Raw genomic sequence first — 49,379 nt, forward strand, 5'->3', positions numbered from 1 at the left:
TTAGATCTTTATAAGAGTCAGGCAACTGAATTTCTGATTGAAGGAGATACCTTGATTCCACCGTTTATTGCACTTGAAGGTTTGGGTGAGAACGTTGCTAAGCAAGTGGTTGCTGCGCGTGAAGAAGGGGAGTTCCTTTCCAAAACAGAATTGCGTAAACGAGGAGGTCTATCATCAACCCTAGTTGAAAAATTGGATGAAATGGGAATCCTAGGAAATATGCCAGAAGATAATCAATTAAGTCTTTTTGATGATTTCTTTTAATAGCTAAAGAGAATCGTCATCAACTTTGAGAGAATGGAGTCAGTCTCCGTTCTCTTTTTGTTTAGGGGTCTGCATGTGATGCTAAAAAGTCAAAGCTGAGAAGAAACCTTTTTCTTCGTCTTATGGTATACTGATAGAAAATTATAGTTTCGAGGAGTTAATCATGGTTTTACCAAATTTTAAAGAAAATCTTGAGAAATATGCTAAATTACTGGTTGCTAATGGGATTAATGTGCAACCTGGTCACACAGTGGCCTTGAGCATTGATGTAGAACAAGCAGAGCTAGCTCACCTCTTAGTAAAAGAAGCCTATGCTTTAGGAGCAGCTGAGGTAATTGTTCAATGGTCAGATGATATTATTAATCGCGAGCGCTTCTTGCATGCCGATATGGACCGCATCGAAGAGGTTCCTGCCTATAAAAAAGCTGAGATGGAATATTTGTTGGCCAAGAAGGCAAGTCGCTTAGGTGTTCGTTCATCAGATCCAGGTGCCCTTAATGGTGTAGCTCCTGAGCGTTTATCTGCTCATGCAAAAGCTACTGGAGTGGCCTTTAAACCTATGCAGGTGGCAACTCAGTCTAATAAGGTTAGTTGGACTGTAGCTGCTGCAGCTGGTAAGGAATGGGCTAAGAAGGTCTTTCCCGATGCTTCGAGTGATGAGGAAGCTGTAGATTTACTTTGGGACCAAATTTTCAAGACCTGTCGTGTTTATGAAGAGGATCCTGTACGTGCCTGGAAGGAACATGCTGACCGTTTGGATGCTAAGGCACGCCTACTCAATGAGGCACAATTCTCAGCCTTGCATTACCAAGCACCTGGAACAGATTTGACTCTAGGGTTGCCTAAAAATCACGTTTGGGAGTCTGCAGGTGCCATCAATGCGCAAGGTGAAGGCTTTCTTCCTAATATGCCAACAGAAGAAGTCTTTACGGCACCAGATTTTCGTCGTGCAGATGGCTATGTCTCAAGTACAAAGCCTCTAAGTTACAATGGCAATATTATTGAGGGAATCAAGGTAACCTTCAAAGACGGTGAAATTGTAGATATCACAGCGGATCAAGGTGATGAGGTGATGAAGAATCTCGTATTCAACAATAATGGGGCGCGTGCTCTAGGTGAATGTGCTTTGGTACCAGATCCAAGTCCTATTTCACAGTCAGGCATCACTTTCTTTAACACTCTTTTTGATGAGAATGCATCCAACCACCTAGCTATTGGAGCAGCCTATGCTACCAGTGTTGAGGGAGGGGCAGACATGACAGAAGAGGAGCTTAAGGAAGCTGGTCTTAATCGTTCTGATGTACACGTAGATTTTATGATTGGTTCAAATCAAATGGATATTGATGGTATCTGCCAAGATGGTAGTCGTGTACCAATCTTCCGAAATGGGGATTGGGTAATCTAAGTATGATGGAGAATTTATCATGATTGGAAGTATGATAGTTGGTTTTCTAATTGGCCTTATTGCTTCTGCTATATCAAATAGGGGTGAACGTATGGGCTGTATTGGCAAGACCTTTGTTGGATGGCTAGGTGCTTTTGTTGGTCAGCTTCTTTTTGGAAATTGGGGACCGATGTTAGCAGATACTGCTATAGTCCCTTCGGTGCTAGGTGCTGTTATCTTATTAGCCCTTTTTTGGAATCGTAATAGTTAGAAATGAAAGAGTTCTGAGGTATTGGTTAGATATCTAAGGACTCTTTTTTCTTATTTTTTCATTTTCATATACCACTTTTAGAAAAACTGTGGTAGAGTAATAAAAACAGCATCTATTTGGAAAGGACTAGAAATGAGTGACTTAGATAAAAATATGGCTGTAAAAAGTATGGTAGTTATGCGTAAGGCTTTTCGTACCATCGATGCCAAGGTTTCTGAGACCTTTAAAGAATTTAATTTGACACCAACTCAATTTGGAGTCATGGACGTGCTTAATGCTAAAGGACGTATGAAGATTGGCGAATTAATTGACCGCATGCTTGCTACCTCCGGTAATATGACTGTCGTCATTAAAAATATGGAGAAAAAAGGCTGGCTGACGCGAGAAGCCTGCCAAACAGATAAGCGTGCTTTCGAGGTTGATTTGACGGATGAGGGACGTCGTATTATTCAAGCAGCAATCCCCCCACATCAGCGAGCTATTGAGGAGACTTTTTCCGTTCTGACACCTGAAGAGCAGGCACAGTTGGTAGAGCTACTGAAAAAATTTAAGAATGTCTGAGCATATTTCTTTATATTTCTAATGAAACCGCATATGTTACTATGTAGTACTAATTATTAATTGTTAGAAATACAAAGGAAATGTATCATGAAAAACATTCTATTTATCGTTGGGTCTCTTCGTAAGGGATCATTTAACCACCAATTAGCAGAAGAAGCTGAGAAAATGCTAGCTGATAAAGCTAATGTTTCTTATCTTGACTATAGTCAAGTACCTGTTTTTAATCAGGATTTAGAAAGTCCGGTTCTTCCTGTTTTGGCAGAAGTTCGAGAGCAGGTCTTGGCAGCAGATGCAATCTGGATTTTCTCACCGGTTTATAATTTTTCAATTCCTGGGCCAGTGAAAAATTTGCTTGACTGGTTGAGCCGCGCCCTTGACCTATCAGATCCTTCAGGACCATCAGCTCTTCAAGATAAGATTGTAACTGTGTCATCAGTTGCTAATGGTGGTCACAATCAACTTTTTGATGTCTACAAAGAATTGTTACCATTTATCCGTACCCAAGTGGTTGGTGATTTTACAGCGACACATGTAAATGATACAGCCTGGGTGGATGGAAAATTCGTAGCAATAGCAGAAGTTCTTGAAAGCCTTCAGACTCAAGCAGAGGCTTTGGTTGAAGCGATTAAATAAGAATAACGAATACCCGAGATATTTAGCTTCGGGTATTTTTATATGCAACAATGAAAAAAGACACCCTAAGGTGTCCTCGTATTATGAAGGCGGTAGACGGATTTGAACCGACGATCAAGCTTTTGCAGAGCCGTGCCTTACCACTTGGCTATACCGCCATAACAGATACCATTCTATCGAAAAAACAAAGATTCGTCAAGTCTCTTTCATCAAATTGGCTGGTTGATTATTCAAACTGCCTATTTACAAGAAATATAAAGAGGCTGAAAGACATTCAACCTCTTTATATTTCTTGTAATTGTTGTAGATAGATTACTAACACGTATGTTTTGATTATTGTCTAATCAAGTAATCAAAGGCTCCGATAGCAGCTGTAGCACCAGATCCCATGGAAATAATGATTTGTTTGTAGGCGCTGTCAGTACAGTCACCTGCGGCAAAAATACCAGGGATATTTGTTGAACCAAATTTATCAACGATAATTTCTTGGCGTTCATTGAGTTCAATACCACTGTCTTTGAGCCAAGCAGTACTTGGTACAAGACCAATTTGGACAAAGACACCTTCAAGATCAAGATGTTTTTCTTCGTTTGTATCACGCTCAACGTAACTCAAACCAGTCACATGATCTTGACCAAGAATTTCTTTGGTTGCAACGTTCTTAAGAATGGTTAGATTATCAGTTTTAGCAGCTCGTTCTTGTAAGACTTGATCTGCCTTTAATTCAGGCAAGAACTCTAAGACTGTAACGTGTTTAGTAATACCCGCTAAATCCAAAGCAGCTTCCAAACCTGAGTTACCACCACCGATAACAGCAACATCTTTTCCTTCAAATAGAGGACCATCGCAGTGTGGACAGTAAGTAACCCCTTTATTGCGGAATTCATCTTCGCCAGGAACGTTGATATTACGCCATTTGGCTCCGAGAGCTAGGATAGCCGTTTTAGATTTTAAAACGGCACCGTTAGCCAGTGTCACTTCAATAAGTTCTTTCTTCTCAATGCCAGTGGCTAATTGACTTTTGATGATATCAACATCATAAGATTTCGTATGCTCTTCAACTTGGGCCATTAACTTAGGACCTTCTGTATATAGCGTACCAATCATGTTCTCAATACCAACTGTCTCGATAACTTGTCCACCAAAAGTTTCTGCTAAAAGCCCAGTTTTAAGCCCTTTACGAGCAGCGTAAATTGCAGCACTGTTTCCAGCAGGACCACCACCAATAACCAAAACATCATAGACACTTTTATCAGCGAAAGCCTCAGCTTCAAGTGGTCCGTCCAACTTTTCTACAAGCTGTTCAATGGTTGCACGACCAGACGTAAATTCTTCTTGGTCTTTGTAAACCGTAGGAACAGACATAATACCTTTGGCTTTGACCTCATCTTGATACATACCACCTTCAATCATAGTGTGAGTGATATTTGGGTTCAAAACAGCCATTATATTAAAGGCTTGAACAACGTCTGGACAATTGTGACAGGTTAGTGAAACATAAGTTTCTAAATCGATGGGTTTATCAATCTTCTTGATACGTTCGATAATATCCTCATCAACTTTAGGTGGACGACCAGAAACTTGCAAGAGAGCTAAAATGAAAGATGTGAATTCGTGGCCCATTGGTAAGCCTGAGAAAATAACACGACTTTTTTGCCCTTTTTGTGCAATACCAAAACTAGGTTGACGTTTTAAATGTGTTGATTCAAGACTAATGCGGTCAGACATAGCAACAATCTCGTCTAGAAATTCTTTTACTTTACGAGAATTATCATCATCCCCTAAATCTGTTTGTAATACAATATCAGATTCTAGTAAATTTAAATACTGCGCTAATTGTGTCTTGATTTCTTTATCTAAGACCATGGATACCCCCTGGTTGTTAAATTTTACCTACAAGATCTAAGCTAGGAGTAAGTGTTTCAGCTCCTTCTTTCCATTTGGCTGGACAAACTTCACCTGGATGTTGACGAATGTATTGAGCAGCACGGACTTTATCAACAAGAGTACTTGCATCGCGTCCAATACCATCAGCGTTAATTTCCATCATTTGGATAACACCATCTGGATCAATAATGAATGTACCACGTTGTGCGAGACCATCTTGTCCAAGAACATCAAAACCTTGTGAGATGTGGTGTGAAGGATCCCCAATCATAGGATAAGTAATAGTTCCAACAACATCTGAGTCATCATGCCAAGCTTTGTGAACAAAGTGAGTATCGGTAGAGACAGAGTAAACCTCTACACCAAGAGATTTAAGAGCTTCATATTGTTCTTGAAGGTCACCGAGTTCAGTTGGGCAGACAAATGAAAAATCTGCAGGATAGAAGCAGAAGACCGCCCATTTACCTTTAACATCTTCATCTGTAACAGTAATGAATTCCCCGTTGTGATAAGCCTGTGCTGAAAATTCAATAATTTCTTTTCCGACTAATGACAAAATAATGTCCTCCTCTATTTTTAATAGCCTAATTATAAACAAAATACTCATCAACCTCAAAGAAAACGATTGCAATTTTAATGAGAGGGGATTTTTCTAATGGTCAGACTGGTTTTAGAGCTTGTCAAATGTCACTTTTTTTGATAAACTATTATAGTTGCGTAAAGTGACAAATACTCATTCTAAGCCGATTGTGGTCTTGTTGCCGCAGGGTGGGACTGCAAGTCTAAAGCTTAGAAGAGGAAAAAACAATTTTTAAGGAGAAATACTCATGGCAGTAATTTCAATGAAACAACTTCTTGAGGCTGGTGTTCACTTCGGTCACCAAACTCGTCGCTGGAATCCTAAGATGGCTAAGTACATCTTCACAGAACGTAACGGGATCCACGTTATCGACTTGCAACAAACTGTAAAAATGGCTGATACAGCTTACGAATTCGTTCGTGAAGCAGCAGCTAACGATGCAGTAATCTTGTTCGTTGGTACTAAAAAACAAGCAGCTGAAGCAGTAGCTGAAGAAGCAACTCGTGCTGGTCAATACTACATCAACCACCGTTGGTTGGGTGGTACTCTTACAAACTGGGATACTATCCAAAAACGTATCGCTCGTTTGAAAGAAATCAAACAAATGGAAGCTGATGGAACTTTCGAAGTTCTTCCTAAGAAAGAAGTTGCACTTCTTAACAAACAACGTGCACGTCTTGAAAAATTCTTGGGTGGTATCGAAGATATGCCTCGCATTCCAGATGTAATCTACATCGTTGACCCACACAAAGAACAAATCGCTGTTAAAGAAGCTAAAAAACTTGGTATCCCAGTTGTAGCGATGGTTGATACAAACGCTGATCCAGATGAGATTGATGTAATCATCCCAGCTAACGATGACGCTATCCGTGCCGTTAAATTGATCACTTCAAAAATGGCTGATGCTATCATCGAAGGTAACCAAGGTGAAGATGCTTCTGCAGATTTCCAAGAAGCAGCTGCAGCTGATTCAATCGAAGAAATCGTTGAAGTTGTCGAAGGTGACAACAACTAATCTTTAAGATTGGTTTGGGCTCAATGCCCACTAAAGATACGACAAACACCTAAGGGGCGGGGCTCAGCCCTGCCCCTTAGTTTGATAAAATAAATTTGGAGAAAAACAAAATGGCAGAAATTACAGCTAAACTTGTTAAAGAATTGCGTGAAAAATCTGGTGCTGGTGTCATGGACGCTAAAAAAGCATTGGTTGAAGTTGAAGGTGATATCGAAAAAGCAATTGAATTGCTTCGCGAAAAAGGTATGGCTAAAGCAGCTAAGAAAGCTGACCGTGTTGCAGCTGAAGGTTTGACTGGTGTTTACGTTAACGGTAACGTTGCAGCAGTTGTTGAAGTTAACGCTGAAACTGACTTCGTTGCGAAGAACGCTCAATTCGTTGAGTTGGTAAACGAAACAGCTAAAGTAATTGCTGAAGGTAAACCAGCTAACAACGAAGAAGCACTTGCATTGACTATGCCTTCAGGTGAAACTCTTGAAGCTGCATACGTAACTGCTACAGCTACTATCGGTGAAAAGATTTCATTCCGTCGTTTTGCAGTTGTTGAGAAAACTGATGCACAACACTTCGGAGCTTACCAACACAACGGTGGACGTATCGGTGTTGTTTCAGTTATCGAAGGTGGAGATGATGCTCTTGCAAAACAAATCTCAATGCACATCGCAGCGATGAAACCAACTGTTCTTTCATACACTGAATTGGACGAACAATTTGTTAAAGATGAATTGGCACAACTTAACCACGCTATCGATCAAGATAACGAAAGCCGTGCTATGGTTAACAAACCAGCTCTTCCACACCTTAAATATGGTTCTAAAGCTCAATTGACTGATGCTGTTCTTGCTCAAGCTGAAGAAGATATCAAAGCTGAGTTGGCTGCTGAAGGTAAACCAGAAAAAATCTGGGATAAAATCATCCCAGGTAAAATGGACCGCTTCTTGCTTGACAACACTAAAGTTGACCAAGCATACACACTTCTTGCTCAAGTTTACATCATGGACGACAGCAAAACAGTTGAAGCTTACCTTGAATCAGTAAACGCTTCAGTAGTAGAATTCGTTCGCTTTGAAGTTGGTGAAGGTATCGAAAAAGCATCTAACGACTTTGAATCAGAAGTTGCAGCTACAATGGCAGCAGCTCTTAACAACTAATTCTAGTTGCTAGATAAAAAGAAAAGAAGTTACGTGAATGAATCGTAACTTCTTTTTTGTTGCTATTAAAAAAACGTCTGAGCATGCCCCAGACGTTGAAAAAAGTAATTAATGAGCGAAGGTATTTACACCAAGTAGAAGAGAGAGTGTTCCCATGATGATACCTGCAAGGATAACCCCAAGCATAACAGCAATAACACTACGTTTAAAGTCCCAATCTAGGATAGATGCTGCTAGGGTACCAGTCCAAGCTCCTGTTCCTGGAAGCGGAATTCCCACAAAAAGTAGAAGGGCCCAGAAGACACCCTTATCTCCAGCAGCTTTTTCAAGTTTTTGGCCACCACTGTGACCTTTTTTAAGACACCAGGTAAAGAAGCCACCAATTAGAGGTTTATCTGCCCCCCATTCGAGGACACGGCGGGCGAAGAAGAAGATAATTGGAACTGGAATCATGTTCCCAATGACACAAAGAATTAGGGCTTGCCACCAAGGGATACCTGAGGCGATAGCAACAGGAACGGCTCCACGGAGCTCAACCAAAGGAATCATAGAGATTAAGAGTGCAATGATGTATTTCATGAGTAACCTTTCATAGGGGAATAAAATAAGAGATAAGACTCAAAATGACATGAGCTTTATCGAGAGTGATAAGACTAATACTACTGCGAAAGTGCTAAAAAGTACTTGTTGGATTAGGTGGGTCTCAGCCTGTCAAAGTGGATAGAAAATTTGAATCAAACACCTTAAGTTACCTAATATTTTAGTCTTATTTATTGTATCTTATATGGTCTCTAATGACAACTTTAAAAAGCTTTTTGAAGGTATAGTTTCCCATGAGCTGACATTTTTGGTATAATAATAGTCAGTTATAGTCAAATTAGACTGGAGGAATTAAGATGGCAAGAAATACATCAGATAGTATAGAAGAATATATTAAAGAATTGCTGGGCCAGTCTGGAATTGCTGAGATTCAACGCTCGAACTTAGCAGATACTTTTCAAGTTGTACCGAGTCAGATTAATTATGTTATTAAGACCCGCTTTACAGAAAGTCGTGGTTATATTGTTGAGAGTAAGCGTGGAGGTGGCGGTTATATTCGTATCGTCAAAGTCAGATTCTCTGACAAGCACCACATGATTAATGATTTGCTTCAGAACTTAGCGGATCAACTCAGCGAGCAGGTATTTACAGACTTGATCCAGTTGCTTTTTGATGAAAAAATCATCACAGAACGTGAGGGAAATTTGATTTTAGCAACTGCTAGTGATGATATTTTAGGCGCAGATGCGGCTGCTATTCGTTCGCGTATTCTACGCTCGCTATTACTTAGATTGGATAGAAAAGGAAATTAGATGACGACATATTCAAGAAAAATGCAGGCCATTTTCCATCGTGCGCAGCTTGAGGCAGAGCGTTTTGGAAGTCCTTTTCTGGAGACTTGGCATGTGCTTCTGGCTATGGTTGAGGTTCCAGGATCTGTAGCCTACCTAACATTTACTGATTTTGAGGACCGTATTCGTGCGGAAGAGATTGAGACCGCTGCTGTACTAGCGATGGAGAAAAGTCCAAAAGACTTGTCTGAATCAGATATTATCGATTTACGTGCACAGTCACATGCTTTAGGGGCTATGTTGCAAGAGGCAGAGGGAATTGCTGGTGTGACTGGTGCTGTAGAGGTAGGGTCTGAACATGTATTGATGGCCTTTCTCCTTCATAAGGATTTGATGGTTTGTCGTCTCCTTGAAGTTGCTGGTTTTCAATATAAGGATGACAGCGATAAGCCTCGTATTATCGATTTACGACGTTCTTTGGAGCGTTATGCAGGTCTTAGTAAGCAAGATTTGAAGGCCATTCATGATCTTCGTAAGCCTAAAAAATCAAAGACATCAGGAAATTTTGCTAATATGATGCAGCCTCCTCAATCTTCTACTGGGGAGTTGGCAGATTATACCAAGGACTTAACGGCAGTGGCCGAGTCAGGTGCTCTTGATCCTGTTATTGGACGTGAGAAAGAAATTTCACGCATGATTCAGGTTTTGAGTCGTAAAACGAAGAATAACCCAGTTCTTGTGGGTGAAGCAGGTGTTGGTAAGACGGCACTTGCGCTTGGCTTAGCACAGCGTATTGCTTCAGGCGAAGTACCTTTTGAGTTGGCTGATATGCGTATCTTAGAGCTTGATATGATGAGTGTGGTTGCAGGAACACGTTTCCGTGGCGATTTCGAAGAACGTATGAATCAGATCATTGATGAGATTGAAGCTGATGGAAAAATCATTCTCTTTATTGACGAATTGCATACGATTATCGGTTCTGGTTCAGGTATTGATAGTACCTTAGATGCGGCGAATATTTTGAAACCCGCTCTAGCACGTGGAACCCTTCATATGGTTGGAGCAACTACTCAAGCTGAGTACCAGAAGCATATTGAGAAAGATGCAGCTCTTTCTCGCCGTTTTGCTAAGATTACAATCGAGGAGCCAAGTGTAGCTGAGGCGATTGATATTCTAAAAGGCCTACGGTCGTCTTATGAAGACTATCATCGTGTAACGATTACTGATGAGGCGGTTGAGACAGCAGTCAAGGCAGCCCACCGTTATTTGACGAGTAAAAACTTACCTGACTCTGCCATTGACCTTTTAGATGAAGCGAGTGCAACTGTTCAAGGTCGTATCAAAAAAGAAGCCAAACTTGAAATAACGCCTTTGGACGAAGCGCTTCTATCTGGTGATATGAAGGCTGCTGTTAAACAATATAAGGCTAGCCAAAAAGCAAAATTACCAAAACCTGCCTTGGTAGATGCAGATCAGATTATGCAAACCCTTAGTCGTCTATCAGGTATTCCTGTTGAGAAGATGACTCAGGCAGATAGCAAGCGTTACTTGAATCTGGAAGCAGAGCTTCACAAACGTGTTATTGGTCAAGACGAAGCAGTTTCAGCGATTAGTCGTGCTATTCGTCGTAACCAGTCAGGTATTCGTACTGGCAAACGTCCGATTGGTTCCTTCATGTTCCTTGGACCTACTGGTGTTGGTAAGACAGAATTGGCCAAGGCTTTGGCGGAGGTTCTCTTTGATGATGAGTCAGCTTTGCTTCGCTTTGACATGTCAGAATACATGGAAAAATTTGCGGCTAGCCGCCTTAACGGTGCTCCTCCAGGTTATGTTGGATATGATGAGGGTGGTGAGTTAACAGAAAAAGTTCGTAACAAGCCTTACTCAGTTCTTCTTTTTGACGAGGTAGAAAAGGCTCACCCAGACATTTTCAACATTCTCTTACAGGTTTTGGATGATGGTGTCTTGACGGATAGTCGAGGTCGTAAAGTCGACTTCTCAAATACCATTATCATAATGACTTCGAACTTGGGGGCGACTGCTCTTCGCGATGATAAGACTGTTGGTTTTGGTGCTCGAGACATTTCTCATAATCATCAAGCTATGCAGTCACGTATCATGGAAGAGCTTAAGAAGGCCTACCGTCCAGAGTTTATCAACCGTATTGATGAGAAGGTTGTCTTCCATAGCTTAGAGGAAGAACAGCTTCGTGAGATTGTCAAAATTATGGTAAAACCGTTGGTTTCAGCTTTGGCTGAAAAAGGGATTGACTTGAAATTCCAACCAGCTGCCCTCAAGCATTTGGCTAAAGATGGCTATGATGTTGAGATGGGTGCTCGTCCATTACGTCGCACGATTCAAACTCAGGTTGAGGATAAGTTATCTGAGCTCTTACTAGGCGGCCAAGTAGTGAGTGGACAAACCCTTAAGATTGGTTGTTCGAAAGATAAATTAACCTTTACAGTAGTGTAAAGATTAAACAAAAAGACAGATTACAGGTGTAGTTTGTCTTTTTGTTTGTGTCAACAGGAGTCAAGGTAGAGTCAATCTTTCTGTAAAGTTGGGTAAAAGAAAAAGCCGAGCAAGGCTCGACTATAAGGTTTAGAGTTTTTCGTTGACAAAGGTGACAAAGTGATTCCACCAGACCTTGAGGAAGAAGCTTTTCTTAACTTCTTTACCAGCAACCAGTTCCATGCTAGGCATACCTTGGTTAGGTAGGTAACCTTCTCCGACAAGTGACTTATCTTCAAAGGTAGCAGTTCCAACCTTGTCTCCTGGTTTGACAGGAGCTTGGACTTGATTTGTAGTAACTTTAATATGTTTACTATTGTTAGCATCTATTTTTTGGATGATATTAAAGTCAGACTTAGCGACGGCAGTGACTTGCTTAGATTTACCATCAATAACATGGGCTTGACTTTTACCGATAGCTTGTCCTTTTTTGGCAATGGTCTTGCTTTCCCAATGATAGACTACGTAGTTAAGTAGGTCATTGGTTGCAGTGAAACGGGCGTAGTCATCAGTATCGGTATTATCAGCATTCATAATGACTGTGATAATGCTCATGCCACTTTCATTTGAGTGGGCCACGAAGGAAGCACCGGCCAAATCGGTGGTACCTGTTTTTAGACCATCAACTCCCTTGCGGTAACTAGGTTGTCCCTTAAGCATGTAGTTGAAGGTTTTAAGTTTGTTGACACCATCAAAATCAGCCTCGGTTTTTTTAGTGATATCGAGAATTTCAGGATATTCTTTCACCACGTGTTGCGCAATGATAGCAACGTCCTTAGCACTCATGGTGTTTTCTTCGTCAGATTTAGAGCCTGGATAGATATTGTCACCTAAGTAGGAATTATTAAGACCAGAGGCATTGACAATCTTGGCATCAGTGATACCCCAATCTTTAAGTTGGGCTTTCATCATATCGACAAACTTGCTTTCGGTTCCACCGATTTCCTCAGCTAGAGCAATGGATGCACTATTGGCACTGGAAATAAGGGTTGCGTCAAGGAGCTGTTTAACAGTGTACTTACGGGCATCTAGTGGAATATTGGATACTCCGGCACTGACAGTTAGTTCAAAGGGATAGTCAGAAATCTCAACTTTGCTATTCCATTTGAGGTCTCCCTGATCTACCGCTTTATACACCATGTAGGCCGTTAGGAGCTTGGTAATAGAGCCAATCCCTGTAGAGGTAGTGGCATCTTTTTCGTATAAAATTTTGCCAGTAGTCGCTTCGACAGCGATGGCATGTTTGGCTGCGGCATCATATCCTTTTTTCTTATCTGCTGCAAAAGCAGGGGCTACGCTTCCCAGACAGAGTAAGAAGGTCATCATAAGCGTAATCAGTTTTTTCATGGTTTGTTCCTTCATGTGTTTTGGATATTTATTATACCACATTTTGAGAGGAACTTAAGGTGTTGAGAAGGGGCTTTTACTTACAAGACCAATTTTGAAGGCAAGATAAAACTACCTTTTGATAGCTAAAAGGTAGTTTTGTGTTTACTTGTTTCCTGTAAAGAAATTAACGATATGATTCCACCAAACTTTTAAGAAGAAACTTTTCTTGATAGATTGGTTGGCTGTTACAGAAACTTGAGGTGGCTCAGAGATGTAACCTGTTCCTACGAGATTCTTATCATCAAAGGTTGCTGTTCCAATAGTGTCACCTTTTTTGATAGGTGCTGTTATGGTTTTTGCTTTGATTTTAACAGCATCATTTTTGCTGTTTATTTTTTGAATGACTGTAAGGTCTGACTCGAGCTTAGCAGAGATGGTTTGACGGTCTCCATCGGCTACCTTAATATCATTTTTCTTGACGATTTGTCCTTTGGTGTTGAGGGTTTTGATTTCCCAGTTTTGAGTCACATAATCTAGCAACTCATTTGTGGCTGTGAATCGAGCAGCTTCATCCTCTCCGCCATTGTCCGCATTCATAACAACTGTAATCAAACTCATGCCATTTTCATTGGAGTGGGCTACAAAGGATGCCCCTGCAAGTTCGGTTGTTCCAGTCTTGAGTCCATCAACGCCTTCACGGTAGCTGTCTTGCCCCTCCAACATGTAGTTGTGGGTCGTTAATTTGTTGTCACCTTCGAAGTCAGTTTCGGTTTGCTTGGTGATTTCAAGTACCTGAGGATAGTCTTTAATGAGGTGGTCCGCAATAATTGCAACATCTAGGGCGCTCATCGAATTCTCGTCATCTGGTTTTGAGCCAGGATAGCGATTATCCCCAAGATATTTATTATTTAGACCAGAAGCGTTATATAATTTAGCATCTGTAATGCTCCATTCTTTTAGTTGTGCTGTCATAGCGTCAACGAAGGCACTCTCTGATCCTGAGATTTTTTCAGCCAGAGCAATAGCAGCACTGTTAGCGCTGGAAATGAGGGTGGCATCTAGGAGTTGTTTAACAGTGTATTTTCGGGAATCCAGTGGGACATTTGAAACTTCTGAATCAACGGTTAAGTTGAAAGGATAGTCTGAAATATCTACTTCAGTGTCCCAGGTAATTTTTCCTTGATCAACTGCTTTATAGACCATGTAGGCTGTTAGGATTTTAGTCATTGAAGCCACACCATCAGGGGTAGTGGCGTCCTTTTCATAGAGGACTTTTCCTGTAGTTGCTTCGATAGCAATCGCATGTTTAGCGGAAACATTGAAGTCATCTGTCTGTTCTTGTGCTAGAGCAGGTGTTGCTAGGCCTAGTAAGATTAAGGCAATCATAATGATGTGTTGTAATTTTTTCATAGTCATTCCTTTGTCTCTCATAAGTGTTTATTATATCACAAAACAACTTAAATATCTGAGAGAAAGGGAGACTTGGGTGCTAACTTATGCCGGAGCTCTGCCATTTTTGACTATATTATGGTAAAATGAAAGTTATATCAAATGAATGACATAAAGTTGACCGGTTCGTTTTTGTAAGGACTGGTCATGGATAAAAAGAGGGATCAAACATGGCTAAACAAACTTTTGAGATGACCTTTGCAGGACGCCCGCTTGTCGTTGAAGTTGGGCAGGTAGCCAAGCAGGCTAATGGTGCTGTCGTCGTGCGTTATGGAGATACAACTGTATTATCAACAGCTGTTATGTCTAAAAAGATGGCAACGGCAGATTTCTTTCCTTTACAGGTTAATTACGAGGAAAAAATGTATGCAGCTGGCAAGTTCCCGGGGGGCTTTAACAAGCGTGAGGGTCGCCCTTCAACAGATGCCACTTTGACTGCTCGCCTCATTGATCGTCCTATTCGTCCTATGTTTGCGGAGGGCTTTCGTAACGAAGTTCAGGTCATTAACACGGTCCTCTCTTATGATGAGAATGCTAGTGCTCCGATGGCGGCTATGTTTGGGAGTTCTTTAGCCCTTTCTATCTCTGATATTCCTTTCAATGGTCCAATTGCTGGGGTTCAAGTGGCCTATGCTGCAGAAGATTTTATTATCAATCCAAGTGCAGCGGATAAGGAAGTTTCACTTTTAGACTTGACAGTGGCAGGTACCAAGGAAGCTATCAATATGGTAGAGTCAGGTGCTCAGGAATTGTCTGAGGATATTATGTTGCAAGCACTCTTGAAGGGACATGAGGCTATTCAAGAGTTGGTTGATTTCCAAAATTATATCGTTGCAGCTGTCGGTAAGGAAAAGGCTGAGGTTGAACTTCTACAAGTTGATGCTGATTTGAAAGTCGAAATCGAAACGGCTTATTATGATCAGTTAGCTAAGGCTGTTCAGGTGGAAGAAAAACTGGCGCGTGAAGCAGCAACCCAGGCTGTAAAAGAAGAGGTCCTCACTTCTTATCAGGAACGCTTTGCGGAAGATGAGGATAAGGAAACTATTCTGCGTGATGTAGCAGAAATCCTTGAGCAGATGGAGCATGCCGAAGTGCGCCGTTTGATCACAGAAGACAAGGTTCGTCCAGATGGCCGTCGTGTGGATGAAATCCGTCCTTTGGACGCAGAGATTGACTTTCTTCCTAAGGTTCATGGTTCGGGTCTCTTTACACGTGGTCAAACTCAAGCCTTGTCAGTTTTGACTTTGGCACCTATGAGTGATACACAACTTGTTGATGGTTTGGATCCAGAGTATAAGAAACGTTTCCTTCACCACTATAATTTCCCTCAGTATTCAGTGGGTGAAACAGGGCGTTATGGTGCACCAGGTCGACGTGAAATTGGTCACGGAGCCTTGGGTGAACGTGCCCTTGCTCAGGTTCTCCCAAGTGTTGAAGAGTTCCCTTATGCGATCCGTTTGGTAGCAGAAGTCTTGGAGTCAAATGGTTCTTCCTCACAAGCTTCTATTTGTGCAGGAACCTTGGCGCTTATGGCTGGTGGTGTACCGATTAAGGCACCTGTTGCAGGTATTGCCATGGGACTTATCTCAGATGGTACTAACTACACTGTCCTAACTGATATTCAAGGTTTGGAAGATCATTTTGGAGATATGGACTTTAAGGTAGCTGGTACACGTCAAGGAATTACAGCTCTTCAGATGGATATTAAGATTTCGGGTATTACACCGGCCATTCTCGAAGAGGCTTTGGCTCAAGCAAAGGTAGCTCGTTTTGAAATTCTTGATGTTATTGAGTCAGCAATCGCTGAGCCACGTCCAGAATTGGCACCAACAGCACCTAAGATTGATAGCATTCAGATTCCTGTTGACAAGATCAAGGTTGTCATCGGTAAAGGTGGCGAAACTATTGACAAGATTATCGCTGAGACTGGTGTCACAATTGATATTGATGAAGAAGGTCTTGTTCAGATTTTCTCTAGTGATCAGGATGCCATTAACCGTGCTAAAACCATCATCTCTGATCTTGTACGTGAAGCTAAGGTTGGTGAAGTTTACACTGTACCCGTTGTGCGTATTGAAAAGTTCGGTGCCTTTGTCCACCTTTTCAATAAGACAGATGCTCTCATCCATATCTCAGAACTAGCTTGGGAACGTACTGAGCATGTCGAAGATGTGGTTAAAGTTGGGGGTACGGTAACTGTTAAGATTATCAAAATCGATGAAAAAGGACGTATCGATGCCTCAATCAAGGCCTTGCTTCCTAAGCCTGAAAAACTTGATGATGGGGAAAATGGAGGAGAGCATCGTCACCGCCGTCGTTCTCATCATAAACCACGCCACCATAATGAGAGTGGTGAAGCACCGAAAAATCCTGATAAATCAGAAACGAAAGAACAGACAGAAGAATGACAGAAAATCAAGAATTGCAAGCTTTTGATGAAACTCTAAGAGAATTTTTAAAGGAACCAGACCACTTTTTAACCAGTCTGGCTTTGGTTAATCATCTACAACGTACTCCCGTCTTGGCTGCCCAAGACCTCTACGCAGTTGAAGTGGAAGGCAAGAAAGTTGTTCCTGTCTTCACTAATGAACAGGACCTACAATCTTTCAAAACTACTCAAGAGAGTGCTCGAGAGCAAACTTGGGTAGAACGTTCGAGCTTAGATGTTTTAACACAACTGGTTCAGGCAGAGCTTTTTGGTCTTGCTTTCAATTTAAAAGAGGATGGTGACTTCTCAAATACCACTCTTTTTGCAAGCAGTGAACTCATCCAGTTTATCAACTATTTCACTCAGACCCTTAATAATCTTTTGGGTGAGGAAAATCAAAAGGCAGCTCCTAAAGATAAGGTTTATCTTGTTCCAGCCTTCATTCACAAACGCGAGGAAGATGGCCAGGATGACCGTTTCTTTGCGACCATGTCGAATGCAGAGGGACAGAGTTATGTGCCTGTGTTTACGAACTTAACGAGCTTTGCAAAATGGTACGGTAACGAGACTTTTGGCCTACCTTTCCGTAAGGCTAAAGGGACGATTTTGCAATGGCCACTGTCAGAAATTTATCAGCCTTCAACAGGTGAAAATGAGTTGGATAAGGTTCAAGGTATTGTCATCAATCCGTTTGATGAGCAGCCTGAGTTAGTCGACTGGTCTTATTTTGAAGGGGATAGCGAGTAGACCTAGTGTTAGTAGCTTTCCACTTTAAAGAATAATAGGGCCACAGCAAGCAATAATAACAATAATGATGTAAGGAGTGACCTAAATGGGTTGGTGGAAAGAAAGTATTGATATAGTAAAGAAAAATGACCCAGCAGCTCGGACGAGTCTAGAGGTTCTTTTAACCTACCCTGGATTAAAAGCCTTGGCTGCCCATCGTATCTCACATTTTCTCTGGCGCCACCATTGTCGACTCTTAGCGCGTATGCATAGTCAGTTTTGGCGCTTTTGGACTCAGATTGAGATTCACCCAGGGGCTCAGATTGCTGAAGGTGTCTTTATTGACCATGGCTCTGGCCTTGTCATTGGTGAGACAGCTGTTGTGGAGAAGGGGGCTATGCTTTACCACGGTGTCACTTTAGGTGGTACTGGTAAAGATGTCGGAAAACGTCACCCAACCGTTCGTGAGGGTGCCTTGGTTTCAGCCCATGCTCAGGTCATAGGCCCTATTGAGATTGGAAAGAATGCTAAGGTGGGGGCGGCAGCCGTGGTTGTTGCGGATGTCCCAGAAGATGTTACAGTCGTTGGTGTTCCTGCTAAGGTTGTGCGTGTTCATGGTCAAAAGGATGAAGAAGTTATCCACGATATTGAAGAAGGCCGTGAATACTATAGTGAAAAGCTAGAAGACCTTCTAAAAGCAGCTAGCTTCCACTCATCACGTCTATAAGGAAAGGAAACGATGAAACTCTTTAGTTCAAAGGTGACTCGATTGACGGTTGTGGGTCCTCTTGCTCTTGTTTACATTGCTTTACATAGAGCAGACTATAGCATGGCCGCCTTATGGTTTTGCATTGCTCTTTTATGGGCCGGTCTGGTTTTTAAGCAACGACACAAGTGAGATTTGAGTAATGAAAAAATTCTTCAAGGACAATCCTTTTTTGGTCTTCTATATAGTTGGGAGTTTTCTTTCAGCTATGTCTCTCTTGGCTCAAGGTCAGCTAGTTGTGGCTATTTGGATTATCATTCTCGTTATACTCTTGTGTTTGTACCTAAACCATATCAAGGATAAAAAATAGTTTCCAGTTAATTGAAAGGAATCTCAAGTGATTAAAATTTATGATACGATGACGCGTTCGCTCCGTGATTTTGTACCTTTGACAGAAAATGTTGTCAATATGTATGTCTGCGGACCAACAGTTTACAATTATATTCATATCGGAAATGCCCGTTCAGCAGTAGCTTTTGATACTATTCGTCGTTATTTTGAGTATTGTGGCTATACAGTCAACTATATTTCCAACTTTACGGATGTAGATGATAAGATTATCAAGGCAGCTAATGAAGCTGGTATTTCAACTAAGGAATTGTCGGACAAGTTTATCGCGGCCTTTATGGAAGATACCGGACAACTTGGCATCAAACCAGCGACACAAAATCCTCGTGTTATTAACTATATGGATGAAATCATTGCATTCGTGTCGACCTTGGTTGACAAAGGATTTGCCTATGTCTCTGAAGGTGATGTTTACTTCCGAGTAGCTAAGTCAAACAACTATGCTAAATTGGCTAACAAGACCTTGGAAGATCTTGAAATTGGTGCAAGCGGACGTACGGATGCTGAAACAGAACGTAAGGAAAATCCTCTGGATTTTGCCCTTTGGAAAGCTGCCAAAGAGGGAGAAGTTTCTTGGGACAGCCCATGGGGACCTGGTCGTCCTGGTTGGCACATCGAATGTTCTGTAATGGCGACTGAAATCCTTGGCGATACTATCGATATTCATGGTGGAGGGGCAGACCTTGAGTTTCCACACCATACCAATGAAATTGCCCAATCAGAAGCCAAAACTGGCAAGACCTTTGCTAACTACTGGATGCATAATGGTTTTGTCAATGTGGATAATGAAAAAATGTCAAAATCCTTGGGTAACTTCGTGACCGTTCACGATATGCTTCAAACGGTTGATGGTCAAGTGCTTCGTTTCTTCCTAGCGACACAACAGTATCGTAAACCAATTAACTTTACAGAAAAAGCTATCCATGATGCTGAAGTTAATCTTAAGTATTTGAAAAATACCCACAGTCTTCCGTTGACAGATCAGGTGAATCAAGCTGAGTTGCAAACTTATCTTGACGCCTTCCAAGAAGCTATGGATGATGACTTTAATACGGCAAATGGAGTGACTGTTCTGTTTGACATGGCCAAATGGATTAATTCAGGCAATTATGATCAAACCGTTAAGGATGATTTTGAAAAAATGCTCCAAGTCTTCGGTATTGTTTTCGAAGAAGAAGTCCTTGATGAAGATATCGAAAAACTCATTGAAGAGCGTCAAGCGGCGCGTGCCAACAAGGACTTTGCGACAGCAGACCGCATTCGCGATGAGTTGGCTGCTCAAGGTATCAAACTTCTTGATACCAAGGAGGGCGTGAGGTGGACACGTGACTAAACATCTTGATGTCAACCTTATTAACGGCATTGCTCTCGCCTTTGAGGGAGATGCTGTTTATTCCTTGTACATTCGCCGTCACCTGATTTTTCAAGGTCAGACCAAGCCAAACCAATTGCACCGTCTAGCTACACGCTATGTTTCAGCTAAGGCCCAGGCTAGTCTCATTGAAAAAATGCTAGAGCAAGAGCTTTTGACTGAAAAAGAGCTAGACATCTATAAAAGAGGTCGTAATGCGAATAGCCATACCAAGGCTAAAAATACCGATGTTATTACCTATAAAATGTCAACAGGCTTCGAAGCAGTCATGGGCTATCTTCATATGACCGAGGATATCGCTCGCTTAGAGGAACTGATTGCTTGGTGTATTGACGAAGTTGAAAAAGAAATCTAAAAATTCTGCCGAGAGCAGGATTTTTTGTTATCTAAAGGCTATAAAAATTGTAACAGTTAGCCAGAATTTCAAAATTTAGATTATTTGAGAATCAAAGTAATTCAGCGTCTTGACAATGAAAAATAAGATGAAACTAATATTTAGCACCTTAAAAATGAGAAAGTTAAGGGGTGTCTGACACGTGTAAAACCCCGATATTATAGCGTTTTTTAATAAAACTAATTTGACAGAAAGTAAAAAAAAAGTCTATAATATTAGTAAATGAGGCCATCTAAAAAATGAGGAGGTGAATGGAAATAGCTAAGAAAAAAGTTTTCTATACAACTTTTGCTGCTTTGATTTTATCTAGCTTTACGCTTCAAACAGGTAAAGCAGATGAGGTTCAGGTAAAACCTGATGAAGCTAAAATAGATTATGTTAATAGTGAGGCACCGGCTCCAGTTGCTCCTCAGGCTGATTTTTCTTCAGTAGGAGCTAAGGCAGAGCCAGCGAGTCAAGTAAGTTCAGTAGTGACCTCAACGTCACTGATGCTTGTCTCTTCAAGTGAGACAGATGAGGGGCTTCTTGAGGTACATTCTCAAGTTGATATCGTGGAGACTAGCGTTTCTACGACGACACCTCATTCAGAAGAGGCTCGTGCCCAGGCTTTTGGTGAGGATCGATCAGTAGCGGCATCTGAACGAGGAGATGCAAACCCAACATCTGATTCTGAACAAGCTAAACCAAATATTGTGCTTACTTATGATAAGTCTCGTGAGGCTACAGCGACTGCAGAGTCTCAAGCTGTAACTTCAATGTATAAGAGTGAAAGCACACTATATACATCTGAACTTGCTGGAAATACACATGCAGTTATTGAAAAATCAGAGTATTCTTCACTGAATTCTCATACGACATCTGTAAGTGCGACTCCTACTAGTCAAGCTATTGCAACTTCTGAAGTCGCTTCTGAGTCTGCAAGCACTGCTAGCTCTCTTGCATCTACGGCTCCAGAAACGAGTCAGTTAAATAATAATTCAGAAGATAGCTTAACTGTCCTTACGGTTGGCTGGAAAGATTCATCATCAACTTCTGAGGTCTTTAAAACTTCTGAAGTGGTTTCTATGTTGCAAAGTGAGAGTTTGACCTATTCGTCAGAGGTAACCTTTACGGATGGACTCATCTCAGAAATCTTAGCAACTCCAATCACTTCTGAAGTATACACCGTTGTTCCAAAACGAGATAGTACTGGAGCGCTTCTTGAAGATCAACCTGCTGTTACAGGGAATACAGACATTCTTTATTTAGCACGTGGTGAAATCTTTAACGTCAACTTTGATGTTAACAAGATGGAAGGTAAGAAGATTAAGGGCCTTAATCTAGTCCTTGATGGCAAACAAATTCATCATAGCTACTTTGTTGAAGGAACTTTGGATGAGGTCAATGCTGGTTTGAGTGCCTACCATTTGGCAGAGCAAACGACTGGTATTCATAAAATGACCTTTGAGTTGATTGATACGAATAACAATATTCATTATCTGACACAGACTTTTAGCGTCTTCAATGAAGGCGAGCGTCCAGTGACACCGGATAGTTACCGTAGGAATCAGTATTCATCAACAACGACAACAACGACTGTACCGGTTACTTATAATACCAGTGCAAATAGCTACACTGAAACCGCCAATCATATACAAGCTACGGCTGTTAATGAGTTGGCTGAGACAACTAGAGCGCTAACACAGCAATTGGCAGAACAAATTGCTGAGGTTTTGAGTGGTTGGTCTTCAGCAATTTCTGGAAATAGTTCAACAAGCACAGGTTCAATTGATATCTTCCAAGCAGCAGGTAAAACCATTACTCAAGCTGCGAGAAAGATTGCAGAATCAATCTCAGATCCAGATACAATTGGTAAGCAAGCTTTGGCTGCTGCAACTGTTGTTCTAGTTCTCCTGGTGCTTTATTTAGCAGCAATTACATTTATTTAACATGCTTTGCCCTCGTAAGAGGGCTTTTTTTATGATAGAATTAGCTTATGAAAACAACTAAAGAATTAAGTCTAGACATTGTTTATGGTGTGCATGCCGTAACAGAGAGTCTGGAAGCAAATACTGGTAATAAACTCTATATTCAAGATGATCTTCGAGGGAAAAATGTTGATGCCATTAAGGCTTTGGCAGCTGAAAAGAAGGTTTCCATCTCTTGGACACCTAAGAAAACCTTGTCTGATATGACAGGTGGAGCTGTGCATCAAGGTTTTGTTCTTCGTGTGTCAGAGTTCGCTTATTCTGAGCTCTCAGTTATTATGGATAAGGCTGAACAAGAGGAGAATCCTCTAGTCCTCATTTTAGATGGACTCAACGATCCTCATAACTTTGGTTCTATCCTACGTACAGCTGATGCTACTCAGGTGACAGGAGTTATTATTCCTAAGCATCGTGCTGTGGGGGTAACACCTGTCGTTGCCAAGACATCAACAGGGGCTGTGGAGCATATTCCCATTGCCCGAGTGACCAATCTTAGCCAAACTCTTGATAAACTTAAAGAAGCAGGCTTCTGGGTATTTGGAACAGATATGGATGGCACCCCATCTCATAAATGGAACACAGCTGGAAAGGTTGCCCTTATCATTGGTAATGAAGGTAAGGGAATCTCTGCTAACATCAAGAAGCAAGTGGATGAGATGATTACTATTCCTATGAGTGGTCATGTGCAGAGCCTTAATGCCAGTGTGGCAGCTGCAGTTCTCATGTATGAAGTTTATCGAAACCGATTGTAACTATGAAAAAAAGAATACTTCTGGTTGATGGTTATAATATGATTGCCTTTTGGCAAGAAACCCGTCAACTCTTTAAGACCAATCAGCTTGATGAAGCTCGTGAAACCTTGCTTCGTAAGCTCAATCATTATGCTAACTTTGAACATATTGATATTATCTGTGTGTTTGATGCCCAGTTTGTTCCAGGGAGTCGTCAACGTTATGATCAATATCGTATCAGTGTTATTTTTACTGAGGAAGATGAGACAGCAGATAGCTATATTGAGCGCGCAGCGGCTGAGATGAATACTGTTCAAAATCTAGTTGAAGTAGCAACTAGTGACTTAAATGAACAGTGGGCTATCTTTTCACAAGGGGCTTTACGTGTTTCGGCGCGTGAGTTGGAAGAGCGTGTCAATACTGTTAAGTCTGACTTAGACAAGATGTCGGCACATATTGACTTAAAGACACCAAAACTACGTCCATGGGACGATGCGCAATTAGGGAAATTACAGGACCTTTTAAATGAAATAGAATAGAGGGATATATGACATTTAACATTTTGACAGATTCCACAGCAGATCTAGATGAAAAATGGGCTCAGGAGAATAAGGTAGAGCTCGTTGGTTTGACCATTACGCTTGATGATATTGCCTATGAGACCGTTGGCCCTAACCGTTTAACGAGTGACCGTCTCTTAGAACGTATGCAAGAAGGCAGTCAGCCAACCACAAGCCAGGTGAATGTTGGTCAATTTGAAGAGGTTTTTCGTCGTCATGCCAAAAATGGTGATGCTCTTCTCTATATTGCCTTCTCATCAGTGCTTTCAGGTACTTATCAAAGTGCTGTTATAGCGCGTGACATGATTTTGGATGAATACCCAGAAGCTGTCATTGAGATTGTAGATACCCTGGCGGCAGCAGGTGGGGAAGGTTATCTCTCTATCTTGGCGGCAGAAGCTCGTGATCAAGGTAAGAGCTTGTCTGAAACGAAAGCCATGATTGAGGACATTCTGCCACGTTTACGGACCTATTTCTTAGTTGATGATCTCTACCATCTCATGCGTGGGGGTCGCCTTTCTAAGAGCTCAGCCATTATTGGTAGTTTGATTAATATCAAGCCTCTTCTTTGGCTGGACGCTTCAGGTAAGTTGGTTCCTCTGGCCAAAATCCGTGGACGTAAAAAAGCCATTAAAGAAATGGTCCTACAAGCTACCCAGGATATTGGACATAGCACAGCAATTGTCGCTTATGCCAATGATATTGAAGCAGCGAAGAATCTAAAAGAACAATTATTAGCAGTTGACGGCATTGAGCAAGTGCTTATTATGCCACTTGGACCAGTCATCTCTACCCACGTCGGACCAGATACCTTAGCTGTCTTTACGATTGGTAAAGAAGCTAGATAGAAATAGTGTCAGATAGGATTTCCTATCTGATTTTTTGTTTTCTGAAATGATAGATTAATAGAATATAAAAAGATAATCCATACAAAATGAATGATATATTTGACATAGTGTAAAATAATGCTATAATGAATCTAGAAAATGGAGGAAACAAAATGAAAAAGTCAAAGAAAAAAGTAGCTAGCACGATGGATGAACGTGCTCAGTTGATCAGCGGAGAATCTTCTGCTAGAGGTTATTGGGTAGCCATGCTTGGTATATTTGTAACGATTATGGTTGCTAGCAAGACACACTCCGTCGAATTAGTGCAGTCACTATTAATCATCACTTTCTTTGGTTCTATGTGCCTAGTATTAGTTCACAGCGTATCACGTAATGGGCATCCATGGTTGCTAGACAAAAAACTTGAAAAGAAGATGCTCATATTATCCTGGGTAATGTGTTTTTTGGGAATTTTTATATCGCTAATGGGCCTCTTAAGTCTATTTCAGTCGTTTAAGATAGGGAAGAATCTTATGAGTAGTGTGGCATTTTTGACATTGGGTTTGACCCTTATTTGCGATTGCTGGGTTATTATTAACAGAATCAAGAAGAACCGTTTGGAAGAACTAGAAGACGAAGAATAGGATTTTTGAATGAAAAATTTAAAAATGAAGTCAGCTCGTGTAGCAAAGGATCTCACTCAACAAGGTTTGGCAGATGCTATAGGAGTTTCTCGTCAGACCATCTCAGCTATTGAAAAAGGTGATTATAACCCTACTATAAATCTGTGTATTGCTATCTGCAAAACTCTGGACAAAACTTTAGACCAGCTTTTTTGGGAATCTGAGGATTAGTTTGTATCGCTTTAGAGGTTATTTAGGCATGATTTCTAGTCTTACGCTTTATAAAATTAGAGACTAAAAAAATACAAAAAATAAAAGAAAAACACCTCCAAATGACTTGCCTTGGACGTGTTTTTTTGATATTATGTTAAACGGTATTGTTTACCCCATTTGAAAGGCCCCGGAACCTTCCAAATACTTTTCGATGGGAAGGAACACCCATCACTCGTAAACAAAAATCGAACTATATATAGGAGAAATCATGAACAAAACAACATTTATGGCTAAACCAGGCCAAGTTGAACGTAAATGGTATGTCGTTGACGCAACTGATGTGCCACTTGGACGTCTTTCTGCAGTAGTTGCTAGCGTACTTCGCGGAAAAAACAAACCAACTTTCACACCACACACTGATACAGGTGACTTCGTAATCGTTATCAATGCTGAAAAAGTTAAATTGACTGGTAAAAAAGCAACTGATAAGATCTACTACACTCACTCAATGTACCCAGGTGGATTGAAACAAATCTCAGCAGGTGAACTTCGTTCTAAAAATGCTGTTCGTTTGATCGAAAAATCAGTTAAAGGTATGCTTCCACACAACACTCTTGGACGCGCACAAGGTATGAAATTGAAAGTCTTCGTTGGCGGTGAGCACACTCACGCTGCACAACAACCAGAAGTACTTGATATCTCAGGACTTATCTAATTCTAAGAGGAAAGGAGCACTAATATAATGGCACAAGCACAATATGCAGGTACAGGACGCCGTAAAAACGCCGTTGCACGCGTACGTTTGGTTCCAGGTACTGGTAAAATCACAGTTAACAAAAAAGATGTAGAAGAATACATCCCACACGCAGACCTTCGTCTCGTTATCAACCAACCTTTTGCAGTTACTTCAACTGAAGGTTCATACGACGTACACGTTAACGTTGTAGGTGGTGGATACGCTGGTCAATCAGGTGCGATCCGTCACGGTATCGCTCGTGCACTTCTTCAAGTAGATCCAGACTTCCGCGATTCATTGAAACGCGCTGGACTTCTTACTCGTGATGCACGTATGGTTGAACGTAAGAAACCAGGTCTTAAGAAAGCTCGTAAAGCATCACAATTCTCAAAACGTTAATCAACACGATTATATCAACGTTTACAGACATTCAAGAATTATTTCTTGGATGTCTTTTTTTGTTCAAAAAACTAAAGTTCACCCCAAAATTCACCCCATATTCACCCCATCAATTTTTTAAACTACGAAAAGCAATATCACCTACAGTCCGATTGACTTTATCTTTGATATTAACGTAAGTTTTTGTAATCTCTTTATCACTATGAGTAAGAGCTTCTGAGATGGCTTCAAGAGAAACACCTGCTTGTTTAGCAAGAGTAGCACCAGTATGTCTTAGTTTGTGTGGTGATGCTGGTGCTAATTCGGGATGTCTTCGTCTGACTGATTTCATCTTGATAAAACTTAAAATTTTTCTAATTATAACGAAGCATAGTCAAAAAGCTATGACCTCTATATTCACAAAAAAATCCAGACCAATACTAGTCCAGATTTCTTGTCTATTAAACATTCTTTTCAAAGAATGGAAGAACGGCTGTAACGGCTTTGTCAACGCAATTATTTAACTGTGAGAATCCGACGCACATAAATTTTAAATGGCGTCTCAGTCACATTTAAATTTATGAGACGCTTAGACGTTAGGCTTTCAATTTGTCAAATTTTGCTTTGACATTTGCCTTGAATTCTTCAAGTTTAGCCTTGCGTTCGGCTTTACGTTCAGCCTTCATTTGTGCACGTGCCTGGTTGTAGAGGTCTTCTTGGACTTGCAGAGCTGCTTCGATTTCGGCTACGACGGTTGCTACATCCCAACGCACGATTTGGGTGTCGTACTTGGTGAAGTAAGCATCGATGACTGCTTCGTTGTTTTCTTGCACCAAGGCGACAACGGCTGTTTCGCCGTCGATCAATTTTTGAGACACAACGTCAATCAAGCCAGCTTCTGCCGTATCAACGGTATCACCAGCAGCCAAACCATAGAGGCTGCCAATACCATAACCAAACAAGACGCCGATAGGACCACCCAAAAGCCCGATAACTGCACCGAGCAAGCCACCTTCTAGGGTTGCATCCGTCGTTGAATCTTCAAAGTCATAGCGTTCTTTTTCAACGATGTGACCGTTTTCATTTTTGACCAAGGCGATTTGAGCAACCTTGGTCGTCTGAGTTTGGCGGAAAGCCTTCAAATCCGCAAAGGACTGATAAGCTTCGCTTTCAGTGTTAAAGACTGAAACTACTAGGTTTTCCATAGTTAGTACCTCTTTTCTAAATATATACGTTCATTATAATACAGTTTCAATCACTTTTCAATCATTTTAGTGCGACATTTTAATTGATATGTCGCGTTTATCAGCGTCAAAGAACAGTTTCAGGCAGCGGTATATCTTTGCCATATCCCAGCCCAGACACTCTGGCGACTCTGAGTGATTATCAAGAAAGGCGTCCAGCAACATCTTAAAGCCTCCCGTGCAAAAAGTAAATAAATAGTGTTTTTCCTGTATGCCTGTCACACGGCTAAAAGACCGCTTGACCAAATCTTCCAGAAAATTATAGCAGATATTATGTACCAGCTCTGTGTAGCGAGTCTGATGAGCGTGCCGAATCACATCGACACTTTTATAGAATCTGCCAACTGTTTCCTTATGGTCGAATCCTTGAAAGAAGTCGCTTTATTCGTCGGTCAAGACAATTAATTTGGCTGGTGCAACTGATTCGCCAAGCTATGAACAAGCAATTATTACCTTTTGAAAGCAAAAATGGCAATTATGAAGGTGAAGCTACTCAGGTCTTAGTTCTTCTATCCAATTACTATGCAGACAAAAAACTATTTGATGAAAATACAGATGAATATGGAAATATCTTGATTTTAAAGGATTCATCCATCATTTCTAAATTATCGGCTATCCCAGATTTATTAAAAAGGGGATCTAGTAGGTAACAATAATATCGAATATATCAAAGTACGCAATATTAGGATTTCTTCAGAGGTTGAGTTAGAGTCAGATGTTGATGGGGATAAGTCGGATAATCTGCCAATAGATATAAAAATACTAGAAAACAGGCTTGAAAAAGGCTCGTAAAGCTAGCCAGTTCTCTAAACGTTAATTCGTTGCTGGACAGCAGAATACAAACGAAAACACTTTGCATCTTGCAAGGTGTTTTTTTCTATGAGAACTGGCGGTGCGCAATTAGGATAGCTCTAGCGACTTTAGTCGCATAGAGATATGCTATGCACAGTTGCCTCAAGAAAACAATGCTTCTTGGTCCACCCTGTTAGACAAGCTTCAAAACCAAGGAATCCAACAGATTTCTCTTGTAGTTACAGATGGCTTTAAGGGGCTTGAGCAGATTATCAGTCAGGCTCACCCATTAGCTAAACAACAATGTTGCTTAATTCATATTAGTCGAAATCTAGCTAGTAAAGTGAAACGAGCAGATAGAGCGGTTATTCTGGGGCAATTTATAATGATTTATCGTGCTGAAAATTTAGAAATGGCAGGACAAGCTTTAGAGGACTTTCTCGCCGAATGGAAACCAAAGTATAGGAAAGTCATGGAAAGTCTGGAGAAGACGGATAATCTTTTAACTTTTTATCAGTTTCCCTACCAGATTTGGCACAGCATGTATTCGACAAACCTCATTGAGTCTCTTAACAAAGAAATCAAACGTCAAACGAAAAAGAAGGTTCTTTTTCCTAACGAGGAGGCTCTGGAACGTTACTTAGTTACTTTGTTTGAAGATTATAATTTCAAGCAAAGTCAACGAATCCATAAAGGGTTTGGTCAATGTTCTGATACACTTGAAAGCTTATTTAATTAACACTCCGTAACTCTACTTAAGTGTTTACACATAATTATTTACAGTATCAAAAAATAAAGTATATTGTTTTCATCATAATATAATTAAATATCAGTATAGAGAATTTTATCTATATATCAGATATCAGCAATTGCTTTTGCTGTCATTTTTCGCTACAATAGTTACAAGGAGGAAATAAACATGTTAAAAGAAGTATTAAACGTCGCAAAAGTTGCGAAAAAATCATCTCTCTTCTTAGGAGGGGTAGCATTTGGGACGCTTGGCTTGAAAGTCTTAGCAAGTAAAGAAGCTAAGAAAGGCTATTCTAAGGCCTTGGCTAAAGCTTACAAATTGAAAGATGGACTGGATGCATCTGTTTCTGTTGTAAAACAACACGGTGATGATGTTTTACAAGACGCTAAATATTTATACGAACAGGAAAAGAAAGAAGAACAATTAGATAGCCTGACAGGTGAATAATATGTCTTTTAAAGTGCTACACAGAGGATATCAACATATCCGATTATCGTCCTCGTTTTCACTGACCTTGGATATTCAAGATTATCTTCGTTCCTTGGCTAAAGATGAAAAAGGGATCGACTCTATTCAGTTTTATATGGATCAGCAGCACTTTACTCTACGTATGAAAGAAGGCTTCTCTGTATTAGAAAATGCAGAGGCCTTTTTAAAAAAAATTGACAAGGGGAAAGTTTCGGACTTGATGACTCTTCCCATTCGTAGAGAAGAGAGTGCTTATTCAATTGTATCGGGTGCAGCGATTAAGCGTTTGCTGTTTCGAAGTTTTGTACCCTACCCTATTCGTTATATTTGGACTTGTTATCAGGCTTTGGGTTATGTCAAAGAAGCCTATCAAACTTTAGCGCGCAAGGAACTAACCATGGAGGTCTTGGACTGTTCGGCCATTTTGTTGTCCTTGTTTATGAACCAATCCAAGACAGCTAGCAACATCATGTTTATGCTTGATTTGGGTAATCATCTGGATCAGTGGTCTTTAAAAAAAACAGCAACAGATTTGGAACAAAGCCTTCTTGCTAAAGAAAGTGATGTTTTCTTAGTGCGGGGAGACATGGTCATCAGCATCAAGAGTTCTGATGTTCAAGTAGGTGATGTATTAGTTGTCTCCCAAGGTAATGAAATCTTGTTTGACGGCCAAGTGGTTTCAGGATTAGGCATGGTCAATGAGAGTTCCTTGACTGGAGAGAGCTTCCCTGTTGAAAAGAAAGAGGGAGATTCTGTATGTGCGAATACTGTTTTGGAAACAGGAGAGTTAAGAATTCGTGTGACTGATAATCAGATAAACAGTCGTATTTTGCAACTCATCAATCTGATGAAAAAATCTGAAGAGAGTAAGAAGACAAAACAACGTCATTTTATTAGGATGGCAGACAAGGTTGTAAAATATAACTTCTTAGGTGCTGGTTTGACTTATCTGTTAACAGGTTCGTTTTCAAAAGCCATTTCCTTTTTATTGGTGGATTTTTCATGTGCTCTAAAAATATCCACACCTGTAGCCTACCTTACGGCCATAAAGGAAGGTCTAAATCGAGAAATGGTTATTAAAGATGGTGATGTATTAGAAAAATATCTGGAAGTGGATACTTTCTTGTTTGATAAAACGGGTACCATCACGACGAGTTATCCTTTGGTTGAAAAGGTTCTTCCTTTCGGAGATTATACTGAGAAAGATATTTTAAGAATAAGTGCATGTTTGGAGGAACATATCTATCATCCTATTGCCAATGCAATTGTTAAACAAGCTGAAATTGAAGGCATTGAACACGAAGAAATGCATGGCAAGCTTCAGTATGTTGCAAGCAAAGGGATTAAATCGCAAATTGATGGTCAATCGGTTGTCATTGGAAATTATGTACTAATGCAAGACGAACAGGTAAGAATTAGTTCTGAGCAGCTGGCCTTGATTGAGCAATATAAGACTCATTACAATTTATTGTTTTTGGCTTATAAGAAAGAATTAATTGGGATGTTTTGTATCCACACTCCCTTGAGAAGCGAGGCGAAAGTTGCATTGAAAAAGCTAAAGCGCCAAGGGAAAAAACTGATTCTGGCAACTGGTGATACGTTGGCTAGAACAGAAGAGTTGGTTAAAGATCTGCCATTTGACAACGTTTATACTGATTTAAAACCAGATGGTAAGTTTCAGTTGGTTCAGGAATTACAGAAAGCTGGCCGAACTATTTTGATGGTTGGAGACGGGTTAAACGACTCTGCTGCCTTGACGCTTGCAGATATTGGGGTTGTGATGAATGAAAGTGCTGATATTTCTAAGCAGATGAGTGATATTTTATTATTAGATAATCGTTTAGATTTCTTCGAGGAATTGAATTCTTTATCTGAATCGTTGCAGAAATTAATTCAAAGAAATATTCAAGAAACAGTTGTAATAAATGGAAGTTTAATTGGATTTGGGTTGTTAAATTGGTTAAGCCCATCTAATCTTTCGATATTGCACAATCTGACTACTTTAAGAATCGTCCTTCGTAGTCTTTCTATTAAAAGTAGGTAAGAGACCGAGAAGCTGAGGTTATAAAAACTAAAAGGAGTTGTCTCATTTGAGAATAACGGCTCTTTGTCAACTGTAGTGGGTTGGTGGAAAATTATACCCTGGAGAGGACCAAATTGGTTCTCTCCTTTTAAATATTGAAAAAACCATTGGCAGTGGACATACTTTAAGACTATATATTTCTGAAACTAGTTTCACAATACAAATATTGACATGCAATTATTAATTGGTGGATTTTAAGTTGACATCTACAAAGTTTAATGTTAAAATACATTCAAAAATATATTTGAATGAGGTGCTTTATGGTTCAAAATGTTGTTACTTCAATAATCCTGTATTCTGGGACAGCCGTAGACTTACTTATTATCCTAATGTTATTTTTTGCCAAAAGAAAAAGCAGAAAGGACATCATTAACATCTATTTAGGACAATTTCTAGGCTCTGTTAGTCTAATATTCCTAAGTTTGCTTTTTGCATTTGTCTTGAATTATATTCCTAGTAAAGAGATTTTAGGTTTACTCGGTTTGATTCCAATTTTCCTAGGCCTCAAAGTTTTGCTTTTAGGAGATTCTGATGGAGAAGCTATTGCAAAAGATGGTTTGCGAAAAGACAATAAAAACCTGATTTTTCTAGTCGCTATGATTACTTTTGCAAGTTGTGGCGCTGACAATATTGGTGTCTTTGTCCCATATTTTACCACCTTAAATTTAGCGAATTTGATAGTGACTTTACTTACTTTTCTAGTCATGATTTATCTCTTGGTTTTTTCTGCCCAAAAATTAGCACAAGTCCCTTCTGTTGGAGAAACTTTGGAAAAATATAGCAGATGGTTTATTGCCGTTGTCTATTTAGGATTGGGGATGTATATCCTGATTGAAAACAACAGCTTTGACATGCTATGGGCTGTGTTAGGCTAGGAGAAAAAATTATGAAAAAAGATAGTATCTGTCAAGTGGATGTTATTAATCAACAAAATGTTACAACCGCAACGAACTACCTTGAAAAGGAAAAAGTCCAAAAATCACTTCGCATTTTATCAAAATTTACCGATAATAAACAGATAAATATCATCTTTTATCTCCTTGCTGTTGAAGAACTCTGTGTCTGTGATATAGCCTGTTTACTAAATCTCAGTATGGCATCTGCCTCCCACCATCTTCGTAAACTAGCCAATCAAAACATCTTGGATACTAGAAGAGAGGGGAAAATTATATATTATTTTATAAAAGATGAGGAAATCAGAGATTTTTTTAATCAACTAGGATAACAACTATTTTTACTACTTTTCCATGATTATAGGGAGATTATAATCGTTGTTGTTTCAACGGTAGCAAACTGGTTTTTACATAAAGTAATTGATAAACCCAATATAGATCAGAAAGAATTACTTGAAGCTACCGCACAATATAGAAAGTTATTGATACCTGACCTAATAATTAAAGGAGTGGGATTGATTCTATCCTTAATTGTCTATCCTCCGATTATGATGTATAGTGTTTTAATTGCGGCATTTTATATCATAACTTTAAAAACACTATCTGAAAAAAGAGTGAATAACTAAAAAAATGGTGATCAAAGTTAGGTGTATTATTTTAATGCTTACAGACCTAAACTATTCCCCTATTTATAATCTATTGATTCATATTTTATGAAATTAATCAGTAGATATCGTTCTGAAAAGCCTTGATAATACGCTGTTTTTAGTCCAACTGAAACCCATACTTTCCAAACCAGGTCTTAAGAAAGCTCGTAAAGCTTCACAATTCTCAAAACGTTAATTCGTTACTGGACAGCAGAGTACAAACGAAAACACTTTGCAGCTTGCAAGGTGTTTTTTTGTATAGATTTCTGAAAAGTGTTCAAAATCTTACTAGAGTTTTGTCTTCATCTTGAAATTCTTATAACAATGTGATATATTTATAACAGACAAGGTGTGATATATTTATAACATATTAAAAAGAGGTGACTGAAATGAAAATGTCGAAGAACTTAAAGATAATCCTTTATATCGCTAGCGTGCTTATTGTTGTATGTTTAGTATTATTTCTGGGGAATCACCTACCGATTCTAGCGAAAGGTGCTATTATGACGACGGCTTGGCTTCCTTCGTATTTGGTTTGTACGATGGTATCGGTCCTCTCAAAATCAACCTATCAAAAGAAAGAAAAAAACATGTTTGGGATTACTGCAAAATTATATACAGTGCTTGTACTTCTCTCGTCCTCGATCTATACTATTGGAGTTTGGCTGCTAACTCCTGGTTCTTTGATTAAGAATATAATGTTAGGAATTGGATTAAGTATTCAATTGTTATTAATGTTTTACTTCTTATTCAAGAGAATTAATGAAGAACCCGATGAACGATTTTATAGAAATATTGCAAAGTCCTCTTCCATTTTGTTTACAATAGCAATCTTTATATTATTGGGAATGGCAACCTTGATAGCTGTCTGTAAAGTTTTCGTTTTGAATGCTGGATTCCTTTATATTTTGGTGGCTTTTTTACTCTTATTATTTGCCATTACTTACTTTATCACTGAAAAAAGGGGATGAAATATGGCGAAAGAAAGTAAAATAAAGACTAACTTGAAAGAAGTAAGGGAAGCTTATGGTATGACTCAACAAGATTTAGCAGATCAAGTAGGAATACGGAGAGAAACGATTGTTCACTTGGAAAATAACCGCTACAACCCTTCGTTGGAAATGGCTTTAAAAATAGCACAAGTCTTTAATAAACAAGTAGAAGAACTATTTCGTCTGAAATAAGAGAAGTAAAACAATCCAATTGATTTGTGTATCAGTTTTTGGAAACTTGTTATTCTGAGACGAGGTCTTGGTAAGAGGGAGTAGTTTCAAAGGAGTTATTTTTGACTACATCTTAGTTAAAACGCTTTCAAAAATAAGATAATAGTTTATTTTTCAAGCATTTTAACCCAATAATAGAACTTTTTAGGTCGAAATGCTCTCAAAAATGCTAATGTTTCTCTAATCTATTCACTTTTGAGATCTTGCATATTATGTAGTTATCATACAAAAATGATAAAAGTGAATGAATACATTTATTTGAAAGATAATATTGTTATATACTTCAAACATATTATCAGTAAGAGGGTTTTATACGTCTATTAAATATCTTTTGATTTTTAGCCATAAAACCTCACATAATAATGAATGTATATTTTACAAATTATGCTTTTATATATGATTTAAATATGTATTTAAACTTAGCAAAGGACATAATAAATTACCTAAAATAACATTAAAATTAAAAATGATTAATTATTACTATTTGGTAACACACCTCAAAAAACCTTTGTTTGTAGGAATTGTAGGATATATTAAAAATTTAAAAAAGTTTTTAAAATTTGTTGACATATCTCTAGATAGTGTTATAATCTATAGATGTCAGGGAGGTCCTGATACTAAATATATAATAATCCATTAGAGGAGAAACAATTATGAAAAAAGTATTGCTTACATCAGCTGCAGTTCTTGCAGTATTCGCTTCATCAGCAGCAGTTTTCGCTAACGACGGTAACGTTCACACTGGAAACCTTGATAACAAAACTGAAGCAACTGGTGGTGACTTCTTCACAAACAACGAAGGTGGTCTTACTCAAGCTGCTAAAGATGGTCTTAACAACGTTGACGCAGATTCAACTAAACAAAAATTTGAAGATGCTGGTGAACACATCGAACCAAAACGTGATGCTAACGGAAACATCATCAAAGATGAGTTTGTAGTTACTGATAAAGCTAACGCTAACAAAGACGCTAAAGAAGAAGCTAAAGCTGTTAAAGCTGCAGAAAAGAAAGCTCCAGCAGCTAAAGCTGAAGCTAAAGCTCTTCCAAACACAGCAGCTGTTAAATAATTAACTGCTATTGCTAAAAAGAATATCACTGGGGCTAGAGCTTCGGTGATATTTTTCTATGGATAAAGAAAAGGATTTGACATTTCATGAGTAATCATAATCGTAAATCTACTGGATCTCGCAAAAAACTGATTGCTGGGATTTCAGCCTTAGTCATTGCTGCTTTGGCTATCTTCCTTGGCTTCCAGTTTATGTCTCCGACAGCATCGTCCTCTAATGGTGTTAAGAGTGTTTTAACGACTAAAAAAGCAAACACTTATAAAGTTTCAGATGAGGAGAAAGCCTACCTCAAAAATAAATTTGATGGTCTTGAGGCGACAAACCCTGATACTATCGCTTATGTCTATGCACCAGGGACTAAATTGGATGAGCCAGTTGTTCAAACAACGGACAATTCAACCTACTTAGATAAAACATTTGATGGAGGAAACGTTCCATATTTGGGAACGGTCTTCATGGATACAGACAATAAGAAAGATTTCAGCGATCGTTTGACTTGGCTCTTCGGTCATGCTCGAGGAAGTAAGGTTGCTGATAGTCGTATGTTCAACGATGTTAACTACTATAGTGATCAGTCGTTCTTTGATAAACACAAATATGTTGTTATTGAGACGCCTCAACGTAAGTATTATTATGAAGCACTTGCTATGGTAATTGTGCCTGAAGACACAGCTTTCTATCGTACATCATTTGAAAGTGATAAAGACTTTAAACAACAGTTGGATATCATCTATGATCAAGCAAGTGTTAAAAACAAGGATTTGAAGGTTAATGCTTCGGATAAATACCTCGTTCTTTCGACTTGTCGTGAGGAAGATGAAACGATTCGTGCTAATCTCTACTTGCGTCAAATTCCAGACTCTGAAATGTCTGATTTTGTAGCTAAACATGGTAAAGATTTGGAATACACACCAACACGTTAATTATTAACAGAACTCTACTTCGTATGAAGTAGAGTTTTTATCTTGTCTAAGAAAACAGATGCTTTCAATCGTCATGGAATTGAGATGTAACCGTTTATTAATCTTTTTTATCATCAATGGATAAGTTTTTTTGGTACACTAGAAGTATGAAAAAGGAGAGTATTATGAAACAGAGCCAGGCTAAAAAGCGTGACAATGCGATGACTAATAAGATTTTGATGGGGTTGATTGCTCTCGTCTTAGGTTTGCTTTTTCTTGAGATTTTAATTGTTCATAGTAAGAACGAACAGCAAAAGAATGCCTCGAACCAGGTACAGACAGCACGTATCATGGCTAATGGGGACTTGCTCTATCATGACGGTCTCTATATGAGTGCCCTTCAGTCAGATGGTAGCTATGATTTCACGGAGAATTTTACTTATGTGAAGCCGTGGTTACAGCAGGCTGATTTGGTCTTGGGTGATTTTGAGGGAACGATTAACCCTGATTATCCTTTGTCAGGCTATCCTCTGTTTAATGCTCCTCAATCAGTGACAGCAGCTATCAAGGATGCTGGCTATGATGTTATGGATTTGGCTCATAATCATATCTTGGATTCTGGCTTAGAGGGAGCTTTTACAACGGCTGATGCTTTTAAAAAAGTGGGAATTGATCCTATTGGTGTTTACGAAAAGCCGGTGCGAGACAAGGCGCCACTGCTCATCAAGAATGTTAATGGTATCAAAGTTGCAATACTTTCCTATGCTTATGGTTACAATGGTCTAGAGTCGAACTTGACGGATAAAGAGGTTGCAGACCACTTATCGAATTTGGATGAAAAACGTATGAAAGCCGAGATTCAGCGTGCCGAAAAAGAAGCAGATATCACGGTTATCATGCCTCAGATGGGTGTTGAATATCGTTTGGAACCGACAGATGAACAGGTTAAACTCTATCATAAGATGATTGATTGGGGTGCTGATATTATCTTTGGAGGTCATCCTCATGTGGTAGAGCCTTCTGAGGTGGTTAAAAAAGATGGACAGCAAAAACTTATTATTTACTCAATGGGGAATTTCATTTCTAACCAACGTATAGAGACAATGGATGGTGTGGATAGCGCAGAGTGGACAGAGAGGGGTGTCTTAATGGATGTCACCCTTGAGAAAAAGAATGGTCAAACCACGATTAAGACTGCTCAAGCACATCCGACTTGGGTTAACCGTACGCCTAAAGGAACGAGTTCGCCAGAGGGATACCCTTTGTATACTTACCAAACTTATATTTTAGAGGATTTCATTAAAGGTGGTAAATATAGAAATAAACTAGATGAAGAAACCAAAGAGCGTATAGATACTGCTTATAAAGAAATGAATGCCCATGTTAATTTAAAATGGAAATAAAGCTAAGATATCGCCTGAATTTGGCGATATTTTTTTGTTTATCGACAAGTTACCCACAGACTTTTCCACACCTGTGGATAAGTCTGTTGATAGTGTTGAATCTTGATTTTTCAAGGTTTAAAAAGAAGGAAATTATTTAGGTTGTGAACAAGTTTATCCACAAGTAGTTGGGTCAGAGAGAGGATATTTTTATAAACGATATTAGTTAAATTCCTCGGAAACATTCGTCTTTTTCAAGAAAAAATATGCAAATTTCATAAAAAATAGCATTTTTAATCAAAATATGCTAAAATTATACAAAATAAAATGATGGAGGCTTCTCATGAAAGCGATTATTACAGTTGTAGGTAAGGACAAATCAGGTATTGTTGCGGGTGTTGCGACTAAGGTGGCAGAACTTGGCTTGAATATTGATGATATTTCTCAAACAGTTCTTGATGAATTCTTTACCATGATGGCGGTTGTATCATCAGAAGACAAACAAGATTTTACACACCTACGTGCTGAATTGGAAGCCTTTGGTGAGTCATTGAACGTTAAAATCAACATCCAAAGTTCAGCAATTTTTGATGCTATGCACAACTTGTAAGATAGGAGTAGCTTAAAATGGATATTAAACAGGTCACAGAAACCATTGCCATGATTGAGGAGCAGAACTTTGATGTTCGTACCATTACCATGGGGATTTCACTCCTAGACTGTATCGATTCAGATATCGATAAGGCGGCGGAAAAAGTCTATAACAAGATTGTATCTAAGGCTAAGAATTTGGTAGCTGTTGGTGACGAGATTGCGGCTGAACTTGGTATTCCGATTGTTAATAAACGTGTGTCTGTTACTCCGATCTCAATCATCGGTGCGGCAACAGATGCTACAGACTATGTACCTTTTGCGAAGGCGCTTGACCGAGCAGCTAAGGAAATCGGCGTGAACTTTATTGGTGGTTTCTCTGCGCTCGTTCAGAAGGGCTACCAAAAAGGTGATGAAATTCTTATTAATTCTATTCCACGTGCGCTTGCAGAGACTGATTTTGTCTGTTCGTCTGTCAACATTGGTTCAACAAAGACCGGTATTAACATGACAGCAGTACGTGACATGGGACGTATCATCAAAGAGGCTTCTCAGGCAGATCCAATGGGTCCAGGTAAATTGGTTGTCTTTGCCAATGCGGTTGAAGATAATCCATTTATGGCAGGTGCTTTCCACGGTGTTGGTGAGGCTGATGTTGTAATCAATGTTGGGGTTTCAGGTCCTGGTGTTGTGCAACGTGCAGTTGAGAAAGTTCCAGGCGAAAGTTTCGATGTTTTAGCTGAAACAGTTAAGAAGACTGCCTTCAAAATCACACGTGTTGGTCAGTTGGTTGGTCAAATGGCCAGTGAACGTCTTGGTGTCGAGTTCGGTATTGTGGATTTGTCTCTTGCGCCAACACCAGCAGTTGGTGATTCAGTAGCCCGTGTCCTTGAAGCGATGGGTCTTGAAGTTGTTGGTACACATGGTACTACTGCAGCTCTAGCCCTTCTTAATGACCAAGTTAAAAAAGGTGGTATCATGGCATGTAACCAAGTTGGTGGTTTGTCAGGTGCCTTTATTCCAGTTTCTGAAGATGAGGGTATGATTGCGGCTGTTAAATCTGGTCATATCAACCTTGAAAAATTGGAAGCTATGACAGCCATCTGTTCTGTTGGTCTAGACATGATTGCTATTCCTGCTGATACGCCAGATACTACAATCGCGGCCATGATTGCTGATGAAGCGGCTATCGGTGTTATTAACCAGAAAACAACAGCTGTTCGTATTATTCCTTATGGTAAGGAAGGTGACATGCTGGAACTTGGAGGTCTTCTTGGGTATGCACCGGTAATGAAGGTAAACAAAGCTTCATCGGCTGACTTCATTGCGCGTGGTGGTCAAATCCCAGCTCCTGTTCACAGCTTTAAAAACTAAACGGATGATAAATGCTTTGCCAATTGGTAAGGCATTTTCTGATGGTCTCGCTGGCTAGATAGTCGAGGGGATTTGTGCTATAATGAATTCAAAAATGACGGAAAGAAGGGGCACTATGAGTAAGGTTAAGTTGTATATTGCAAGACACGGCAAAACCATGTTTAACACCATTGGTCGTGCACAAGGTTGGTCTGATAGCCCTTTGACCCCATTCGGTGAAGAAGGTATTCGTGAATTGGGGGTAGGTCTGAAAGCAGCAGGTATTCCTTTTAAAGCTGCATATTCTAGTGATTCAGGTCGAACGATTCAAACTATGGATATCATTTTGCGTGAGACGGGTTTAGAAACTATTCCCTATAAACGTGACAAACGTATTCGTGAGTGGTGTTTTGGTAGTTTAGATGGTGGCTATGATGGTGAACTTTTCTACGGTGTGCTACCGAGAACAGATGCTTTTCAAGGTAAGGATTTGCATGAGGTAACTTATCCTGAACTTGCACAAGGTATCCTTGATGTGGATACGGCTGGTTGGGCAGAGTCTTGGGAAGTGCTCAGAAAACGTATTTTAGAAGGGTTTACAGCTATTGCTGAGGATCTTGATAGGTCTGGTGGTGGTAATGCTATCGTTGTTAGTCACGGTATGACCATTGCAACCTTTGCTTGGTTAATTGATCCTTCTGTCGAGCATCCTTCATTGGACAACGGTTCGGTTACTGTTGTTGCTTATGAAAATGGTAAATTTACATTAGAAGCACTTGGCGATATGACTTATCGTCAGGTTGGGCGAGAGATAATAGAAAAAGAAAATGGTAAAAAATAACTATCCAAGTCGCCGTCAGGCGAAAAAGCAAACCAACTGGTTTTTGGTTATCAGTAGTGTCTTGATTGCAGTCCTTTTAGTTGCAGCAGGACTTTATTCTGTATTTGGTGTCAGTCGTACGGTTCAACAAACCAATGGATCGTCGGTAATGAAAAGTAGTAAGCAAGCTACCGATGCGACTCGAAGCAAGGATGCAAAGGGACTACCTGATGTATCGCCTAAAGACTGGCAATTGCTTTTGGTAAATCGAGATAATAAGTCTAAAGAACTTAACCCTGAGATTGCTGATGTCGATGGTGTTTCTGTAGATGCGAGAATTGCTAAGAATGTTAAGGAGTTTTTAGCAGCTGCTCAAGAAATTGATCCAAGTTATCACTTGATATCCGGTTATCGTAGTGTTGCTTATCAGACAGAACTTTATAACAGTTATGTTCAGCAGGAAATGGCTGCTGACCCAAGTTTGACGGAGTCTCAGGCGGAGAAAAAGGTTCAAACCTATTCACAACCACCAGGAGCGAGTGAACACCAGACGGGTCTTGCGATTGATATGAGTACTGTAGATAGCTTAAATGAAGCAGATCCAGATACAGTAGCTAAAGTTAAAGAGTTGGCGCCGAAATATGGCTTTGTTCTTCGTTTTCCAGATGGTAAAACATCATCAACTGGTGTAGGTTACGAGGATTGGCATTTCCGCTATGTTGGTAAAGAGTCAGCAGAGTATATGGCTGAACATAATCTTACTTTGGAGGAGTATTTGGCATTATTAAAGGAGAAAGCTAAGTGAGACGACGTTTTAAACTAAAAGCCTTCATAACCTTAGTTGCTGTTTTCGCTTTAGGTATTGTCTTACCTTTGATTCTTCATGCCTCTACAGATGATAATGCTCGTTCGGTAAAGGTTGCTTACACGCAGCAAGAGTTTATTGAGACCTTAGCTCCAACAGCTCAAAAGATGTCCAAAAACTATGGTGTGCCAGCGTCAATTCTCCTTAGCCAAGCTGCATATGAGTCGAATTATGGTAGCAGTCTTTTATCTGTTAAATACCATAACATCTACAGTCTGGTAGCTCAGCCGGGTCAAGAACGTATTCGTTTAAAGGATAGTATCTACAGTAAAGGGAAATGGCAATACCAAAAGGTGGATTTTGCAGTTTTTAAGGATTGGTCAAGTTCTATGATGACTTATTTAGAAGAACTTCGCCAAGGAACGTGGGGCGAGTCGACCTATAAAGAGGTGGCAGGAACGACTAGTTATAAAGTTGCGGCAGAAAAACTACAAGCTGCGGGTTTTAGCAGTGATCCAGATTACGCCAAACACCTCATATCTATTATTGAGACCTATCATTTGTCAAAATATGATCGATAAGATTAGAGTACCTCGGAGGTGCTCTTTTTTGCTTCTCTAGGTCTTGAGATGTATTTTTAGCACTCTCTCAAAAAGAGTGCTAATTTTTTGGTTTTTTGGGTTGACATGTTCAAGTTTAGGTGTATAATAGAATCATAAGTTAGCAGTCGGCGTATTAGAGTGCTAACAAATAGAAATGAGGTGACATCGTGATTACGCAAAGGCAAAACACTATTTTGAATTTGATAGTTGAGATGTTCACTCGTACACATGAACCGGTTGGTTCTAAAGCGTTACAAGAATCAATTGATTCGAGTTCAGCGACCATTCGTAATGACATGGCCAAGCTAGAAAAGATGGGCTATCTTGAAAAAGCTCATACTTCTAGTGGGCGTATGCCAAGCCGAGCAGGTTTCCAGTATTTCGTCGCTAATTCTTTGAATCTTGATACGATTGATGAACAAGATGTTTATCAAGTGGTTAAAGCTTTCGACTTTGAAGCTTTTAAACTTGAAGATATCTTGGATGCAGCGGCAAAGCTGCTGGCAGAAATGACAGGATGCACAGCAGTGATTCAAGATGTGGAACCGACACGACAACGTCTGACTGGATTTGACATTGTTCATCTATCCAATCACGACGCTTTAGCGGTTCTTACTCTAGATGAATCTAAGCCTGTGACAGTTCAGTTTGCTATTCCAAAGAATTTCTTGTCTAGTGATTTGGAAATTCTTCATAAGCTTGTTCAAGAACGTTTTTTGGGAAACACTGTCTTAGATATCCATTACCGATTGAGAACAGAGATTCCTCAGATTGTGCAGAAGTATTTCAAGATAACAGATAATGTTCTAGATTTGTTTGATTATATCTTTTCACAACTTTTTAAGGAATTGATTTTCATCGAAGGTAAGGTTGCATCACTGACTTATGCCGACTTAAAAACCTATCAATTTTTGGACAATCCACAACATGTGGCACTTGAGCTTCGATCAGCTATCTCCGATGATGAAGTGACCAAGATTTCGGTTGCAGAATCAACTGAAGAAGCGCTTGAAAATGTCACAGTTATGAGTCATAAATTCCTGATTCCTTATCGTGGGATGGCGCTCATGCATGTGATTGGCCCAGTTGAAATGGATTATCGTCGCATGGTTAGTTTGGTCAATGTTATTAGTAGAGTTTTGGTTATGAAGTTGACGGATTATTACCGTTACCTCAATAGTAACCATTATGAAGTTAGCTAAGATATAACATTTAAAAAGTATAGAAAGAGGTGTATGCCTTGACTGAAGATATTAAAAAAGAAGAAGTGAAAGAAGAGGAAGCTACTGAGACAACTGAAGAAGTTGTAGAGGAAGTAAGCGAACCTTCTGAACTTGAAGAAGCCCAAGCGCGTGCCGAAGAATTTGAAAACAAATACCTTCGTGCCCATGCAGAAATGCAAAACATTCAGCGCCGTTCTAATGAAGAACGTCAACAATTACAAAAGTATCGTAGCCAAGATTTGGCAAAAGCAATTTTGCCATCACTTGATAACCTTGAACGTGCTCTTGCCGTTGAGGGCTTGACTGATGATGTCAAAAAAGGTTTGGAAATGGTGCAAGAAAGTTTAGTGCATGCTCTTAAAGAGGAAGGGATTGAAGAAATTCCAGCAGATGGTGATTTCGATCATAACTTCCACATGGCTATTCAAACAATGCCTGCAGATGATGAACATCCAGCAGATACGATTGCACAAGTTTTCCAAAAAGGGTATAAACTCCACGAACGCGTCTTACGCCCAGCTATGGTAGTTGTATATAATTAATTGAAAACTTGTCCGAAATGACAGAAAACTATGAATGAAAGATAAAAAAGCAAAATAGAAATTAAGTAAAAAGGGGAAAAACATATGTCTAAAATCATTGGTATTGACTTAGGTACAACAAACTCAGCAGTAGCAGTTCTTGAAGGAACTGAATCAAAAATCATCGCAAACCCAGAAGGAAACCGCACAACTCCATCTGTTGTGTCATTCAAAAATGGTGAAATCATCGTTGGTGACGCTGCAAAACGTCAAGCAGTAACAAACCCAGATACCATCATCTCTATCAAATCTAAGATGGGTACTTCTGAAAAAGTTTCTGCAAACGGTAAAGAATACACACCGCAAGAGATTTCAGCTATGATTCTTCAATACTTGAAAGGTTATGCTGAAGATTACCTTGGTGAAAAAGTAACTAAAGCAGTTATCACAGTTCCTGCTTACTTCAACGATGCTCAACGTCAAGCAACTAAAGACGCTGGTAAAATTGCTGGTCTTGAAGTAGAACGTATCGTCAACGAACCAACAGCAGCAGCTCTTGCTTATGGTTTGGATAAGACTGATAAAGAAGAAAAAATCTTGGTATTCGACCTTGGTGGTGGTACATTCGACGTATCTATCCTTGAACTTGGTGACGGTGTCTTTGACGTATTGGCAACTGCAGGGGATAACAAACTCGGTGGTGATGACTTTGACCAAAAAATCATCGACCACATGGTTGAAGAGTTCAAGAAAGAAAATGGTATCGACTTGTCAACAGACAAGATGGCTCTTCAACGTTTGAAAGACGCAGCTGAAAAAGCGAAGAAAGACCTTTCTGGTGTCACTTCAACACAAATCAGCTTGCCATTCATCACTGCTGGTGAGGCTGGACCTCTTCACTTGGAAATGACATTGACTCGTGCGAAATTCGATGATTTGACTCGTGATCTTGTAGAACGTACGAAAACTCCAGTTCGTCAAGCCCTTTCAGATGCAGGTTTGAGCTTGTCAGATATTGACGAAGTTATCCTTGTCGGTGGTTCAACTCGTATCCCTGCCGTTGTAGAAGCTGTTAAAGCTGAAACTGGTAAAGAACCAAACAAATCAGTTAACCCTGATGAAGTAGTTGCCATGGGTGCTGCTATCCAAGGTGGTGTTATTACTGGTGATGTCAAAGACGTTGTCCTTCTTGACGTAACTCCATTGTCACTTGGTATCGAAACAATGGGTGGAGTCTTCACAAAACTCATCGACCGCAACACTACTATTCCAACATCTAAATCACAAGTCTTCTCAACTGCAGCAGACAACCAACCAGCCGTTGATATCCACGTTCTTCAAGGGGAACGCCCAATGGCAGCAGATAACAAGACTCTTGGACGTTTCCAATTGACTGATATCCCAGCTGCTCCTCGTGGTATCCCACAAATCGAAGTTACTTTCGATATTGATAAGAACGGTATCGTATCTGTTAAAGCTAAAGACCTTGGAACTCAAAAAGAACAAACAATTGTCATCCAATCTAACTCTGGTTTGACAGATGAAGAAATTGAAAAGATGATGAAAGATGCTGAAGCAAATGCTGAAGCAGATGCAAAACGTAAAGAAGAAGTAGATCTTCGTAACGAAGTTGACCAAGCTATCTTTGCCACTGAAAAAACAATCAAAGAAACAGAAGGTAAAGGCTTCGACACAGAACGTGATGCTGCTCAATCAGCCCTTGATGACCTTAAGAAAGCTCAAGAATCAGGCAATCTTGATGACATGAAGGCTAAATTGGAAGCTCTTAACGAAAAAGCTCAAGCTCTTGCCGTTAAACTCTACGAACAAGCTGCAGCAGCACAACAAGCTCAAGCAGGAGCAGAAGGTGCACAAACAGCAGATAACTCAGGCGACGACGTCGTAGACGGAGAGTTTACTGAAAAATAAGATGCAAAGCTCGTTAAAACCTCACAGTGAAAATAGGAGATTCGACGCAGAAACTTTAGTTTCTAGGAAGATTTCTCTTTTTCACCGAGAGGTTAGGGCGTGCTCAATTCTGACTAATTAGTAAATGATAGTAAGAAATCCAGAGGTTGCAAACCAGCCTCTGTTTTTCGCTAAAATAAGTGAAGTGAATATAAGATATATTTGTGCTTCGTATCGTAACAAATAAAATAGAAAGGAACAGAGAGAGTTCGAGAAATTGAACACGAGCGGAAAGCTTGGAAATTAGATAAACCTCCTAAGAAATCAGGATTTCTTGTCGGTTTCCTAAATTTCAGTCGCTTTCTGTTCGCTCTTAGTATCTTGTATGAACAATACCGAATATTACGATCGTCTTGGGGTATCTAAGGATGCCTCTCAAGATGAAATTAAACGTGCCTATCGTAAGATGTCTAAGAAATACCACCCAGACATTAATAAAGAACCAGGTGCGGAAGAAAAATATAAAGAGGTCCAAGAGGCCTACGAAACTCTAAGTGATGACCAAAAACGTGCAGCCTATGACCAATATGGACCAGATGGTGCGAATGGTTTTGGTGGTCAAGGAGGCTTTGGTGGCTTCGATGGTGGTGCAGGTTTTGGTGGTTTTGAGGATATCTTCTCTAGCTTCTTTGGTGGTGGTGCTACTCGTAACCCAAATGCTCCACGTCAAGGTGATGACCTTCAGTACCGTGTCAACTTAAGCTTTGAAGAGGCGATTTTTGGTGCCGAAAAAGAAGTACACTACAATCGTGAAGCGACATGTAAGACATGTTCGGGATCTGGTGCAAAACCTGGAACAAGCCCTGTAACTTGTGGTCGCTGTCATGGTCAAGGGGTTATCAATGTCGATACGCAAACACCACTTGGTATGATGCGTCGTCAAGTAACCTGTGATGTTTGTCATGGAACAGGTCAAGAAATTAAAGAGCCATGTCAAACTTGTCATGGAACAGGACATGAAAAACAAAGCCATAAAGTATCTGTTAAGATTCCAGCAGGTGTTGAAACAGGTCAACAAATCCGTCTTGCTGGTCAAGGTGAAGCTGGTTTCAATGGTGGACCTTATGGAGATCTCTTTGTAATCATCAATGTTAATCCAAGTGATAAATTTACGCGTGATGGATCAACGATTTACTATACACTTAACATTTCTTTTGTCCAAGCAGCTCTTGGTGACACTGTCGAAGTACCAACAGTTCATGGCAATGTTGAGATGACCATTCCAGCAGGAACTCAAACAGGCAAAACTTTCCGTCTAAAAGGAAAGGGTGCTCCACGTCTTCGTGGAGGTTCACAAGGAGACCAACACGTTACAGTTAAGATTGTAACTCCTACGAAGCTAAATGATGCTCAAAAAGAAGCTCTCCTTGCATTCGCCAAAGCAAGTGGTGATGAAAAGATTGTACCACAGAAAAAAGGTTTCTTTAACAAGGTAAAAGACGCTTTAGAAGATTTATAAAGGAAGGACGCTTAATGCGTCTTTTTCTTTATGACAAAAATCTGTATGGGGTCAGTTGGTGATCGACCTACTTTTTATCCTTGAAAAAATCTGATATGATAATTCTATGGTTAGATACAAAGCGACAATTTCCTATGATGGTACACTTTTCTCAGGTTTTCAAAGACAACCAAATGCACGTTCTATTCAAGAAGAGCTTGAAAAGACTCTCTTACGGTTAAATAGCGGTACACCTGTCACCGTTCATGGGGCGGGTCGGACAGATGCAGGTGTTCATGCCTATGGACAAGTTGTCCACTTCGATTTGCCCCAGGAGCGAGATCCAGAGAAGTTACGTTTCGGTTTAGATACGCAATGTCCAGATGACATTGATGTTGTTAGTATCGAACTTGTATCGGAGGAATTCCATGCACGATACAATAAACACAGTAAAACTTATGAGTTTCTAGTAGATGCAGGGCGACCTAAGAACCCCATGATGCGTAATTATGCCACCCACTATCCTTATCCTTTGAGTTTAGCTCCTATGCAGGAGGCTGCTAAGGATTTGGTCGGGACACATGATTTTACAGGCTTCACAGCTTCAGGAACTTCTGTAGAAAATAAAGAACGTACAATTACACAGGCTAGTGTATCTATCGATGAGAAAACTGGATTTTATATCTTTACTTTTTCTGGTAATGGTTTTCTCTATAAGCAAGTTAGAAATATGGTGGGTACCTTGTTAAAGATTGGCAATGGCCGCATGCCTGTTTCACAAGTGAAGACAGTGTTGGAAAGTCGTGACCGTAATCTTGCAGGACCAACAGCAGCAGGAAATGGGTTATATTTGAAGGAGATAAGATATGAGTGATGAATTGATTTTAGCGATTTCAGGGAATGATATTTTTAGTGGTGGCGGACTTCATGCAGATTTAGCGACATTTACCACAAATAAACAGCATGGATTTGTGGCTCTTACCTGTCTAACAGCTATGACTGAGAATGGTTTTGAGGTCATTCCGGTTGATACTAATGTTTTTAAACAACAACTTGACTCACTAAAAGATGTCCCCTTCTCAGCAATTAAAATTGGCTTGTTGCCTAACGTTGAGATCGCAGAATTAACGTTGGATTTTGTTAAAAATCATTCTGATATTCCAATTGTCTTGGATCCCGTTTTAGTATGTAAGGAGACTCATGACGTTGAAGTTTCTCAACTACGTGATGAATTGGTTAAATTTTTCCCTTATATCACGGTTATCACTCCGAACTTACCTGAAGTCGAACTGCTTATAGATAGAAAGGTCAAGACTCTTGATGATATGAAGCATGCGGCTAGCTATCTCAATGAATTAGGAGCTAAGACTATCGTTGTCAAAGGTGGAAACCGCTTGGATGGTAATAAAGCGATAGATGTCTTTTATGATGGAGCAGACTACAAATTGTTTGAAGAAGCTGTGTTGGATAAAAACAATACCGGTGCAGGATGTACATTTGCTTCAAGTATAGCTAGTGAATTAGTCAAAGGATGTTCAGAAATTGAAGCTGTAGCTAATGCTAAAGCCTTTGTTTTTGAATCAATTAAACAATCAAATGAATTTGGAGTAGTTCAATATGCAAAATAAGAAAACAAAAGAGCTAACATTATTAGCAATCTTAACAGCTTTATCAGTAACCTTTGGATTCGTAGCTAAAATTCCAACTCCGACAGGGCTCTTAACCTTGGTAGATGCGGGAATCTACTTCACAGCCTTCTATCTTGGGAAGAAAGAGGGGGCAATTGTGGGCGGATTGTCTGCTTTTCTGATAGATCTGCTATCATCTGCTCCGCAATGGATGTTTATCAGTTTGTTAATCCATGGTGCACAAGGTTATTTTGCTGGCTTAAAAGGGAACTATCGTATCCTAGGCCTTCTGATTGCAGCAGTTGTGATGGTGGGTGGCTATGCACTTGCTTCAGTATTTATGTATGGAACAGGAGCTTCAATCGCAGAAGTAATTCCTAATTTCTGCCAGAATGCCCTTGGCGTAGTTGTTGGATGGGTATTGTATCAAGGATTCAAAAAAGTTCAATCTAAAAAAGGTTAATAGATTTACTAAAACCCTATTGACAAGAACTAAATTGGGTGTTAGAATATAAAAGTTGTCTTAACAGACTTGCCACAAAC

General features: G+C 39.8%; 50 protein-coding genes, 1 tRNA gene and 4 pseudogenes. 47 read left to right on the forward strand and 8 right to left on the reverse strand.

Annotated elements, in window-relative coordinates:
- From HMPREF2867_RS11335 to HMPREF2867_RS04765, 5 genes are all read left to right on the forward strand, one after another.
- Positions 1-264 (forward strand): helix-hairpin-helix domain-containing protein (locus tag HMPREF2867_RS11335; RefSeq protein ID WP_176744099.1); only part of this gene is annotated, 264 nt, incomplete at its 5' end.
- A gap of 163 nt (positions 265-427) precedes the next feature.
- Positions 428-1,669 (forward strand): aminopeptidase, encoded by a 1,242-nt coding sequence (locus tag HMPREF2867_RS04750; RefSeq protein WP_070576117.1) that lies wholly within the window; start codon positions 428-430, stop codon positions 1,667-1,669.
- Between the two features lie 19 nt (positions 1,670-1,688).
- A complete protein-coding gene (locus HMPREF2867_RS04755; protein ID WP_002889604.1) occupies positions 1,689-1,919 on the forward strand; it encodes a GlsB/YeaQ/YmgE family stress response membrane protein in 231 nt (76 codons plus the stop codon).
- Between the two features lie 132 nt (positions 1,920-2,051).
- Entirely contained in the window at positions 2,052-2,480 is a 429-nt protein-coding gene (locus HMPREF2867_RS04760) for a MarR family winged helix-turn-helix transcriptional regulator (RefSeq protein WP_002886332.1), read from the forward strand.
- A gap of 87 nt (positions 2,481-2,567) precedes the next feature.
- Positions 2,568-3,113 carry an NAD(P)H-dependent oxidoreductase gene (locus HMPREF2867_RS04765; protein ID WP_070576120.1) on the forward strand — a complete coding sequence of 182 codons (546 nt, stop codon included), beginning with the start codon at positions 2,568-2,570 and terminating at the stop codon, positions 3,111-3,113.
- Positions 3,114-3,200: 87 nt separating this feature from the next.
- Here the strand turns inward: HMPREF2867_RS04765 and HMPREF2867_RS04770 are convergent.
- The 3 genes from HMPREF2867_RS04770 to ahpC form a co-directional block, all read right to left on the reverse strand.
- Positions 3,201-3,271: transfer RNA gene (locus tag HMPREF2867_RS04770), tRNA-Cys, on the reverse strand.
- Positions 3,272-3,446: 175 nt separating this feature from the next.
- The gene (gene ahpF, locus HMPREF2867_RS04775) at positions 3,447-4,979 is read right to left on the reverse strand and encodes an alkyl hydroperoxide reductase subunit F (RefSeq protein WP_070576123.1); all 1,533 of its coding nucleotides are present in this window, start codon (positions 4,977-4,979) and stop codon (positions 3,447-3,449) included.
- Positions 4,980-4,995: 16 nt separating this feature from the next.
- Complete coding sequence (gene ahpC, locus HMPREF2867_RS04780) at positions 4,996-5,556, reverse strand: alkyl hydroperoxide reductase subunit C (RefSeq protein WP_037599758.1); 561 nt, start codon at positions 5,554-5,556, stop codon at positions 4,996-4,998.
- Positions 5,557-5,827: 271 nt separating this feature from the next.
- Here ahpC and rpsB point away from each other — a divergent pair, with 271 nt between their 5' ends.
- Positions 5,828-6,595: a 30S ribosomal protein S2 gene (rpsB, locus tag HMPREF2867_RS04785; RefSeq protein WP_002886342.1), complete on the forward strand. Its 768-nt coding sequence runs from the start codon at positions 5,828-5,830 to the stop codon at positions 6,593-6,595.
- 110 nt (positions 6,596-6,705) lie between these two features.
- The gene (tsf, locus tag HMPREF2867_RS04790; RefSeq protein ID WP_002886343.1) at positions 6,706-7,746 is read left to right on the forward strand and encodes a translation elongation factor Ts; all 1,041 of its coding nucleotides are present in this window, start codon (positions 6,706-6,708) and stop codon (positions 7,744-7,746) included.
- Positions 7,747-7,854: 108 nt separating this feature from the next.
- Here tsf and HMPREF2867_RS04795 read toward each other — a convergent pair whose 3' ends face one another.
- Positions 7,855-8,325 carry a COG2426 family protein gene (locus HMPREF2867_RS04795; RefSeq protein ID WP_004182164.1) on the reverse strand — a complete coding sequence of 157 codons (471 nt, stop codon included), beginning with the start codon at positions 8,323-8,325 and terminating at the stop codon, positions 7,855-7,857.
- Between the two features lie 317 nt (positions 8,326-8,642).
- On the opposite strand from HMPREF2867_RS04795, the gene HMPREF2867_RS04800 reads away from it, so the two are divergent.
- Together HMPREF2867_RS04800 and HMPREF2867_RS04805 are read left to right on the forward strand one after the other, a co-directional pair.
- Positions 8,643-9,098, forward strand: a complete 456-nt coding sequence (locus HMPREF2867_RS04800) for a CtsR family transcriptional regulator (protein WP_002889615.1) — start codon at positions 8,643-8,645, stop codon at positions 9,096-9,098.
- Positions 9,099-11,549: an ATP-dependent Clp protease ATP-binding subunit gene (locus HMPREF2867_RS04805; protein WP_004182161.1), complete on the forward strand. Its 2,451-nt coding sequence runs from the start codon at positions 9,099-9,101 to the stop codon at positions 11,547-11,549.
- A 129-nt stretch (positions 11,550-11,678) separates the two neighbouring features.
- On the opposite strand, the gene pbp3 (HMPREF2867_RS04810) is transcribed toward HMPREF2867_RS04805, so the two are convergent.
- The gene (gene pbp3 / locus HMPREF2867_RS04810) at positions 11,679-12,935 is read right to left on the reverse strand and encodes a D-alanyl-D-alanine carboxypeptidase PBP3 (RefSeq protein WP_022496763.1); all 1,257 of its coding nucleotides are present in this window, start codon (positions 12,933-12,935) and stop codon (positions 11,679-11,681) included.
- 144 nt (positions 12,936-13,079) lie between these two features.
- The gene (gene pbp3, locus HMPREF2867_RS04815) at positions 13,080-14,327 is read right to left on the reverse strand and encodes a D-alanyl-D-alanine carboxypeptidase PBP3 (protein WP_070576126.1); all 1,248 of its coding nucleotides are present in this window, start codon (positions 14,325-14,327) and stop codon (positions 13,080-13,082) included.
- 209 nt (positions 14,328-14,536) lie between these two features.
- Here pbp3 (HMPREF2867_RS04815) and pnp point away from each other — a divergent pair, with 209 nt between their 5' ends.
- From pnp to rpsI, 13 genes are all read left to right on the forward strand, one after another.
- Positions 14,537-16,774, forward strand: coding sequence for a polyribonucleotide nucleotidyltransferase (pnp, locus tag HMPREF2867_RS04820; protein ID WP_070576129.1), 2,238 nt, complete (start codon positions 14,537-14,539; stop codon positions 16,772-16,774).
- Positions 16,771-17,541: an SseB family protein gene (locus HMPREF2867_RS04825; protein ID WP_070576133.1), complete on the forward strand. Its 771-nt coding sequence runs from the start codon at positions 16,771-16,773 to the stop codon at positions 17,539-17,541. The genes pnp and HMPREF2867_RS04825 overlap by 4 nt, the downstream gene beginning before the upstream one ends.
- An 85-nt stretch (positions 17,542-17,626) precedes the next feature.
- A complete protein-coding gene (gene cysE / locus HMPREF2867_RS04830) occupies positions 17,627-18,247 on the forward strand; it encodes a serine O-acetyltransferase (protein ID WP_002886354.1) in 621 nt (206 codons plus the stop codon).
- Between the two features lie 376 nt (positions 18,248-18,623).
- A complete protein-coding gene (gene cysS, locus HMPREF2867_RS04835; protein ID WP_070576136.1) occupies positions 18,624-19,967 on the forward strand; it encodes a cysteine--tRNA ligase in 1,344 nt (447 codons plus the stop codon).
- Entirely contained in the window at positions 19,960-20,361 is a 402-nt protein-coding gene (locus HMPREF2867_RS04840; protein WP_002886359.1) for a Mini-ribonuclease 3, read from the forward strand. The genes cysS and HMPREF2867_RS04840 overlap by 8 nt, the downstream gene beginning before the upstream one ends.
- A 290-nt stretch (positions 20,362-20,651) precedes the next feature.
- Positions 20,652-22,328, forward strand: coding sequence for a hypothetical protein (locus HMPREF2867_RS04845; RefSeq protein ID WP_070576138.1), 1,677 nt, complete (start codon positions 20,652-20,654; stop codon positions 22,326-22,328).
- A 47-nt stretch (positions 22,329-22,375) separates the two neighbouring features.
- Complete coding sequence (gene rlmB, locus HMPREF2867_RS04850; protein WP_004182149.1) at positions 22,376-23,119, forward strand: 23S rRNA (guanosine(2251)-2'-O)-methyltransferase RlmB; 744 nt, start codon at positions 22,376-22,378, stop codon at positions 23,117-23,119.
- Positions 23,120-23,121: 2 nt separating this feature from the next.
- Positions 23,122-23,637: an NYN domain-containing protein gene (locus tag HMPREF2867_RS04855; protein WP_002889631.1), complete on the forward strand. Its 516-nt coding sequence runs from the start codon at positions 23,122-23,124 to the stop codon at positions 23,635-23,637.
- Between the two features lie 8 nt (positions 23,638-23,645).
- Positions 23,646-24,506, forward strand: coding sequence for a DegV family protein (locus HMPREF2867_RS04860; RefSeq protein WP_038675078.1), 861 nt, complete (start codon positions 23,646-23,648; stop codon positions 24,504-24,506).
- 152 nt (positions 24,507-24,658) lie between these two features.
- Positions 24,659-25,129 (forward strand): hypothetical protein, encoded by a 471-nt coding sequence (locus tag HMPREF2867_RS04865; RefSeq protein ID WP_004182184.1) that lies wholly within the window; start codon positions 24,659-24,661, stop codon positions 25,127-25,129.
- A 9-nt stretch (positions 25,130-25,138) separates the two neighbouring features.
- Entirely contained in the window at positions 25,139-25,339 is a 201-nt protein-coding gene (locus HMPREF2867_RS04870; protein ID WP_002886373.1) for a helix-turn-helix transcriptional regulator, read from the forward strand.
- 250 nt (positions 25,340-25,589) lie between these two features.
- Positions 25,590-26,036, forward strand: a complete 447-nt coding sequence (gene rplM, locus HMPREF2867_RS04875) for a 50S ribosomal protein L13 (RefSeq protein ID WP_002886374.1) — start codon at positions 25,590-25,592, stop codon at positions 26,034-26,036.
- A 27-nt stretch (positions 26,037-26,063) separates the two neighbouring features.
- Positions 26,064-26,456, forward strand: a complete 393-nt coding sequence (gene rpsI / locus HMPREF2867_RS04880; RefSeq protein WP_002888293.1) for a 30S ribosomal protein S9 — start codon at positions 26,064-26,066, stop codon at positions 26,454-26,456.
- Between the two features lie 109 nt (positions 26,457-26,565).
- Here the strand turns inward: rpsI and HMPREF2867_RS04885 are convergent, their stop codons facing one another.
- Both HMPREF2867_RS04885 and HMPREF2867_RS04890 read right to left on the reverse strand, forming a co-directional pair.
- Entirely contained in the window at positions 26,566-26,787 is a 222-nt protein-coding gene (locus HMPREF2867_RS04885; RefSeq protein WP_037611047.1) for a tyrosine-type recombinase/integrase, read from the reverse strand.
- A 244-nt stretch (positions 26,788-27,031) separates the two neighbouring features.
- Positions 27,032-27,640, reverse strand: a complete 609-nt coding sequence (locus HMPREF2867_RS04890; RefSeq protein ID WP_002893760.1) for a DUF1269 domain-containing protein — start codon at positions 27,638-27,640, stop codon at positions 27,032-27,034.
- A 350-nt stretch (positions 27,641-27,990) separates the two neighbouring features.
- On the opposite strand from HMPREF2867_RS04890, the pseudogene HMPREF2867_RS11340 reads away from it, so the two are divergent.
- The 25 genes and pseudogenes from HMPREF2867_RS11340 to HMPREF2867_RS05005 form a co-directional block, all read left to right on the forward strand.
- Positions 27,991-28,134 (forward strand): annotated as a pseudogene (locus tag HMPREF2867_RS11340) (IS982 family transposase); the annotation flags it as partial.
- 3 nt (positions 28,135-28,137) lie between these two features.
- Positions 28,138-28,471: pseudogene (locus tag HMPREF2867_RS11555) on the forward strand (diacylglycerol kinase family lipid kinase); the annotation flags it as partial.
- A gap of 148 nt (positions 28,472-28,619) precedes the next feature.
- Positions 28,620-29,210: pseudogene (locus tag HMPREF2867_RS04900) on the forward strand (transposase); the annotation flags it as partial.
- Positions 29,211-29,390: 180 nt separating this feature from the next.
- Positions 29,391-29,669, forward strand: coding sequence for a DUF6110 family protein (locus tag HMPREF2867_RS04905; protein WP_002893755.1), 279 nt, complete (start codon positions 29,391-29,393; stop codon positions 29,667-29,669).
- A gap of 1 nt (position 29,670) precedes the next feature.
- Positions 29,671-31,734 carry a heavy metal translocating P-type ATPase gene (locus tag HMPREF2867_RS04910; RefSeq protein ID WP_002893754.1) on the forward strand — a complete coding sequence of 688 codons (2,064 nt, stop codon included), beginning with the start codon at positions 29,671-29,673 and terminating at the stop codon, positions 31,732-31,734.
- Positions 31,735-32,033: 299 nt separating this feature from the next.
- Positions 32,034-32,648, forward strand: coding sequence for a CadD family cadmium resistance transporter (locus HMPREF2867_RS04915; RefSeq protein ID WP_045759101.1), 615 nt, complete (start codon positions 32,034-32,036; stop codon positions 32,646-32,648).
- Positions 32,649-32,659: 11 nt separating this feature from the next.
- The gene (gene cadX, locus HMPREF2867_RS04920; RefSeq protein ID WP_000711078.1) at positions 32,660-32,998 is read left to right on the forward strand and encodes a Cd(II)/Zn(II)-sensing metalloregulatory transcriptional regulator CadX; all 339 of its coding nucleotides are present in this window, start codon (positions 32,660-32,662) and stop codon (positions 32,996-32,998) included.
- A gap of 39 nt (positions 32,999-33,037) precedes the next feature.
- Positions 33,038-33,292 (forward strand): annotated as a pseudogene (locus HMPREF2867_RS11760) (hypothetical protein); the annotation flags it as partial.
- Positions 33,293-33,702: 410 nt separating this feature from the next.
- On the forward strand, positions 33,703-34,284 hold the full coding sequence (locus HMPREF2867_RS04925; RefSeq protein ID WP_022496755.1) for a hypothetical protein: 582 nt from the start codon (positions 33,703-33,705) through the stop codon (positions 34,282-34,284).
- Between the two features lie 3 nt (positions 34,285-34,287).
- Complete coding sequence (locus HMPREF2867_RS04930; RefSeq protein ID WP_002886384.1) at positions 34,288-34,497, forward strand: helix-turn-helix transcriptional regulator; 210 nt, start codon at positions 34,288-34,290, stop codon at positions 34,495-34,497.
- A gap of 692 nt (positions 34,498-35,189) precedes the next feature.
- Entirely contained in the window at positions 35,190-35,603 is a 414-nt protein-coding gene (locus tag HMPREF2867_RS04935) for an LPKTxAVK-anchored surface protein (protein WP_002889684.1), read from the forward strand.
- Positions 35,604-35,689: 86 nt separating this feature from the next.
- Entirely contained in the window at positions 35,690-36,526 is an 837-nt protein-coding gene (gene srtB / locus HMPREF2867_RS04940; protein WP_004182180.1) for a class B sortase, LPKTxAVK-specific, read from the forward strand.
- A 164-nt stretch (positions 36,527-36,690) separates the two neighbouring features.
- Positions 36,691-37,908: a CapA family protein gene (locus HMPREF2867_RS04945; protein ID WP_004182155.1), complete on the forward strand. Its 1,218-nt coding sequence runs from the start codon at positions 36,691-36,693 to the stop codon at positions 37,906-37,908.
- Between the two features lie 322 nt (positions 37,909-38,230).
- A complete protein-coding gene (locus HMPREF2867_RS04950; protein ID WP_002886390.1) occupies positions 38,231-38,497 on the forward strand; it encodes an ACT domain-containing protein in 267 nt (88 codons plus the stop codon).
- 17 nt (positions 38,498-38,514) lie between these two features.
- Complete coding sequence (locus tag HMPREF2867_RS04955; protein ID WP_070576141.1) at positions 38,515-39,852, forward strand: PFL family protein; 1,338 nt, start codon at positions 38,515-38,517, stop codon at positions 39,850-39,852.
- Between the two features lie 115 nt (positions 39,853-39,967).
- On the forward strand, positions 39,968-40,672 hold the full coding sequence (locus tag HMPREF2867_RS04960; RefSeq protein WP_070576145.1) for a histidine phosphatase family protein: 705 nt from the start codon (positions 39,968-39,970) through the stop codon (positions 40,670-40,672).
- Complete coding sequence (locus HMPREF2867_RS04965) at positions 40,659-41,456, forward strand: M15 family metallopeptidase (RefSeq protein WP_002889700.1); 798 nt, start codon at positions 40,659-40,661, stop codon at positions 41,454-41,456. The genes HMPREF2867_RS04960 and HMPREF2867_RS04965 overlap by 14 nt, the downstream gene beginning before the upstream one ends.
- Complete coding sequence (locus tag HMPREF2867_RS04970; protein WP_037600237.1) at positions 41,453-42,037, forward strand: glycoside hydrolase family 73 protein; 585 nt, start codon at positions 41,453-41,455, stop codon at positions 42,035-42,037. Before HMPREF2867_RS04965 ends, HMPREF2867_RS04970 begins: the two co-directional genes overlap by 4 nt.
- Before the next feature lie 188 nt (positions 42,038-42,225).
- Positions 42,226-43,260 carry a heat-inducible transcriptional repressor HrcA gene (hrcA, locus tag HMPREF2867_RS04975; RefSeq protein WP_004182170.1) on the forward strand — a complete coding sequence of 345 codons (1,035 nt, stop codon included), beginning with the start codon at positions 42,226-42,228 and terminating at the stop codon, positions 43,258-43,260.
- 38 nt (positions 43,261-43,298) lie between these two features.
- The gene (grpE, locus tag HMPREF2867_RS04980; RefSeq protein WP_037598025.1) at positions 43,299-43,823 is read left to right on the forward strand and encodes a nucleotide exchange factor GrpE; all 525 of its coding nucleotides are present in this window, start codon (positions 43,299-43,301) and stop codon (positions 43,821-43,823) included.
- An 84-nt stretch (positions 43,824-43,907) separates the two neighbouring features.
- Complete coding sequence (dnaK, locus tag HMPREF2867_RS04985; RefSeq protein WP_002886397.1) at positions 43,908-45,731, forward strand: molecular chaperone DnaK; 1,824 nt, start codon at positions 43,908-43,910, stop codon at positions 45,729-45,731.
- A gap of 364 nt (positions 45,732-46,095) precedes the next feature.
- On the forward strand, positions 46,096-47,229 hold the full coding sequence (gene dnaJ, locus HMPREF2867_RS04990) for a molecular chaperone DnaJ (protein ID WP_070576148.1): 1,134 nt from the start codon (positions 46,096-46,098) through the stop codon (positions 47,227-47,229).
- Between the two features lie 106 nt (positions 47,230-47,335).
- A complete protein-coding gene (truA, locus tag HMPREF2867_RS04995; protein ID WP_070576151.1) occupies positions 47,336-48,082 on the forward strand; it encodes a tRNA pseudouridine(38-40) synthase TruA in 747 nt (248 codons plus the stop codon).
- On the forward strand, positions 48,075-48,836 hold the full coding sequence (locus tag HMPREF2867_RS05000) for a bifunctional hydroxymethylpyrimidine kinase/phosphomethylpyrimidine kinase (protein ID WP_070576154.1): 762 nt from the start codon (positions 48,075-48,077) through the stop codon (positions 48,834-48,836). The genes truA and HMPREF2867_RS05000 overlap by 8 nt, the downstream gene beginning before the upstream one ends.
- The gene (locus HMPREF2867_RS05005; RefSeq protein WP_070576157.1) at positions 48,826-49,299 is read left to right on the forward strand and encodes an ECF transporter S component; all 474 of its coding nucleotides are present in this window, start codon (positions 48,826-48,828) and stop codon (positions 49,297-49,299) included. The genes HMPREF2867_RS05000 and HMPREF2867_RS05005 overlap by 11 nt, the downstream gene beginning before the upstream one ends.
- Positions 49,300-49,379: the final 80 nt, after the last annotated feature.

This window comes from Streptococcus sp. HMSC064H09, assembly GCF_001812625.1.
Taxonomy (GTDB): Bacteria; Bacillota; Bacilli; order Lactobacillales; family Streptococcaceae; genus Streptococcus.

Coding starts and splice junctions, on each gene's coding strand:
- HMPREF2867_RS04750 (WP_070576117.1), top strand. CDS start 428: ATGGTTTTACCAAATTTTAAAGAAAATCTTGAGAAATATGCTAAATTA.
- HMPREF2867_RS04755 (WP_002889604.1), top strand. CDS start 1,689: ATGATTGGAAGTATGATAGTTGGTTTTCTAATTGGCCTTATTGCTTCT.
- HMPREF2867_RS04760 (WP_002886332.1), top strand. CDS start 2,052: ATGAGTGACTTAGATAAAAATATGGCTGTAAAAAGTATGGTAGTTATG.
- HMPREF2867_RS04765 (WP_070576120.1), top strand. CDS start 2,568: ATGAAAAACATTCTATTTATCGTTGGGTCTCTTCGTAAGGGATCATTT.
- ahpF (WP_070576123.1), bottom strand. CDS start 4,979: ATGGTCTTAGATAAAGAAATCAAGACACAATTAGCGCAGTATTTAAAT.
- rpsB (WP_002886342.1), top strand. CDS start 5,828: ATGGCAGTAATTTCAATGAAACAACTTCTTGAGGCTGGTGTTCACTTC.
- tsf (WP_002886343.1), top strand. CDS start 6,706: ATGGCAGAAATTACAGCTAAACTTGTTAAAGAATTGCGTGAAAAATCT.
- HMPREF2867_RS04795 (WP_004182164.1), bottom strand. CDS start 8,325: ATGAAATACATCATTGCACTCTTAATCTCTATGATTCCTTTGGTTGAG.
- HMPREF2867_RS04800 (WP_002889615.1), top strand. CDS start 8,643: ATGGCAAGAAATACATCAGATAGTATAGAAGAATATATTAAAGAATTG.
- HMPREF2867_RS04805 (WP_004182161.1), top strand. CDS start 9,099: ATGACGACATATTCAAGAAAAATGCAGGCCATTTTCCATCGTGCGCAG.
- pbp3 (WP_022496763.1), bottom strand. CDS start 12,935: ATGAAAAAACTGATTACGCTTATGATGACCTTCTTACTCTGTCTGGGA.
- pbp3 (WP_070576126.1), bottom strand. CDS start 14,327: ATGAAAAAATTACAACACATCATTATGATTGCCTTAATCTTACTAGGC.
- pnp (WP_070576129.1), top strand. CDS start 14,537: ATGGCTAAACAAACTTTTGAGATGACCTTTGCAGGACGCCCGCTTGTC.
- HMPREF2867_RS04825 (WP_070576133.1), top strand. CDS start 16,771: ATGACAGAAAATCAAGAATTGCAAGCTTTTGATGAAACTCTAAGAGAA.
- cysE (WP_002886354.1), top strand. CDS start 17,627: ATGGGTTGGTGGAAAGAAAGTATTGATATAGTAAAGAAAAATGACCCA.
- HMPREF2867_RS04845 (WP_070576138.1), top strand. CDS start 20,652: ATGGAAATAGCTAAGAAAAAAGTTTTCTATACAACTTTTGCTGCTTTG.
- rlmB (WP_004182149.1), top strand. CDS start 22,376: ATGAAAACAACTAAAGAATTAAGTCTAGACATTGTTTATGGTGTGCAT.
- HMPREF2867_RS04855 (WP_002889631.1), top strand. CDS start 23,122: ATGAAAAAAAGAATACTTCTGGTTGATGGTTATAATATGATTGCCTTT.
- HMPREF2867_RS04860 (WP_038675078.1), top strand. CDS start 23,646: ATGACATTTAACATTTTGACAGATTCCACAGCAGATCTAGATGAAAAA.
- HMPREF2867_RS04865 (WP_004182184.1), top strand. CDS start 24,659: ATGAAAAAGTCAAAGAAAAAAGTAGCTAGCACGATGGATGAACGTGCT.
- HMPREF2867_RS04870 (WP_002886373.1), top strand. CDS start 25,139: ATGAAAAATTTAAAAATGAAGTCAGCTCGTGTAGCAAAGGATCTCACT.
- rplM (WP_002886374.1), top strand. CDS start 25,590: ATGAACAAAACAACATTTATGGCTAAACCAGGCCAAGTTGAACGTAAA.
- rpsI (WP_002888293.1), top strand. CDS start 26,064: ATGGCACAAGCACAATATGCAGGTACAGGACGCCGTAAAAACGCCGTT.
- HMPREF2867_RS04885 (WP_037611047.1), bottom strand. CDS start 26,787: ATGAAATCAGTCAGACGAAGACATCCCGAATTAGCACCAGCATCACCA.
- HMPREF2867_RS04890 (WP_002893760.1), bottom strand. CDS start 27,640: ATGGAAAACCTAGTAGTTTCAGTCTTTAACACTGAAAGCGAAGCTTAT.
- HMPREF2867_RS04905 (WP_002893755.1), top strand. CDS start 29,391: ATGTTAAAAGAAGTATTAAACGTCGCAAAAGTTGCGAAAAAATCATCT.
- HMPREF2867_RS04910 (WP_002893754.1), top strand. CDS start 29,671: ATGTCTTTTAAAGTGCTACACAGAGGATATCAACATATCCGATTATCG.
- HMPREF2867_RS04915 (WP_045759101.1), top strand. CDS start 32,034: ATGGTTCAAAATGTTGTTACTTCAATAATCCTGTATTCTGGGACAGCC.
- cadX (WP_000711078.1), top strand. CDS start 32,660: ATGAAAAAAGATAGTATCTGTCAAGTGGATGTTATTAATCAACAAAAT.
- HMPREF2867_RS04925 (WP_022496755.1), top strand. CDS start 33,703: ATGAAAATGTCGAAGAACTTAAAGATAATCCTTTATATCGCTAGCGTG.
- HMPREF2867_RS04930 (WP_002886384.1), top strand. CDS start 34,288: ATGGCGAAAGAAAGTAAAATAAAGACTAACTTGAAAGAAGTAAGGGAA.
- HMPREF2867_RS04935 (WP_002889684.1), top strand. CDS start 35,190: ATGAAAAAAGTATTGCTTACATCAGCTGCAGTTCTTGCAGTATTCGCT.
- srtB (WP_004182180.1), top strand. CDS start 35,690: ATGAGTAATCATAATCGTAAATCTACTGGATCTCGCAAAAAACTGATT.
- HMPREF2867_RS04945 (WP_004182155.1), top strand. CDS start 36,691: ATGAAACAGAGCCAGGCTAAAAAGCGTGACAATGCGATGACTAATAAG.
- HMPREF2867_RS04950 (WP_002886390.1), top strand. CDS start 38,231: ATGAAAGCGATTATTACAGTTGTAGGTAAGGACAAATCAGGTATTGTT.
- HMPREF2867_RS04955 (WP_070576141.1), top strand. CDS start 38,515: ATGGATATTAAACAGGTCACAGAAACCATTGCCATGATTGAGGAGCAG.
- HMPREF2867_RS04960 (WP_070576145.1), top strand. CDS start 39,968: ATGAGTAAGGTTAAGTTGTATATTGCAAGACACGGCAAAACCATGTTT.
- HMPREF2867_RS04965 (WP_002889700.1), top strand. CDS start 40,659: ATGGTAAAAAATAACTATCCAAGTCGCCGTCAGGCGAAAAAGCAAACC.
- dnaK (WP_002886397.1), top strand. CDS start 43,908: ATGTCTAAAATCATTGGTATTGACTTAGGTACAACAAACTCAGCAGTA.
- dnaJ (WP_070576148.1), top strand. CDS start 46,096: ATGAACAATACCGAATATTACGATCGTCTTGGGGTATCTAAGGATGCC.
- truA (WP_070576151.1), top strand. CDS start 47,336: ATGGTTAGATACAAAGCGACAATTTCCTATGATGGTACACTTTTCTCA.
- HMPREF2867_RS05000 (WP_070576154.1), top strand. CDS start 48,075: ATGAGTGATGAATTGATTTTAGCGATTTCAGGGAATGATATTTTTAGT.
- HMPREF2867_RS05005 (WP_070576157.1), top strand. CDS start 48,826: ATGCAAAATAAGAAAACAAAAGAGCTAACATTATTAGCAATCTTAACA.